The organism is Aquimarina macrocephali (assembly GCF_051627225.1).
GTDB classification, from domain to species: Bacteria; Bacteroidota; Bacteroidia; order Flavobacteriales; family Flavobacteriaceae; genus Aquimarina; species Aquimarina macrocephali.
This window is the reverse complement of sequence record NZ_CP151795.1, coordinates 1,557,569-1,615,239: the sequence shown is the minus strand read 5'-3', so window position 1 is coordinate 1,615,239 and position 57,671 is coordinate 1,557,569. Positions and strand designations below refer to the sequence as shown.

Here is a 57,671-nt window from a genome sequence, read left to right as displayed (position 1 = left end):
AAGTAAATTAATAGAATTCAAAAATAAATTATTTAGTATAAACAGGAAGCAAGATTCATTAAATGAGGTATTAGAAAAGAACTACCCTAAATATTACCATTTAAAGTATAATGACAAAGTAATTTCAATTGTCGATATTCAAAAAAAGTTAGATCAAGAAACTACTTTATTAGAATACTTTACTGCAGATAGTATCACCTATGCTTTTACGATTTCTAAACATGATATTAGTGTACAAGAACTATCGACTCCAAAACTTACCGAGCAAATCGAGGCATTTCGTAAAAGTATTATTGCCAAAAACACAGGAGCATATAAACAACAAGCATATGCTTTGTATAATACACTTATAGCACCGGTTAAAGATAAATTAGTCGGGGATCAATTGATCATAATCCCCGATGGACCGCTATGGCATCTTAACTTTGAGTTATTGCTCACTCAAAAAGACGATTCTAATAATCCAGCTCTCTTATCGTATTTACTTAAGAAATATGCGGTTACTTATGCCAATTCTGCAAATCTGTTGTTTACTACTTTTAAAAGTGATTTGACAACTAAACCATTACAAGAATGTCTGGCGTTTTCTTTTTCAGATAGTACTCAAACTACAGAAACCCGTACAATGAGTATGGCTACACTAAGAGATACTGGTGGTGATCTACCAGGAACCCGTAAAGAGATCAAAGCTATTTCTGATATCATCGATGGGCAATACTATTTTGGATCACAAGCTATAGAAGCTAATTTTAAGAGCAATGCAGGTCAATACAACATCTTACACCTAGCACTACATGGAGAGGTAGATAATGAACGCCCAGAGAACTCTAAACTCTATTTTACCAAGAGTAAAGACACCATAGAAGACAACCTGCTCTATAGCCATGAACTGTTCGCTCTGGATATCCCTGCAGAACTCACCGTACTTAGTGCCTGTAATACGGGTAGTGGTAAGATTGCCAAAGGAGAAGGGATTATGAGTTTGGGGACTGCTTTTCAGTATGCAGGAACCAAAAGTTTGTTACTCACCAGCTGGGAGGTATCAGATCAAACGACTCCAGAGTTAATGAAATATTTCTATACCAATCTCAAAGCAGGAATGCATAAAGGAAAAGCCTTACAGCAAGCTAAACTACAGTACCTGAGCACTGCTAATATAAACCGCACCGATCCTTTTTATTGGGGAGGATTTTACCTGGTAGGTGATACTACTGCAATGCAGTTTAATAACGATACCCAACTATATTGGGTTTTAGGATTAGGTGTTGTAGGAATCATGCTTTTGATGATATTTTTGCATAGAAGGAAAAATGGGAATGTAAAATTATAAATATACTTCAACAGGTCTGTTCTGAGCTTGTCGAAGGGCCTAGTACAGGCACTGTCAAAGGGTTATTAAGTTATAGATTTACTTCGATAAGATTGGTAATTGGTTAAGTATTATGGATAATTCAAGTTAAATACCTACTTTTGCACAAGTTCTTTGGTATAAAACCATACTCCATAGTTTATGAATTTATGTTTAATTTTTAAAACTATGTATGATGAATTGGAAAATTCAAAAACTATTGAATGGTGAGACTATTGTCTCCAAAGAACCTGGTAATTCTATGTTACCCATCTTAAAATCAAAACAACCTGTAATTCTTGAACCCGTAGATTGGGAAGATTGTGAAGCAGGAGATATTGTTTTTTGTAAAGTAAGAGGGAATTGTTTTACGCATTTGGTCAAAGGAAAAAATGCTAAACGAGGATTGCTGATCGGTAATAACCGAGGACGCCTGAATGGGTGGACCAAAAATGTATATGGTAAAGTAATTGAAATATTACCGATGCCATAGAGATAGCGCTGAGAGCGCTTTTTTTGTTTGTATACTGCATATTTTTAAACATAAAGGAGTTTTCTAAGCTCTAGATTTCTGATCAAGTCTGATGACAAATCTATCCAAATAACGACTAGATAATACCTTAAAAATGAGAGTTCCCTCATTCAAAACCACCATTCCCTCATTCTGTGTTTTGTAAAACGATAGTGTGCCTTACTTTTGAGTAAACCAATGAACATATGATTACTTTAATCTATAGATTAAACTTGGAATAGGGGTTCAAATAAAGTAAAAATAGAAAGGAAAAAATGTAGCATTTATGTATAGAGAGAAGCTTTTATAGGTTCATTCCTAAAATATATTTGATGGATGCTGGAGGAATAATTTTAGGTTGGTTTAGTGTGTGAAACGGATGCGGCAAGGGGTAGTCGTATCCGTTTTAATTAAAAAAAGAGCTTCTTATATAAGAAGCTCTTTTCTGGTTAAAATAAGGAAGTCAGTAACTTGGTATCACCCTTTTTTACTTGGATCAAACCATTCTCCCCTAGCGTTGGTATATACCGTTTTAGTGTCGTTACCTATGGTAAGGATTAATTTGTAATTTCCAATCTTATCAGTATAGGCTTCAGAAATACTAGCTTCTGGAAAATCTTTTTCTACAGCAGCTTTAATGATTTCAGAAAGCTTGTCTATTTTAACTTGCTTATAATCCTCCTGATTGGTAGAAGCTTCAGTTTTAGTAATTGGCAGAGCTTCTTCGACTTCTTGTGCAGATACGGTTTGGAATGAAAATAGGACAACACAGATAGCAGCTATGATACTTATCTTTTTCATATTCTTAGAATTAATTTTGTTATACTTTATTATGTAAAAAGAAATTATCATTCCAGAATATGAAACATTTTATTTTTTAATTTAAATAATTGATTATAAGTAATTTATGTAATAAATGTTTTTAACTCGTTATTTCAAAACTGTTGATTTGGTATGCTGATTGTGGATTTATTTCACATCTAGAAAGAAAAGATGCAGAGGTGTGGGTTGTGTTTTAATCAGATTTATTATGATAATTTTTACACTAACTAAGAGAAGAGTTTCTACTTTTGATCAAAAACTGATTTGAAGTTTTTTTATTCTCAACTTAAAAATTTATAACCAAAAGAATGAAGTACACTACATTACCAGGTACAGATATACGAGTAAGTAAAATATGTCTGGGAAGCATGACCTGGGGTGAACAAAATACAGAAGAAGAAGGACATCAACAGTTGGACTATGCGATTGATCAGGGGATTAATTTTATTGATACTGCAGAGTTGTATTCTGTTCCGGCAGATAAAAAAACCCAGGGAAGCACAGAAAGAATTATTGGAACGTGGTTAAAAAAAACAAACAAACGGGATGATGTAGTTATCGCTACAAAAATTGTTGGCCCGAGAGATTTTGTTAATCATATTCGTACAGGAGGTTTTACAAAAGCAGAGTTTACTGATGCAATACATAAAAGTCTGCAACGATTACAAACGGATTATATTGATTTATACCAACTGCATTGGCCAGAACGAGAGACCAATTTCTTTGGAGTTAGAGGGTATACTCATGACGAATCAGAGCAATGGAAAGATAATTTTGGAGAGGTGTTAAGCTATCTTCAGGATTTTGTTGCAGCAGGAAAAATAAGACAAATAGGTCTTTCTAATGAAACGCCTTATGGAGTAATGCGCTATGCTGAAGAAGCTCGAAAAGGAGCTCCGAAAATGATTACGGTTCAAAACCCATATAATTTATTAAACCGAAAAGATGAGGTTGGTCTTACCGAAGTTTTGCATCGCGAAAATATTGGGCATTTACCCTATTCTCCTCTTGGTTTTGGGCAATTAACAGGAAAATACCTTGATGAAACTCCAAAAAACGCCAGGGTAACCTTATTTCCTCAATTTGCAAGATATCACAACGAGAAATCGTTTGAAGCAACAAGAGCTTATAATGAGATAGCAAAAAAACATGGTATAAGTTTAACTCAAATGGCTTTGGCATTTATAAATGATCGTCCTTTTGTAACTAGTAATATTATTGGTGCTACATCATTGGATCAGTTAAAAGAAAATATTGGTAGTATCGATATTACCCTTTCTGATACGATTTTAGATGAGATAGAGGCGGTACATGAAAATAATCCTAATCCGGCTCCTTAGCCAAACAAAAACTCAACTACATCTTCAATTTTGGCAACCATCTGAATTTGAATTTGAGTATTTTGTAGGGATATTTTATTGTATTTAGAAACAAAGATAGTAGAGAAACCTAGTTTCTCTGCTTCTTGTATACGTTGTTCTACTTTGGTTACCGGGCGTATTTCTCCTGCCAGGCCAACCTCTGCAGCAAAGCAAAAGTCTTTGGGTATAGGTATGTCTTCACTTGAAGATAATATTGCTGCAACTACTGCCAGATCAATTGCAGGATCATCTACAGAGATGCCACCTGTGATATTAAGGAATACATCTTTGGCTCCTAATCTAAAACCAGCGCGTTTCTCTAAAACTGCAAGGATCATATTAAGACGTTTGAGATTGTATCCTGTTGCGCTACGTTGAGGTGTTCCGTATACAGCGGTGCTTACTAAGGCTTGTACTTCTATCATGAGTGGCCGCATACCCTCTACAGTAGAGGCTATAACTGTACCGCTCAATTCTTCTTCTTTTTTAGAGATCAGGATTTCACTGGGATTCGTAACTTCACGAAGACCGCTTCCTTGCATTTCGTAAATTCCTAACTCAGAAGTAGACCCAAATCTATTTTTTAAAGCACGTAAAATTCTGTATACATGGTTTCGATCTCCTTCAAATTGTAGTACAGTATCAACCATATGCTCCAGGATTTTTGGGCCGGCGATATTGCCATCTTTTGTGATATGACCAATCAATACCACAGGTGTTGCAGTTTCTTTGGCAAACTTGATTAATTCTGTAGTGCATTCTCTGATCTGAGAAATACTTCCTGGACTACTTTCAATATAATCACTGTGTAAGGTTTGGATAGAATCTATAATAACAATATCGGGTTGAGTCTCCTCAATTTGCCTAAAGATATTTTGAGTCTTGGTTTCGGTAAGAATTAAGCAATTATCCGTTTTAGAATAAATACGTTCTGCACGCATCTTGATTTGCTGTTGACTTTCTTCTCCAGAAACATATAATGTTTTATATGGTAATTTAAGACTGATTTGTAATAGTAATGTACTTTTTCCTATTCCTGGTTCGCCTCCTAGTAGTGTTAAAGAGCCAGGTACCAATCCTCCTCCAAGTACCCGATTTAATTCTGCATCATCTGTATTATATCGTGCTTCCTGGCTAGTGTCAATTTCTGAAATCCGTAAGGGCTTTGCTGTTTTATTTGTTTTAGAGCTAGATGTAGCACTTTTCCAGTCACTTGCTGAAGCTTTTTGAACGACTTCTTCGGCAATAGTATTCCACTCCTTACACGATGTACATTGTCCTTGCCATTTGGAATATTGTGCTCCACAATTCTGACAGAAAAAAACAGTTTTGATCTTAGCCATAGAAGATTGATAAGAGTGTAAAAATACTATTATTTTGATAATACCGTAAACAAAAATGAACTCTTAAAACAAGTATCAAATATTTTGTTCGAATTTAAAAAATCAATCTTCTTAATCGGAAATACAATATCTATATATAGTATTCACAGGCCTATCTATGAATATTTAACCAACAAAATCATACGTAGCTATCAAAAACAAAAAGATCCTGAAAAACAAGATCTTTTTTTATGTACGTGATTGATAAGTTTACCAGCCAAAATCTTCTTTAATTTTGTTGACTTTATCCAGCATATAATCTTTAGTTAAGAAAGCAACTTCAGAAAGCTGAAAACCACTTTCATAAGCTCTCATAGCTTTTTTAGGTTCTCCTGTTTGCTCATAGAACATACCTAAATAATAATATCCCAGCATTAAATCAGAATGCTCTTTTATAGCTAACTTACCTAAAGGTTCTAATTCTGACCAGTTTTCATTCTTTTCGAGAGCGGTAGATACTGCAATAAAATCGTTGATTCTTATTTTACGCTTTATACCATACAACTTTTCTGTAGTTTTATACATATCTACAAGATAGTCATAGGGCGAAGTTTCTAGTGTAAGGAGAACTTCTTTGTAAGTTTTCTTACTGATTGGGCGATACATTTCAAAAATACCTTCGAGGGCATTAGGGATAGCTTTTCCAACCAAAGTATAGTGAGAAGATTCTTCAAAATTATCAAAGAAATAACTCATTTCAGTATTTTCTATTGTAGACAGCTTTTCATCTAGAGCAATGAGGTTCTTTTTGATATTATCGGCATCATTAGTTGCAGTAGCCAGATAATACCAAATATCAGAAGAAATCTCTAATTTACTTGAAATTCGATCTCCCATTGGTGGTCCTAATTCTGGACTAATGCATATATATCCCTGAAAAATAGGATTGTCTTTAAATAAAAAGTAATTTATAAAATTAGCGGTATAGTCATGTCCAACAATAATTTTAAGTTGTGCAGTACGATAAGTTTCATTAAGATAAGGAACAAGCTCCTGCCCTATAAATTCAAAGAATTCTGCTCCTTTTAGAGTAGGTAAAAACTCTGCAGTATCATACCTGCAATCATCTTCTCTGGTTTTTCTTTGATTAACACCAACAACAATTGATTCAGGCATATCTTCCCAATAGGAAAAGTAATCCACGTTTCCGGCAACAGGTTCGAATAAATAATCCCCATCAAGAACAATAATCAAGGGGTATATTTTATCTTCATTTTTCTTGTAATTACGCGGAAGCTGAATTTTTAACTCTCTACTTTGGTCTAATTTGATAGATCTGAAAGACTCATATATTGTTTGACCATAACTGGAAACAACAAAAATACAAGCTATAATAAGAGTCACACTTTTTTTCATAAGTATTAGGATTAAGGTTAAGCAAGGGACAATATATAAATTATTTCCTTATTTTTCTCTGTTTAAAATAGGGAGAAACAAAAAGGATAACGCCCCAATGATTATATTTATTGCGGTTTGCGAGCCCCATAATATCCAGCCAAAAGCTTCTCCCGCTGGTTTTTCGATATCAAAAAGCAGTAAAATTGTAGCAATGGCGATAGGAAATGCACCAATACCTCCATTGGTGGTAGACATAGCAAATGATCCTGCTACAAAGGTTGCTAATATGGGGCCTATAGATAAAGAAGTGGTTTCGGGAACCGTAAATTTGATGATATAAAACATCCCTATATAAAGTGTCCAAATAAAAAAAGTATGAAACACAAAAGCTCTTTTTTGCCTTATCTTAGAAATGCTTTTTACTCCTTCTAAAAGACCATTTCCAAAATTTCGTAATTTAATAAGTAATGGATTGCTAGAGGTTTTTATGATTTTTAAGAATGCTATTCCGGCAATTAATAGCCCTAATAAAACAGTAAGAGTGATAAAAGGACTTGCAATTTTTTCTTCTAAGTACGATAATAGAAGTTCTGATTGAAAAAGCAGTGTGATGCCTATTATTAGTAAAAGCATTAGCAAATCAATAACTCGTTCTGAGATAATGGTTCCGAAAGCTTTTTTAAAAGGAACACCTTCATATGTTGATATTGTACCTCCACGTAGAATTTCTCCAGATCTTGGGATTCCTAGATTCGCAAGGTATCCCACCATAACGGCCATAAAACTATTTGATAGTTTGATCGGGTATCCTAAAGGTTCTAATAAAAATTTCCAACGGTATGCTCTTGAGAGATGAGAAATAATTCCCATAATAACAGAAAGGATAACCCACTTAGGGTCTGCTTGTGTGATATACTGAAGCGTTTTTTGTCTTTCTTCTGGAGTTGCCGAAGCGATAGAATACCAAATTAAAAAAACTCCCAATGCTAAAGGGAGTATAATTTTAAGAAACTTTATAAGTTTAGGGTTCACATTTATTTTAATAAATTATTTTCCTCGTTTGGGAAAAGAAGTCTTGGTTTGAAGTTTTTAGCTTCTTCAATATCCATCATGGCATAGGTGATTAGTATTAATACATCTCCTTTTGCTACTTTTCGAGCAGCAGCACCATTTAATGTAATTTCACCACTGTTTCTAGGTCCTGGGATAGCGTAAGTTTCTAAACGTTCTCCATTATTATTATTTACAATCTGTACCTTTTCTCCCTCAACAATATTAGCAGCATCCATTAGATCTTGATCTATAGTTATACTACCGATATAATTAAGATCGGCACCAGTCACTTTAACGCGATGAATTTTTGATTTTACTACGTGTACAAACATGTTACAAAGTTAGTTATTTTTAATTTAGGGCAATGTTATCAATGAGTCTTATTTCTCCTGCAAATACAGCTATAAAAGCTCTGTATTTAGTATCTTTTTGTTTTCGTTTAATGGATTTTAAGTCAGATACCTTTGCAATTTCAAAGTATTCTAATTTTAATTCATCATTATTTTTGAATTGTTCTGACACCCATTTGTTTAAGATATGAACACTTTTTGTGCCAAAGTCTTTTTTTACCTGTTTCAGGATTGAATAAATCAAGGGAGATTCATTAAGTTGTTTCTGGTCTAGCCTTTTGTTTCGAGAACTTAAAGCCAATCCGTTTTTTTCTCTATAAATAGGACAACCAATGATTTGAACTGACATTTTTTCAATTTCAACTAATTTTTTAACAATTTGAAGTTGTTGAAAATCTTTTTCGCCAAAGTATGCTTTATTTGGATTGACAATAGTAAAGAAATGTTTTAAGACCGTCCCAACTCCATCAAAATGACCAGGCCTGTATTTGCCTTCCATTTCGTTTTCTAACCCTTCAAAATCATAATTAGTTGATGACATTTGGTCTCCATAGACCTCTTTTGGCGTAGGAGCGAATACAATTATTTCTTTAGATAACTCTGATAAAAGTTCAATATCAGAATCCAAAGTTCGAGGATAATTAACCAAATCTTCGGTAGTATTAAATTGTGTGGGGTTCACAAAAATACTAACTATAACTTTTTGATTTTCCTTGAGAGCTCTTTCTATCAGTGCAAGATGACCCTTGTGCAATGCTCCCATAGTAGGAACAAATCCAATGGTTTTGTTCTGCTTATTAAAAGCTGCAACATCTTCTAGTATATCTCGTCTTTTTCCGTGTAACCGCATTTGGTGTATAACTTAAAGGCGTGCAAAAATAAGATATTACTGGCAGACTGCATAAATTTTCGTAATTTTGCAAAATTAATTCCAAAAGGAGGACGATAAAAGTATCGATTATATGAAAGATAAGAGGATATTGTATGTATCATCAGAAGTAATACCTTACCTGCCAGAGACTGAAATCTCATCTATGTCTTTTGAAGCGCCAAGAATGGTAAATAATAAAGGGGGTCAAATAAGAATTTTTATGCCTAGATATGGCAATATCAATGAAAGGAGGCATCAGTTGCACGAAGTAATTCGGCTTTCAGGTATGAATTTAGTAATTAATGACCTAGATATGCCTCTTATTATTAAAGTTGCTTCTATTCCAAAAGAACGAATGCAAGTTTATTTTATCGATAATGAGGATTATTTTAAAAGAAAAGCAACATTAACTGATGAAGAAGGGAAATTATTTCCTGATAATGATGAGAGAGCAATCTTTTTTGCTAAAGGAGTGATCGAAACAGTTAAGAAGTTAAACTGGTCACCAGATGTGATTCATGTACATGGATGGTTAGCTTCTCTTTTGCCATTATACTTAAAGAATTATTATGCTAATGAACCTCTTTTTGGTCATAGTAAAATTGTTACTTCTGTATATAATAATGGTTATGACGGGATATTGGATAAGAATATGATGGAAAAAGTAAAGTTTGATGGAATAGCTGAAGAAAAAATAAGTGATTTAGCTCAGCCAACATATAGTAACCTTATGAAGGTGGCTGTGGATAATTCTGATGCAATTATTGTGGGATCCGAAGAAATTCCATCAGAACTTGTTGAGCATTTAAAAACAATAGACCAACCAGTTTTAGAATATAAAAAACCAGATGAATTTGCTGATGCCTATGAAACCTTCTATCAGACAGAGGTATTGGTGTAAGCAAAACGACGAAATTATTTATGAAATTGAAGAATATTTTAATTAGGATAATGGCTATAGTAGCTGTTGTTTTTACCTTTTTGTCTTGTAACGATGATTTTGATTCTGTTGGTAGTGAAGTTATCGGAGATGTTAATTTTGAGGACAAGCAATACTCTGCAGTGCCAATAGCATACAGTAAAAAATTCGAAAGAGTACGTACAAGTGGTTTAGGGATTGATCAACAAGGGACTGCACATTCTAATTTGTTAGGAGTTTATAATGATCCTATATATGGGCAATCGGTGTATAGTATTTTGTCGCAGATTCAACCGTCAAAGTTAAACCCTGCTTTTGGAACCAATGCAGTGTTAGACAGTGTTATTTTTAGCTTGCCATATTTTAGTACTGCAACAGGTACAACATCGGTTCAAGTAGATAATGTTACAGAGACAGCAACTACCTATAGGTTAGATTCGATTTATGGAAACCAACCTATTAAACTTTCGTTGTATAAATCTAATTACTTTTTAAGAGATTTTGATCCTGAATCTAATGAAAGACAAGTATATTACTCTGATGATGTTGAAACTAATTTTGGAACAGAAGTAGAGCAAACATTGCTATATACTAATAACAATCTTGTTCCTTCTGCTGAAGAAATTATTGTAACAACCGAAACCGTTACCAACGGGGAGACTACGACCAAAAGAGAAAGACTAACTCCTAGATTACGAGTTGAGTTTCCAGATGATATAAAAACACTGTTTTCAACATTGTTTTTGGATAAAGCAGGTAGTGTAGAGCTGAGCAATTTAAACAATTTCAGAAATTATTTTAGAGGAATTTATATTAAAGCAGAACCTATAAATAATAATGGAAATTTAATATACCTTAATACTAGAGATGCGCAGATAACCCTTCATTACAGTTTTGATGAAACTTCAAATGATGTCACTACGCGTAAAGATGATAAATTGGATTTAAATTTTGCTAATACTTTTATAAATTCTATTACCACCGAATTGGATGGAACTCTAAATGATAATTCGCCTATCGCAGACGAATTGAAAGAGGAAAATCAGGATACAATAAATGGAGAAAGTAATTTATACCTAAAAGGAGGTGATGGTTCATATGCAGTAATCGATTTATTTGGAGGCAATGTCACCAATGAAAATGGCGAAGAAGAAAATGAACTTAGTTTCTTAAAGAGGCAAGATTGGTTGGTTAATGATGCAAGCCTAAAATTCTATATTAATCAAAATGAAGTAACAGGAGGGGATACAGAGCCCGAAAGAATCTTTATATTTAATATGGAGACAGGAACAGTGCTTCTTGATTATTTGTTGGATGGTAGTATTGATAGAGATATTCCTCTGGTTTCTGGTATTAACCACTTGGGAAGAATTAGTCGTGATTCTGATAAGAATGGAGAATTTTATAAAATAAGAATAACACAGTATATCCTAAACGTTTTAAAAGGTGAAATTGAAAATGCTAAACTAGGATTGTCAGTATCTCAAAATGTAAACATAATAACAAGCGCAATAGGCGATACCCCTACAACTAAAAATGAGATAATTCCCTCCTCATCAATAGTTTCCCACGAAGGAACAATTCTCTATGGAAATGGAGTAAATGTTCCTGAATCAAAACGTTTAAAACTTGATATTTTTTATACATCGTCAAAGGAAAACTAACAATATTTTAAAAACTTAAATCATGTGCGGAATTGTAGGGTACATAGGGCATAGAGAAGCCTATCCAATTGTTTTAAAAGGCTTAAAAAGATTAGAGTACAGAGGCTATGACTCTGCAGGGATTGCTCTTTACGATGGAAAAGACATTAAATTGTCTAAAACCAAAGGAAAAGTAGCAGATCTGGAAAAGAGATTACTAAAAGAAATTCCTACAAAAGGAACAATAGGAATAGGACATACCAGATGGGCAACACACGGAGTTCCTAATGATGTGAATTCACATCCACATTATTCTAACTCGGGTAATCTGGTAATCATTCATAACGGAATCATAGAAAATTATGATGCTCTCCGTAAAGAATTGATTAATCGAGGATATACATTTACCTCAGAAACTGATACAGAAGTATTAGTAAATCTTATAGAGGATGTAAAGACTAAAGAAAATGTAAAACTGGGTAAAGCAGTTCAGATTGCTCTAAATCAAACTGTAGGTGCGTATGCAATTGCTGTTTTTGATAAGCAAAAACCAGATGAGATCGTTGTAGCGAGATTGGGTAGTCCGCTAGCTATCGGCGTGGGTGAAGATGAGTTTTTTATAGCCTCTGATGCATCTCCTTTTATAGAATATACAAATAATGCAATTTACCTCGAAGATGGTGAAATGGCAGTTGTAAGAAGAAATAAGGGGGTCAAAGTAAGGAATATTAAAGATGATAAGCCAGTAGATCCATATTTGCAAGAGCTGCAAATTAACCTGGAGCAAATAGAAAAAGGAGGATATGATCATTTTATGCTCAAAGAAATTTATGAGCAGCCTAATGCGATTAGCGATACCTATAGAGGTAGAATGCGAGTTGCAGAAGGGATTATAAAAATGGCAGGTATTGATGATAATCTTGCTAAACTATTAAATGCAAAACGCATCATTGTTATTGCTTGTGGTACCTCATGGCACGCTGGTTTGGTGGCAGAATATATTTTTGAGGAATTAGTTCGTATACCTGTCGAAGTAGAATATGCATCAGAGTTCAGGTATCGAAACCCAGTAATTCATCAGGATGATGTTGTAATAGCAATATCACAAAGTGGTGAAACGGCAGATACAATGGCAGCAATTAAGCTAGCTAAAGAAAATGGAGCTTTTGTTTTTGGAGTTTGTAACGTGGTTGGGTCCTCGATCTCGAGAGAGACTCATGCAGGGGCTTATACTCATGCAGGACCAGAAATAGGGGTTGCTTCTACAAAAGCATTTACTACTCAAATAACAGTACTATCTTTAATAGCATTAAAACTGGCAGAGAGAAAAGGAACAATTTCTAATAGCGATTTTCATTATTATTTACAAGAATTAGAGAGAATTCCAGAAAAAGTTAAAAAGACTTTAGAATCTAATGACCATATTAAGTTTATTGCAGATACATATAAAGATGCAAAAAACTTCCTGTATTTAGGTAGAGGATATAATTTTCCTGTTGCTTTGGAAGGAGCATTAAAATTAAAAGAGATATCGTATATACATGCAGAAGGGTATCCGGCAGCAGAAATGAAACATGGGCCAATAGCATTAATTGATGAACAAATGCCAGTTGTTGTAATAGCAACCAAAAAAGGGCACTATGATAAAGTGGTAAGTAATATTCAGGAAATTAAATCCAGAAAAGGAAAGATTATCGGAATTGTTACAGAGGGAGACGTTACTGTGAAAGAACTTGCTGATCATGTTATAGAAATACCAGAAACAGAAGAATTTTTAACACCTCTTCTTACAACAATACCTTTGCAATTATTATCATATTATATTGCTGTAATGTTGGATAAAAATGTAGATCAACCAAGAAATCTTGCAAAGTCTGTAACTGTAGAATAACGAGTTCTCTTATATAGAGATTGATTAAAATATAGTAACCCTATCTGAAAAATTTCGGATAGGGTTTTTAGCTTTTATTAGAACTTTTAATAGTGATAGGATAACAAATAGAAATCACGAAATGATAATAATGTTGTAGAATGGTTTTTTTAATAATGAAATCACAAAGGTTTGGCAGTTTTATTGAAAGATTATTAAAAAAACGTATATTGTTGTCATAACTATTAAAACTTAGGGGCATGAAAAAAATTACATTAGTAATAATGATGATGGTATGCATTATTGCTACTGCACAAACAACAATTAGTGGAAAAGTTGTTGATGATGGTAACCAACCTATTCCTGGAGCCAATATTGCATTAAAAAACTCTTCTTCGGGAACAGTAACAGATTTTGACGGTATTTTTACTTTAACGGTTCAGGAATCGCTTCCTTTTACAATAATAGCGAGTTCTGTAGGGTTCGAATCCTCATCAATAGATATATCTTCACAAACGACAGATTTGACTATTATATTAAACGAAGGTACAGAACTAGATGAAGTAGTCATTTCGGCTTCCAGAACTCCAGAACGTATCTTCGAATCACCAGTGAGTGTTGAACGTTTCGGAATTAAAGAAATTAAAAACACACCTTCAGTAGATTTTTATGATGGATTAGAAAACCTTAAAGGAGTTGATGTCAATACTAACAGTTTAACGTTTAAATCGATTAACACAAGAGGATTTGCAACATTTGCAAATACTCGTTTTGTGCAATTGGTAGATGGGATGGATAATACTGCACCAGCTCTTAATTTTGTATTAGGAAATCTGTTGGGAATGACAGAATTAGATGTTAATAGTGTAGAACTATTGCCAGGAGCATCTTCTGCATTGTATGGTGCAAATGCTTTTAACGGAATTCTGTTTATGACGAGTAAAAATCCATTTGACCATCATGGAATTAGTGCATATTTTAAAGGCGGAATTACTTCACAAGAAGCCGCAGGAGATAATGAGTTTTATGATTACGGAATCAGGGTTGCGCATAAGTTTTCTGAGAAATTCGCGGCAAAAGCAAATTTTTCGTACCTGAGAGGTACAGATTGGTTTGCAACCAGCACTGTTAATGTTTTAGACCCGACTACAGATAGGTCAGACCCCAATTATGATGGTCTTAATATATATGGTGATGATTTTGGAATCAATATAAGAGGTGTGGGAGAAGCACTTGTAAATAGGGGGATTTTACCAGCAGGAGCCGAAAACCTACTGCCAGATGAGAGCGTTAGTAGAACAGGATATGATGAGCAAGATTTAAATGCTAATAAAGCAGAAAGTATAAAATTCGATGCAGCACTGCATTATAGACCATTTGCTAATGATTTTGAAGTTATTTATAACGGAAAAATAGGTAGAGGAACTACAATTTACCAAGGAGCAAATCGATATTCAATTCGTAATTTTTTCTTGCAGCAGCACAAATTAGAATTTAAGAATAATAACTTTTTTGTTAGAGGGTATTTAACAGATGAAAGTGCAGGAGATTCTTATGATATAAGATTTACCGGAATTAATATTAATAGAAAATGGAAAGACGATCAAACTTGGTTTGGTGAATATGCAGGTGCTTTTGTCCAGGCAACATTAGCTGGCCAATTACCAGAACAGGCTCATCTTATTGCAAGGCAAACAGCAGATACGGGTCGTCTCATACCAGGAACACCAGGGTTTGAACAAGCTTTTGAAACGGTAACCAATGACCCGAACCTATTAACCGGATCAAAATTTCAAGATGCTTCTCAATTAAAACACGTGGATGTTAATTATAATTTAAGTCATTTTACTGGCGATTTCGCAGATATTCAGATAGGAGGATCATTTAGAGAGTATAAACTGAATTCTTCAGGCACAATCTTTACAGATTTTGACGGACCTATTAGATATTCTGAATATGGAGCATATACACAAATTCAGAAAAAATTTGCAGATGAAAGAGTAAAAGTAACAGGATCTGTGCGATATGATAAATCTGAATTGTTTGATGGCAATTTATCGCCTAGGTTGTCTATTGGGTATACCTTAGGTAGTGAAAGAAATCATAATATTCGTGCCTCTGTACAAACAGGATTTAGAAATCCAACAACACAGGATTTGTATATTGGCCTTGATGTAGGACGTGCAATATTGGTTGGATCGGCTAAAGATAATTTAGACAGAGATATAAGATCATTTGATGACTTAAGTGGAGCAGGTGAAACTATTGTAGGATCTGATACGGTTACAATAACAGGTAGAGCAGCTTATGAAAATTCGTTTTCGGCAAGTTCAGTAACAAATGGAGCACCAGAAGCCTCTGGTTCAACACTTGTAGAGCCAGAAAAAATTTCTGCTTTCGAAGTTGGGTATCGGGGTAAAATAAAGAAATTTATTATTGATCTAAGCGGGTATTATAACCAGTATACAGATTTTATATCAACCGAAAATGTGATAGTGCCATTATACGGTCAGGTAGGAGATGGAACATTATCACTTCTAGCATTGCAGAATGATGATTTTAAAGTGTATCAGGCGTATACGAATTCAGATGTAGATATAAAATCTTTTGGAGCTACGATTGGTGTGAATACCAGAATTCCAGGAGATTTTGATTTAGGCGTAAACTATACCTATGCAGAACAAGATTTTGATAAAGATAAAGACCCTGATTTCATGACTAATTTTAATACTCCAAAACATAAGGTAAAAGCTACGTTTGGGCATACAAATTTGTTTGAAAATTTTGGATTTAACGTGAGTTATCGTTGGAGTGATGGTTACTTCTGGGAAGCATCATTTGGAAATGGAGATATACCATCTTTCTCGGTTATCGATGCCCAGATAAATTATAAAATCCCAAAATTGAAAACTACTCTTAAAGTTGGTGCGACTAACATTGGAGGAGATGAATACTTCACGGCATTTGGAACTGGATTTATTGGATCCCAGTATTACATAGGCTTGTCAATAAATAATTTGTAAGCAACGATTAAAAAACAATAAAAAAAGAACAGATGAATACTCAATATAAATGGTTAATACTCCTGTTGATTTTTGGATGTATTTCTTGCGAATCTGATGATGATGCTTCTACCACAGCTGAAGAAGTAGTAATTACCTCTGGGAATGCGGATTTTTCAAAATATGTTTCCTTAGGAAATTCTCTGGCTGCCGGGTTTACCGATGGCGCCTTGTTTATTGCTGGACAGGAGAACTCAATGCCTAATATTTTGGCGAAGCAATTTGCCATGGCAGGAGGAGGAGAATTTACTCAACCTTTAATGAATGATAATATCGGGGGGGCTTTAATAGGAGGAACTCCAACTTTAAACCCAAGGTTTTATTTTTATAGTGATCCTAATCCTGATCCACCTAATGAGTCAGGGCCACGATTATTAGGAACTACACCAGGTGATGATACTCCCGAGTTACCTACGACAGAAATAACAAATGTAATATCAGGACCTTTTAATAATATGGGGATTCCTGGAGCTAAGAGCTTTCATTTACCTGCAGCAGGATATGGTAATGCAGCGGGATTACCAAATTTGGCTAATCCTTATTTTGTAAGAATTGCTTCTGGTCCTACTGCATCAGTACTTGGAGATGCTATGGCTCAGAATCCAACATTTTTCTCGTTGTGGATCGGCAATAACGATGTGCTGGGGTATGCTTTATCCGGAGGAGATGGTACAGACCCAATCACAGATGAAACTACATTTACGCAGGCTTATAATGCGTTAGTCACCACGTTAACTTCTGGTGGAGCAAAAGGAGTAGCGTTTAATATTCCTGATGTAACATCGATACCACATTTTACAACTGTACCTTATAACCCTGTTCCTTTAGACGCTGCGACAGCAGGAGCAGTTAACCAGGGATATGCGGCCTATAATGCAGGATTGTTACAAATAGAAGGCCTTGGAGGAATTGATGAGGCAGAAAGAAAAGCCAGAACAATAGAATTTGCAGCAGGACAAAATGCAGTAGTAATCGAAGATGAAAGTTTAACAAATCTAACCGGATCTGGTTTGCCAAATTACAGACATGCTACTGCAGAAGATTTGTTGATATTGCCAAGTTCTTCTTTTATAGGTACTACAGTTGGAGGGAATCCATTATTAATAAATGGGGTTTCAGTTCCTTTGGAAGATAAATGGGTATTAATACCAACAGAACAACAAGAGATATCTGCTGCAACTACTACATTTAATACCATAATAAGTACATCAATACAGCAAGCAGGTTTAGCATTTGTAGATGCAAATACAATCCTTAAAGAAGCTTCAGAAAGCGGAGTAATGTTTGATGATTTTTTGTTGCAAGGAAATTTAGTTTTTGGTGGCGCTTTTTCTTTGGATGGAGTACACCCTACTGCTAGAGGCTATGCTTTTTTAGCAAATAAAGCAATGGAATCTATAAATACTACATATGGTTCTAATTTACCTATGGTGAAAGCGGTGGATTACCCAACTTTTTATTCGCCTTTGTTAAAATAGATCATAAATTCTAAAATAATAAAACCCACTGTAGATATCCTAAAGTGGGTTTTTTATGCTGTTTGCTGAATAGAATGAGAATTGTAATTTCTTTCTATTAATTGAAAATATAAGGATAGTAAAAAAGATATAATTATATACCCTAAAACAACAAATGTAGCTCCTTGAAAAATTGTATCAATATTAAACCAACTGCCATAGTAAAGTATAAAGTACAATCCCATTGCAAGTTTAATACACTCTGCAAACAAAGAAATTATATGTCGATCCATTAGAGAGGTATAAGCAAATATTGATACCGCCAGAAAGATAGAGTAATTTATAATTTGAATAAACTCCAGATCGCCAACGCTAATCAATAAATAATACATAAGTGTTACTGTGGTTATGAGCTGAATCCAGGACCACAATTTTAAGACCAATGAACTTTCAGTTTTGTATTTTTGTCTGGAATAAGGATTAGTAATGAGCTGTATGGGATATTTTTCTTTTACATCCTCTGGCCGCCATCCCGTAGGCATAAACCATATCCTGATTTTATCAAACCAATTTTGGGTTCTCCATGCATCTTTTATTATTCCCCACAGGTGCATAAAATTGATAAAGAAAGGATTCCAGGTGTTTACAGGCTTTTTTACGCCATAAATCGGTGGTTTGTCTGGTAATTCTTCTTGAAAAGTTCCAAAAAGTTTATCCCAAAAAATAAATATTTCAGAATAATTTTTATCCAGATATTCATCATTAATAGCATGATGAACCCTATGGTGAGAAGGAGTGACAATGATATGTTCTAAAATCCCCATTTTGTTGATCAATCGGGTATGATACCAGAATTGAGCAAAGAAATGGATAGGAGCAACAAATGCAACTATACTTGCTGGTATCCCAACTAATGCTAATGGAATGTAAAGAAAAAAATAAATAGCAACTATTGCAGATACATTTTGCCGTAAAGCACATGCTAGATTAAATTCTTCACTACTGTGATGTATAATATGCCGGTTCCAGAATAAATTTATTGTATGATTAAAGCGATGAGACCAATAGCCAACAAAATCTAAGCCGATAAAGGTTAAAATGTATATCAAAATTGTAGATTTAATTTCTATTAAAGCCAGATGTTCAACCATCCACTCATAGCTTAAAATAATAACAGTAAGGCCTATCAAGCTTTTGAGTGTGTTTGTGATACCCGAACTAATACTCGAAATTGTATCCATACCTTCATTAACCGGTATTTTTCTCCATCTACTTATTAAATATTCAATAAGTATGAGTACAATAAAGCCCGGTATTGCATAGCTTAATGCGGTTGCATAAGTTTCCATTTAACTAGTTTTATCTAAAAATAAGGAAAATATTTATTTCGAAAAATTAATTCAATCAAACAATTCGAAGCTGCCATATAACCATAAAAAAAGAGATGTCATGGGAGTTGAAAAAAGAAGTAAAGTGCTACTTGAAAAAAACTAAAGAAATTGAGTTATTTTTTTCATTTTAAAAGACTATATTTGCAGCCTGAAAAAAGCTAGTATTCAGTATGGTTGAGTACTTGATTTTTTTAACATAGTTAAATACTAAACATTAAATAGTTATATAATGTCTAAAGTTACGGGTAAAGTATCTCAAATTGTAGGTCCGGTTATCGATGTAGAATTCGCAGCTGGTACTGAATTACCAAAAATTTATGATTCGTTAGAAATTAACAAAACAGACGGTAGTATACTAGTGTTAGAGGTTCAGTCTCACATTGGTGAAGATACTGTGCGTACTATTGCAATGGATTCTAGTGATGGATTGAGTAGAGGGATTGAAGTAGTTGCAACAGGAGCTCCTATCCAAATGCCAATAGGTGGTGACGTATATGGACGTCTATTTAATGTAATTGGGGATGCGATTGATGGTCTTGGAGATCTTCCAAAAGCAGGAAAAGCAGGACTTTCGATTCACCGTCAAGCTCCTAAATTTGAAGATTTATCAACTTCTACAGAGGTTTTATTTACTGGGATTAAAGTAATCGATCTTATTGAGCCTTATGCAAAAGGAGGTAAGATTGGATTATTTGGTGGTGCCGGTGTAGGTAAAACAGTACTTATTCAGGAGTTGATTAATAATATTGCAAAAGGACATGGTGGTCTTTCTGTATTTGCAGGAGTTGGAGAAAGAACACGTGAGGGGAATGACCTTCTTCGTGAAATGTTAGAATCTGGAATTATCAAATACGGTGATGATTTTATGCACTCTATGGAAAATGGAGGATGGGATCTTTCTAAAGTAGATAAAGAGGTAATGAAAGAATCTAAAGCTACTTTCGTATTCGGACAAATGAATGAGCCTCCAGGAGCACGTGCACGTGTAGCACTATCTGGTCTTACTATAGCAGAATATTTCCGTGATGGAGCTGGAGATGGACAAGGGAAAGATGTACTTTTCTTCGTAGATAATATCTTCCGTTTTACACAAGCAGGTTCTGAAGTATCAGCACTTCTGGGACGTATGCCATCAGCGGTAGGTTACCAACCTACATTAGCAACAGAAATGGGTGTGATGCAGGAACGTATTACTTCTACAAAGAAAGGATCGATTACATCTGTACAGGCAGTTTATGTACCTGCAGATGACCTTACCGATCCTGCACCAGCAACAACATTTGCTCACTTAGATGCAACAACAGTATTATCACGTAAAATTGCAGAGCTTGGTATCTATCCAGCGGTAGATCCACTAGATTCTACTTCAAGAATCCTTTCGGCAGACATTCTTGGTGATGAGCATTATAATTGTGCACAACGAGTAAAAGAGCTATTACAACGCTATAAAGAATTACAGGATATTATTGCTATCCTTGGTATGGAAGAATTATCTGAAGAAGATAAGTTAGCTGTAGGACGTGCGCGTCGTGTACAACGTTTCTTATCTCAACCATTCCATGTAGCAGAACAATTTACTGGTATCCCAGGATGCTTAGTAGATATTAAAGATACCATTAAGGCATTTACAATGATTATGGATGGTGAATTAGATCACCTGCCAGAAGCAGCATTTAACCTTAAAGGAACAATCGAAGAAGCTATAGAAGCTGGTGAAAAAATGTTAGCAGAGGCATAAATTAGTAGTGAGAAGTTAGTAATTGAGTAGTGAGATTAGTTTCTTTCTCATTATAGTCTAAATACTAATTACTCAATACTCAATACTTAAAAATATGTATTTAGAAATAGTAACTCCAGAAGCAATATTATTTAGTGGTGAAGTAACTTCGGTTGCTGTACCAGGAATAGATGGAGAGTTTCAGATGTTAGATAATCACGCACCTATTGTTTCTTTGCTAGGAAAAGGAGATGTAAAAGTGTATGGTGAGATGAATCTAGAAGAAGAAGTTGCCGATAAATTCACAAAAGGTGGAAATGGAGCAACACTACTTTCTATTACCTCAGGAACTATCGAAATGAAAGATAATAAAGTTATTGTACTTGCAGATTAGTTAGATTAATACGATAATTAATTATTAATAGTATATATGAATCCCTGTTACATCTAGATGTAACAGGGATTTTTTATTTAAAACCTCAAGGAATTATAAAAAGAAGTGCTAATATTATGTTTAGAATTTGAATTATCTAATAAAATAAATAAGACTGCCTGTCTAAATAGCTGGTTTTTAGATAAAATTATGTTAAACAGCCTTTTTTAGTAAAAAGGTTTTATACTTTTCCAGAGCATATATAATCACTCTAATTATTAAAACCTTACATATGATTCAAAGACTGATCACCTTTGTAGTTATACTAAGCACCTCATTGATTTCTGCCCAGAAAAAAACATTGACTCATGCTGACTACGATTTATGGAAAAATATTACTGATGTTAAAATATCAGATAAAGGGAAATTAATTGTATCTACTATTGAAACCAATACCAAAAGAGGAGATGGCTATATAGAGATATATAATACTCAAAATAAAACTAAATTTAAGTACCCTAATGGGTACGATACTTCAATATCCTTAGATGAGAGCTATGTAGTTTTTAAGAAAAGACCTAAATATCAACTCACCAGAAAAGAAAAGAAGGAAGAAATAAAAAAGGAAAATAGAACTAAAGATGTATTGTTTGTCTACGATGTGAAAAATAATACTATTTATGATTCTATCTTAAGGGTGAAAAAATATAAAATGCCCAAAAAACAAGATGGTTGGTTGGTTGTTGAAAATTTTAAAAAAGTAAAAAAGAAGGAAAAAGGAAAGAAAAAGGCAAACTCTGAGCAAAAAACGGATAGTATAGATAAAAATGCTCCAATGGCGTTTAAACAGAATTATGCATTGGTTTATAATTTAAAAACAAAACAGAAAGATACAATTCATCAAATAAAAGATTTTATTCTACCCGAGAAAGGCAAGACATTTTATTATACTTTGAAAAATAAAAAGGATAAACAAAAAGATATCGGAGTCTACGAGTATCACTTAACATCTGGAGCAAAAGTTGCTATTGATACTACAAAATATATTTATGATAAGCTGGCAGTATATAAAGATGGAAATCAATTTGTTTATCTATCTGCCGTTGATTCTACAGCAATAGACTCCTTAAAGTTTGAATTGTATTATTATAAAAATAAGGAGCTACAAAAGCTTGTAAATACCCCAGATAAGAACCTTAGAGAAAACTGGGAATTGAGTAAAGATCAGACACCTTTTTTCTCTGATAATGGGGATAGGTTATATTTTTATTCAAAACCAAAAGTAGTGTACTCAAAAGATACTACATTATTAAAAGATGAAATACCACAGGTAGATGTTTGGAATTGGCAGGATAAATTGATTCAGCCAGAACAGAAATCAAAATCTGAACAGCTTAATAAAAAAGCATTTTTGTCTTATTATAATACCAAATCTAGCCAGTACATTCACATTCAGGATCAGACAATCGAAACTCTTAATTTTGATAAAAATAAGCAACAACAATATATAGTAGGGTCAACAACATCTCCATATGATGTAATGCGTTCATGGGATTATCCATGGACAAAAGATTATTATGTGATTAATACCAATACGGGAAATAAACATTTGATTCTTAAAAACAAAGGAAGGCAACCTATTCTTTCTCCAGATGGGCAATATGCATTGCATTATGATATGAAAGAAAAACATTGGTTTTCGATTGATTTATCGGCTATAAAAAAAACAAACCTTACCAAAGAGTTGGATGTAGCATTTTATGATGAAGATGATGATCACCCTTCATTACCTTCTCCTTATGGTTTTGGGGGATTTGATTCGAAAGGAAACGCATTGATTTATGATAAATTTGATATTTGGCGAGTTTCTCTTTCTGGAAAAGAAAAACCAAAGAATCTTACACAAAATGGAAGGAAAAACAATGTTGAATACAGAACAAAAATGTTGGATCCTGAACAAAAAAACAAAGCAACATATAGTGATAAAGAATTATTGATTACCAGTTTTGATAAGATAACAAAAACTTCTGGATTGTATACTTTACGAAAAGGAAAATTGATAGAAAAAATCAGGCCGTCAGAGTTTCGTATCAACTCCTATCGAAAGGCAAAGAATGCCGAGGTGTATAGCTATAGAAAACAAAACTTTACTACATTTTCTGATCTTTATGTATCAACAAATACATTTCAAAACTCACATAGAATAACAGCAGTAAATCCACATCAAAAAGATTTTAAGTGGGGAACTTCAGAATTGTTTTCCTGGAAAACATATGATGGTAAAAAACTAGAGGGAATTATTTATAAACCCGAAGATTTTGATCCTTCCAAACAATACCCTTTGATCACTTATTTTTATGAAAAACGATCTGATAGCTATCGTAATTATCATATACCTAGACCCAGTGCTTCTATTGTAAACCCTTCATATTTGGTAAGTAATGATTATATCATGTTTGTTCCCGATATTGTATATGATGAAGGTAAACCTGGAGCCAGTGCATACAATTGTATAGTCTCTGGAGTAGAAGCCTTAGAAGAATTAGGATATATAGATAGAGATAATATAGGAATACAAGGGCAAAGCTGGGGAGGATATCAGGTGGCATATTTGGTAACTGTTACTAACAAGTTTAAAGCAGCGATGGCGGGCGCACCAGTGAGTAATATGACTTCTGCTTATGGTGGAATCAGATGGAAATCGGGATTGAGCAGAGCATTTCAATACGAAAGAACACAAAGTAGATTAGGTAAAAACTTATGGGATGGATTTGATCTTTATATTGAAAATTCACCACTTTTTGGTATCCCTAAAATAGAAACTCCATTGCTAATGATGCATAATGACAATGATGGAGCAGTACCTTATTATCAAGGTATAGAAATGTTTATGGGAATGCGTAGATTACAAAAACCAGTATGGTTACTGGTGTATAATGAAGAAGCTCATAATTTGAAAAAAGTGAAAAACAGGCAGGACCTTTCTATCAGAATGATGCAATTTTTTGATTATTATTTAAAAGGAGAGCCTGCCCCTAAATGGATGACCAAAGGGGTTCCTAGAATACAAAAAGGAAAAGACTTGGGGTATGGTTTAGAGAATACAAGAGCATCAAGTATTACGCCCAGTTCCAATGAATAAGATGCCATTCTGTACCATCAGATTCATGAGTGATTAATGTTTTAAAACCGATGGCATAATGCGCTTGTAAAGAACGCAAATTATTTGATGCTACTTCGGTGATTAGGAGATTATATTTGTCTTGTAATTCGGTTTTCATGGTTTGATACAGACCTCTAAAAATCCCTTGTTTACGATAGGCTTTATCAATACATACCTGTCCCATTATTACATAGGATATAGAAGAATCTAAGTGATTTTCGATTATAGAAAACATGGGCTTTAGTAGTTCTATATCCTCTTTAAAATCTTTTAGCATACACAATGCATACCCAACTACTTTATCACCATCTTTAGCAATGATATGAGGTTGTTTGCTATTCATTTTTCTTAGAATATCAAGATCATGTTGTACAGAAACAAAACCCTCTGCTTCTTTTTCTGTTTGAGAAATTGAAACAGGTAGGTTATTACGCTGAAGCACTAAAATCTGCTGTAATTCTGTCTCAGAACTAATAACAGTATAAGTTATATTCATTGTATATTATTTAGATTTTAACCAGTTCTCGCGTTTATTTATGGCTTCCTTACCAGCGTTTTGTAGTAATTTGGTCTCAATATCTGGATGTGTAGTAAAAGTCATTTCTGTTTTTACTTCCTTACCTAATCTTTTATAGGTTATCGTTACCTTTTTACCAGGAATGTATTTTTTTAGCACCTCAGATAATTGCTTTTCATCTGTAATAGGATCTTCATTTATAGCTATAATAATATCATCTTTATCTAATCCTGTCGTATAAGCTGGAGATCCCTTTTTTGGGTAATCAGAGATAAAAGCATCGTTGTTTTCAAACTTTATGGGTACTCCTCCAAAGTATACTTTTTCTTGATTATTAATCATTGAAATTCCAAAATTAGCAAATAGAGTTTTATAATCTGGTACCTGGCTACTATTGATATATTTATCAAAGAAATCATTGGCAAACGACTCTCCTGCATATTCGCGCAGTGTGGTTAACAGATGCTCTTCTGTATACGGGATTTCGGTTTTTCCATATTTTTGCCAAACAAGCTTCATGTAGTCATCAAGATTAAGGCTATCCTTATAGTTTCTTAAGGATAAATCCAGAGCTAACCCTAGCATACTGCCATAAGAGTAATATGATATAAATGTATTTCCTCTGTTTACAGGATCTACAGATGTTGCTGCATCTACAAAAGGAGCCTGGTAGCTCATCTCTGTAGGATTAAAATACACTCTGGCAGGAGAGTTCCATACATAATTAAAAGACCTTGCTAACCCTTGTATATATTGTTCCTGACTTATAATACCTGCTCTGCATAAAATTAATCCCGTATAATAACTGGTAAATCCTTCTGCAAACCATAATTCTCCAGACATATTGGCTTTTTCAAAATCAAAAGGCTCTAATGTTTTTGGTCGTATACGTTCTACATTCCAGGCATGAAAAAACTCATGAGAAACAGTTCCTATGTTTCTGTCCATTCCCTCCTTGGCAAGACTACGAGTACTGGTTAGGATAGTAGAGTTTCTGTGTTCCATACCATCGCCAGATACATTCGGCATATAACAGGCTAAAAAAGTATAGGTTCCGTTGTCAAATTTTGGATATTCTCCAAACACTTCTTTCTCTTGCAGTACTACTTTTTTGACTTTTTCAAAATAAGTATTAGCTTCTTCTTCGGTCCCTAAGTGGTGTAATGCAAATTGTATGGTGTATTCTGAACCTTCAGATTGAACGGTAAATGCTTTTACCGAGTGATTGCTAATTTCTACAGGGCTATCCATAAAATACTGTAGATTAGGTGCGGTATATTTATTGTTTCCAACAGGAAAAAGTTGCGTGGCAATCTTCCAGTTTAGATCTTTTCTAGTATCAAAAGTTACTTCTATAGGGCTGTCTTTAAGAGCAGGAGCAAACATAAAAGTAGCAGGAATATTGAGGTGTGCATGAGTTTCATCAATTTGAGAATACGTTCCATCTCCTCGATCTGCAAATAGAATATAGGATACTTTAATGGTGCCATCATGACCGGAAATATCCCATTGATGAGGGTTAGGGCGGGTTACCTTAACTTTTTTACCTTGACTATCAGTAACCTTTACATCATAAACATTTTTTGCAAATTCATGCAAAGCATACCTTCCAGGGGATGTCCTACTCATTCGTAAAGAAATAATATCTGTTTTTATATCAGAAAATGTAGCTTGTATTTTAGCTTCATGATGAACAGCATTGTCAAAAGAAATATGATATTGATTTTTTGATTGAGAGAAGCCTAACTGAACACATAGTATCGCAATTAATATCTGTACTAATTTCATTATGATTTGTTTGTGAAATGATGATGAAAATCAAATATAGGTATTAATTGTAGTTCTTTTTAGATAACTTTTTAATAAGGATGACTTATACTAGAAAGTTTAACAATATTTTTTATTGTTAATGCTACCATCTTCAAATCATTTACTTTGAAAAAAGAAAAATCCCGAAAATATACCTGTGGTGTTTTTTCCTTTTTTATAACTCCGGTATTTATAATTTTTGGGATTCCATTTTCAAAGAATAATGCCTGCGGAGATGTTTCAATAGCATTAATGTTGTATATATATCCATCATAAAGCGGTTCAATAGTAGAAACATTAGTATGCCCGACAATTATATGAGATGCATTATAAACTTTAAGAATCTCTTCTACTTCTTTTTTTGAAGATTTTTTAATTTCATCGTTTTGTTTTACATAGCCTCTATATTGAGTTACTCCTGTTTTTCCTAATATAATTTCTTTAAGATTTTCATCAATGGGTTTGTCGTTCCAATAATCCCAAATAGCTTGATTTATTTGCTTTATAGAATATTTTTTTGTTGCGGTTTCGGGACTAATTCCTCCATGAGTAATTAGGATGGTTCCGATTTTTAGTAGTACAGGTCGTGTTCTTAACCATTGTCCTATATATGTTTTATTAGAAAAAGCATCTTTAAAAGACATCATCTGCTGAATAGCAAATAAATTGGCAGGATGTACACGACTGAAATTCCCTCTGAGAACATACTGTTCGTGATTTCCAAGTAGATAATGAATCATTCCTCCAGCTAATTCTGCCTGTTCTGAAAGCTGAACTATTTTCCATAGTACTGTACTCACTTTAGTTCCACGATCAACCATATCTCCTGCAATAACCAAATGGTTTTCTCCAAAACTCCAATTACCGAGAGAATCAATAACCTTAAGGTTTTTTAAAAGAGTATCCATATATTCATAATCTCCATGAATGTCACTAATAAAAGCAATCTTATCAGGAGTAGTTGTAATTTCTGTGACAGGTACTTTAATTTCTGGCAAGGATAAATTTAGGGTAGTATCAATGGTAAAGTTTTTAATAATAGAATCATACGTTTTGTGGTGTGCTTTATCATTTTGATACCAATCTACAGATATGGTATTGTCTTTTTGATATGTAACAATAGGGCCTTCAATAAAATCATCATCAAATGTCGGGGTATCTGCAGCCCCAGCCAAAGTAGCATTAAAATCAATAAATTTTGATCTTATAGGAACCTTAAGTGTTTTGTAAATACCATTCTCTGTCAATATAACAGTACTCTGATTTAGTTTGTAAACTATAATAATCAGAATTAGGGTAAGTATCCCTAATATTGGATAAAGTAGAAATAATTTCCATTTTTTGATCTTTTTCATTTTTGTTTCGATTTAGACAATAGTTTTCTTAGGCAATGACATGTGATCATTGCCTATAATAAATAGTTCAGAAAATTGAGATTACTTAATTCTGGATATAAATTTATTCTTCGATGTATTCTAAAATATCAGATGGCTGACAATCCAGAACCTTGCAAATAGCTTCTAGTGTTGAAAAACGTATTGCTTTAGCTTTTCCAGACTTGAGAATAGAGAGATTAGCAGTGGTAATGCCAATTTTTTCTGCCAATTCTTTACTCTTCATTTTTCGCTTGGCTAGCATCACATCAAGATTTACAATTATTGGCATAGTTATATTGTTAGTTCGTTTTCTTCCTGTAATTGAACTCCTTGCCTAAATATGGTTGCAATAAAAAGAGCAAAAACACCTAGTATGATATGTAAAAACACTGCATACAAATCATTAAAATTTCCTCCTTGAAAAATAAGCAACTGAATGCTACCATATAATACGGGAAAGAATAAATTTATAATTGTAAAATAAGTCAAATGCTTTATCGCATTTTTTGAAAATAAAGTTTCTGCTTTAAAAGTCTCAAAAACAAGCGATAAGACATAGAAAAATGACGCATAAAAAAAGAAGAATACAATAATTGATGCAAATGTATTGATTTCATACACTCCCTTTATTACCGAGTCGGTATAAGGAATCTTAATCTGAAAATTATTACCAGAGATATTTAAAAAAGAATTAGTAACCATAGCAAATGCAATAAATAATAGAAAAACCCCGTATCCGATAGCAGTAACTCTGGTCACATAAAACAATAATGTTGACAATGATTTTTTTCCGAACATTTTCATAGTTATATTGTTAATTCATTTTCAGATTGAATTTCAATACCTCGTTTAAAAATCAATGCAATAATAAAGATAATTCCGGCCATGAAAAGGAATTCTGAGCTTCCGAAATCTAGTTCAAAAACAACCCCTTTCTTTAATAACCATTTGCTGTACCTACTTGCAAAATAAGCTAATAAACCTATCCATAATGAGACATAGCTAATATTAGAAATTAGATTTGCTACAACAGGAGTAAATGGCTTATCAAAATCAATTTTTGAAAAAATCCTAATGATTAAATAAAACATATATGCCTTAAAAGCTAATATGGAAACAATTAGTGATAGAAGCATAATATAATACTGAATGGAAAAATTATAAAGATTTGATAAATCTAAACCTAGATATAGATCCTTGGTGGCCTCTTCGTTTACAAGAAGACTTATTGCACTCGAAATGAGTATTGCTCCCAACTTAATACATAAACCAATGAATATAATCCATGATACTATTTTCATTGCACTTAAAACTTGTTTTGTTTTCATTTTTATTATCGTTTAACGATAACAAATATACAAAAATTATTGATAAACGATAATTTTTGTCAAAAAAACCTATTTTTTAATTTTTGGTTTTAGCTTTCTAAAACCTCGTGGTATCTTTGAAACATGATTTCCAGAAAACTAAAGCAAAAACTAAATAATCGTATCGAAAATAACTCTCTTCGGTTATTAACTGATTCTAAAGGGTTGATTGATTTCTCGTCTAATGATTATTTGGGATTTACATCATCCAAGATAATTTTTGAAGGAGCACATCAATTATTGGTTAAAAAAACACTACAAAAAAACGGAGCAACAGGTTCTCGTTTGCTTTCTGGAAATCATAAATTATATGTAGAAGCTGAAAACATGCTTGCAGATTTTCATAATGCTGAAGAAGCTTTGATTTTTAATTCTGGGTATGATGCTAATGTTGGTTTTTTTTCTTCGGTACCACAACGAGGAGATGTTATTTTTTATGATGAACTAATCCATGCCTCTATTAGAGATGGGATGCAGATGAGTAATGCAAAATCGTATAAATTTAAACACAATGATATAGAAGACCTAAATTTTCAGATTGAGCGAAATCGAAATGAGAGAAGCGATCAAGAAATATATATCGTCACAGAGTCTGTTTTTTCAATGGATGGGGATTGTCCAGACTTAAAATCGTTAATAGCATTTTGCCAGAAATATAGTTACCACCTTATTGTAGATGAAGCACATGCGACTGGTGTATTTGGAGACTATGGTGTGGGGCTACTCCAGAAATTAGGGTTAGAAAATCAGGTTTTTGCAAGAATCAATACCTTTGGTAAGGCTTTAGGTTGCCATGGAGCAGTTGTTTTAGGATCAAAGGATCTAAAAGCATACTTAGTAAATTTTTGTAGAAGTTTTATATATACTACCGGATTACCACCACACTCTATTGCAACAATCCAAATGGCGTATGAAGAACTTAAATGTACATCTGAAATTGAAAAACTCATTGAAAATATTACTTTTTTCGACCAAGAACTTAAATCCAAACATCTAACATCAAGATTTATTAAAAGTAATTCTGCAATACATTGCTGTATTATTTCGGGCAATGAAAACGTGAAAAAAGTTGCAAACCAAATTCAGATAAAGGGATTTGATGTCAAGCCGATTTTGTCACCTACTGTGCCACAAGGTAAAGAACGATTGCGCTTTTGTTTACATTCTTATAATTCTAAAGAAGAAATCTCGGAAGTCTTAGAACTACTTGCTACTTTTGTATGCATATGAGCGAAACATTTAAAACTGTCGCTGTTTTTCAATATTCGGCAGAAGCATTGATCATCAAAGGAAGAATAGAATCAGAAGGAATCCAGGTTTTTACTATGGATATGCATACTATTGATACAGATCCTTTGGTAAGTAATGCTATCGGAGGCGTTAAATTGAGAGTAAAAGCAGAAGACGAACAGAAAGCACTGCAGATTATAGAAAGTATACAAGAATATGCTATAGATGATCAGGGAGAATCTATTTGTTGTCCAAACTGTAATGGAAAAAAAATAGTTCTGGATTCAACAATCGATAGCCTTAAAAGTTTAGTTCTTCTTCTATTGTTTATGTTACCAATTAATCAAAAAACGAAATATAGATGTGAGGACTGTAATCACAAATTTTACTTAAAATGAATAAAAAGATATTCGTTACAGGAATAGGTACAGAAGTTGGCAAAACTATAGCTTCGGCAATTGTGGTTGAGGCATTGCAGGCTGATTACTTTAAACCGATACAGGCAGGGGATTTAGAATATTCAGATACCGATAAAGTACAAGAACTAGTGTCTAATTCAAAATCTGAGTTTCACGACAATAGTTACGCTTTAAAAACGCCGATGAGTCCACACGCTGCGGCAGAAATTGATCAGGTTTTTATCGAAATTGATAAAATAACACTTCCCAAAACAAATAATCATTTAGTTATTGAAGGTGCCGGGGGATTATTGGTGCCATTAAATAATAACAATACGATCCTGGATTTAATACATTCTGATTACCATGTTATTGTAGTTTCCAGACATTATTTGGGAAGTATTAATCATACCTTAATGACCATCCAGATTTTAAAAGAAAAAGGATGTACTATATCTGTTATTTTTAATGGGGCAGCACATAAAACTACCGAAAGTATCATAAAAGAAATGACAGGAGTTACAGTTATAGGAAGAATTGATAATGAGCCTTATTTTGATAAAATGGTGATTGCAGAATATGCAGAATTATTTAGAGATAAATTAAAATCACTTTAGTATTTATAAAAATATTCGCTTTCGCGGAAATGACACACATATGACTTTAAAAGAAAGAGATAAAAAACATCTTTGGCATCCACTCACCCAGCATAAAATACATCCCGAAGCATTACCAATTATAAAAGCAAAAGGAGCCTTGCTTTATGATGAAGATGAGAATACATACATCGATGGAATTGCTTCCTGGTATACTGCCATGTATGGTCACTGCAATGATTATATTTTAGAGAAAGTGCAATCTCAAATGCAGCAATTAGATCAGATTGTATTTGCTGGTTTTACTCACGAACCTGCCATAAAATTATCTGAAGAATTGATAAAAATATTACCAGATAATCAAGAAAAGATATTCTTTTCAGATAATGGTTCTACCGCCAATGAAGTAGGAATTAAAATGGCACTACAATACCATTTTAATAGAGGAGAAAAAAGAAATACAATTATCGCTTTTGAAGATGGTTTTCATGGAGATACTTTTGGAGCTATGTCTGCCTCAGGATTATCAGTGTATAACGGTCCGTTTGAAGATTTTTTTATAAATGTTAAACGTATTCCTACTCCTAATTTTGAAAATATTGATATTGTTATAAAAGAATTACAAGAGTGTATCGCAACTAATGAAGTAGCTGCTTTTATATATGAGCCACTAGTACAGGGAGCCAATGCAATGCATATGTACGAAGCGAGATATTTGGATCAAATCCTTACTATTTGTAAAGACAATACCATAATTACCATTGCAGATGAGGTGATGACGGGTTTTGGAAAAACCGGAAAAACGTTTGCTTCTGATCATGTAGAAACCAAACCAGATATTATTTCGATGTCTAAAGCTTTAACAGCAGGATTCGTACCTATGGCGGTAACAAGCTGTACTCAGGAAATCTATGATGCCTTTCTTGATGATTCTATTGGCAAAGCCTTTTTTCATGCACATACGTACTCTGCTAATCCTATAGCTTGCTCGGTAGCCCTCGCGGCGATAGCACTTTTACAAAGTGAAGAAATCCAAAATAATATTGACAGAATAACAATGTCTCACAAGGATTTTGATGCTAAAATCAAAGACCACCCTAAAATTAAAAGAACTAGGCAAGCAGGAGTGATCTACGCTTTGGATCTGGATATTGAGATGGATCGTTATGGTAAAAAACGTTATGAGATATTTGACCATTTCATGAAAAATGGCGTAGCATTAAGACCACTGGGAAGCACGGTTTATATTTTGCCTCCTTATGTGATTACTCAAGAACAATTACAGAAGGTGTATGATACGATTGTTGAGTTGTTAGAGGGTGTTTAATTTTTTAACGCCTCTTTTATAGAAGATGTAAATCTCTCTTTGTCATCAATAAAAAATGCTATCGTTTTATAGGTCTTTTTCATTCCATAAAGTCCAGAAAATGTATTTTCTTGTTTCAAAGTAATTAGCATATTATGACTTTCTAACTCACCAAGTGGAGATAATTTTATAGTCTTAGTATCGAATTCGATTTCTTTGCTTGTGATTTCTATAGATTCAATAGTATTAATATCTATTGTGGTTTCACTAAGGATACCATAGCGTAGATGCAAGATGCCATCTTCTATGATAATGGGTCTTTTAATAATAGATTTTAGAAAACCAAAGATTTGAATACTGGAATATACACTCAATATACTTGCAATCCATGCAGCAATTGCACTCCATTTTAATAAAAGAATATGTAGTACATAGGTTTCAACACCAATGATTACGATAAGTGCAGCTAATAAAGAAATGGTTCCGCTGTTTTTATGATAAGTAAATTCATTTTCAGCTAGGATTCTCTTTTTCCAGGATATGAATCCATAATAGAATACCGCAAGCTCCATGGTAAGAAATATTGCAATTTTACCAGGTGCAATTTCACTACAAGTTTCCTTTAACGCAGAGAAAAAATCTAACTCCTGTTTTGAATTTGCTTTATATCTTTTTATGGTTTGGCGAACTTTATAAAACACAAAAACACCAACTCCCAGTTCTACAAAAGGAAAAACCCAGTTTTTTGCCCAATTTAGTATAGATTGATGCTCTTGCGGGATAATATAAGAAGCGATAACCATTCCCAGAATAAAAAAAGGGACGATTGTAGTTTTAGGAATATTTTTCTTTTTGATTAATATAAAATAAACAATAGGTATAGTAAAAAGTAGATCAAGAGTGATACCAATTGATAATGCACTAGTATTTGTTGCAAATATTTGTGATTTGGTGATCAAAATCACTGATAAAATAAGGAGTAATGGTACTCCAAACACTACTAAGTTACTATGGGTTTTCGTTGTCATACTCATTTTGTTGATATCCTAACAAGTCAATTTGTTCATCGGTCTCATCAATGATCACATACATTTCTTTATAGGTCCATTGATCATTCTGTTTGGTGCCTACAACAAATAATTGTGCCTCACCTTTTGGCCCTTTTATAGGAATTGATATATCTGCGGATCCTGTGTTATTCTTATATGAAAGACTACCGTTCATTATACCATTAGTTTCTATAGGTTCTCCCAGGATATTTACTGTATATTCATCGTCATTTACTTTAACAAGAGCATCCTTGTAAGGAGTAGACTCAGTAATTAACTCACTCACACCAAATATTAGAGAGCCCAAAAAAATAAAAAATATGACAATAAGAGTAAGACAACCCCCTACAGGAACTGCCCATCCCCAATTTCTGGCAAACCAGCTTTTTTGTTGTATATGCTCTTCCATAATTTTTATTATTATATCCTATAAAGATAAGTATCTAAAATGTGTTTTTTGTTACTAAAATCTTATGATAAATGATATTACTATTGAACAAGATAGAACAAACCAGTACATTTGCCAAAACTTGAAAATTGCAACAAAAAATATCAATAACAGGAATTTCTTCTATATCTCCATTGGGAGTTTCTTCTGGCGATATATGGAAAGCATATAAAGATCCATCACATCGTATCTCTTTTAAAGATTTTGAAGGAGAACAAGCCCCGATTGCATTACTTTCTCAAAACGCAAAACAAAAAATAAAAGAATTAAGAGCAGAGAGTTCTCATTATGAGGCATTGGATGACTCTGTTCTTTTTGGTGTTTTTGCCGCCAGACAAGCAGTTAAAAATGCTGGATGGAATGGAGATCGTAATTTTGGGATTAATATAGGTTCTTCTCGTGGGGCAACAGGGCTTTTTGAAAAATATCATCAGGAGTTTCTAAAAAGCGGTAAATCATCTACGTTAAGTTCACCTACGACTACGCTCGGAAATATTTCATCGTGGATTGCTCATGATTTACAAACCAGTGGGCCAGAAATAAGTCACTCGATTACATGTTCTACGGCACTACATGCTGTGCTTAATGGTGTTGCCTGGTTGCAATCGGGTTTGGCAGATCAATTTTTGGTTGGCGGAAGTGAAGCTCCATTAACACCATTTACTATTGCACAAATGAAAGCCCTTAAGATATATGCATCAAATGATAAGGCGGCTTATCCATGCCAGGCAATGAATTGGAATAAAAAAAGAAATTCTATGTTTCTTGGTGAAGGTGCTGCTATTGCATGTTTAGAAAAAGGAGTGAAAGAAAATGCTTTGGCTTTAATAGGAGGTATTGGTTATGCTACAGAACCATTAAAGCATAATATATCTATATCTACAGAGGCAGATTGTTTTCAAAAATCCATGAAATTGGCTTTAGGTGAAACCCCTGCAGATGAGGTAGATGCTATTGTATTGCACGCACCTGGCACAGCAAAAGGAGATTTGGCAGAATATAATGCTATTAAAGCTGTTTTTAAAGACTCATTACCCGCTTTGACAACTAATAAATGGAAAATAGGACATACCTTTGGTGCCAGCGGGATCTTGAGTTTGGAGCTTGCAGTATTAATGCTAAAACATCAGGAATTTATTCCGGTCCCCTTTGTAACATACGATAAACTTCCTAAGCAGTTAAACAAAATAATAGTAAACGCTGTTGGTTTTGGAGGCAATGCTGTTAGTATTTTGCTCGAGCGTCTTTAATTTTTTGCGATATTTGGAATATAAAATTTTTGGTATTAGAATGCTGTTATATGCGTTCTCAAGTAATTAAAAAGATTTATAATACATGAAAACACAAATCACTCTTTTTTTAGTAAGTCTTATCTTACTTTTTTCAGTCCATGCACAAGAAACTATTCATAGTGAGTTTGAATCTCAGCTAATCAATATAAATGGATACAAGATTAATGTAGAAACTAAAGGTAAAGGAAATCCAATAGTATTTATTGCAGGAGGACCCGGAAATTCTCATGATTATATGCAGGGTAATTTTGGGAAATATCATAAAAATCGGCAAGTAGTTTTTTTTGATGGTTTAGGGAGAGGACTGTCTGATGATGCTAAGGATATCAAGGAATATTCTATACGAGGTGATGTAGAAACGTTAGAAGGTATTAGAAAAGCGTTGCAGTTGACTAAATGGACAGTAGTAGGGCATTCTTATGGTACAGTAGTTGCTCAAGCCTATGCTTTAAAATATCCTCAATATACCGAGAAGATGATATTGATTAATGGGTTTCATAGTGGATTAATGTGGCAGGCAAATTGTGATAGTTATAATCATTACGCCAAAACACACTTTCCAGAAAAATGGAAAGTAGTTGATTCATTACGATCAGAAGGATTTGTATCTAGTGATTCAGAGTTTTCGAAAGTATATGGAGATTTTCCAACAAAATATATATACTATCATAATACAGAATTAAGACAACCTGTACCCAAAGAAGTAAAACGTTCATGGAACTCTGATGTGTATTATACCATTATTGGTAGAGATGCTGATTTTCATGTTACGGGTGATATGGGAGATATAGATTTTAGAAAAGAGTTAAAGAAAATACAATCACCAACTTTAATCATTGCTGGGCGTTATGATGGTGTGTCTACTCCAGAATTTGCAATACAGTATAAAACCTATATGCCTAAGGCAGAGTTTGTAATGTTTGAAAAAAGTGGTCATAACCCATATCTGGAAGAGCCAGAAAAGTTTTTTAAACTGTTTGAGCGTTTTTTAGAGATAAAGCATTAATTTTTGAGATATGAGTTTATCATATTAATTGATACAAATACACCAGATTTTCTTACATTTGACTTTTAGATTTAGATGATTTATGAGCGTTATTAGACACGATTGGACCAAGCAAGAGATTCTTGATATTTACAATACACCTATGATGGATTTACTGTATAAAGCAGCAACTATTCATCGCGAATATCATGATCCAAATGTTGTACAGGTATCTACCCTGTTATCTATTAAAACAGGAGGATGTCCTGAAGATTGTGGATATTGTCCACAAGCAGCCAGATATCATACTGATATCGAAGGAAATGACCTGATGAGCGTACAGCAAGTAAAAGCACAAGCACTTCGTGCAAAATCTTCTGGAAGTTCTAGAGTATGTATGGGAGCTGCCTGGCGTAACGTTAAAGACGGTCCAGAATTTGAAAATGTGCTGGAGATGGTTCGTACGATTAATAAACTTGATATGGAAGTATGCTGTACCTTGGGTATGATCACCGAAAATCAGGCACAGCGATTAGCAGAGGCAGGATTATATGCCTATAACCACAATTTAGACACTTCAGAAGAATACTATAAAGAAGTAATTTCTACCAGAGGATATGAGGATCGATTAAAAACGATTGATAATGTTCGTAAAACTAATGTAACTGTCTGTAGTGGTGGTATTATCGGTATGGGAGAAGAAGTAAGTGATAGAGCAGGAATGTTGACAGCATTGTCAAAATTAAGCCCTCAGCCCGAATCGGTACCCATAAATGCTTTAGTAGCAGTAGAAGGGACACCAATGGAAGATGAAAAGCCTGTAGAGATATGGGATATGATTAGAATGGTAGCTACTACCAGAATTGTTATGCCAAAAACACAAGTACGATTATCTGCAGGAAGAACCGAAATGAGTAGAGAAGGGCAAGCGATGTGTTTCTTTGCAGGAGCAAATTCTATTTTTGCAGGAGATAAACTACTAACGACTCCTAATCCAGATGTAAATAAGGACATGGAGATGTTTAAAACATTAGGACTTAATCCGCAAAAACCGTTTGTAAAAAAGGCTCAACCAGAAACAATTGAAGCAGAAGATTCTATTTTTGAACCTCTGGGAGAAAAGCCTAAATGGTCCAGACCAGACCATACTATCGAAAGAAATCAAACAGCAAAACAGAAAGCTAAAGGAATAATAGCGGATAAGTAAAGATATCAAGGCCTTTTAAAAAATTAAAGGTTTTATAATATTCTCTCTACGTCTTTTATTTTTTTAATCGTCGGATTATGTTGATGTAGATCAGTATAAAATTGCCATCACCTACTTTTGGCTGATATCGCGTTAATTCTTATGGCTTATTTTTTAGTAAGTGAAATTAAATTTAGAACAAATACCAAGGGTAAAAACAATTACCAAAGAAGAATTTCTTAAGAAATATGTAACATTACAAAAGCCGGTTGTAATCGAACAGTTGACTGTAGATTGGCCAGCGTATACGAAATGGAATCTTTCTTATATCAATGATGTAGCAGGTAATAAGACTGTTCCTTTGTATGATGACCGACCAGTTTCGTCTGAGCGTAGATTTAATGAGGCTCATACTAGTATGAGAATGAGAGAATATCTTAATCTACTTGAACAAGGGCCTACCAATTATCGTATTTTTTTATATAATTTACTAAAAGAAGCACCTTTGCTTCAAGAGGATTTTAGATACCCAGAAGAGATAGGGTTAAAATTTATGAAGAAACTACCATTTTTATTTTTCGGAGGTAGTGGCTCTAAAGTATTTATGCATTACGATATTGATTTAGCCAATATTCTTCATTTTCACTTTCATGGAGAAAAACAATGTATATTATTTCCACCTTCAGAAACAAAGTATTTATACAAATTACCACATTCACTACTATCTCATCAAGGAATAGATTACACAAATCCTGATTTTAAAAAATGGCCTGCGTTAAAGCATGCCAAAGGGTATATTGCAAATTTAAAACATGGCGAGACATTGTATATGCCCGAAGGGTACTGGCACCACATGACATATTTAACTCCAGGATTTTCTATGAGTATCCGTTCTGCAGCCCAAGGAGTTACTCAGTTTTCTAAAGCTTGTTATAACGTGTTTTTTATGCGATATCTGGATAATTTTATGCGAAAAACCAGAGGAGAGAAGTGGATCGATTATAAAAATAATAAAGCAGTTCTACGAACAAATAAAAGAAATGATTATTCTAAAAAACAAAACCTCGACTATGAGCAAGAAACTCAGTAATCAAGATTTTGTTTTCTAAGGATGTTTACTATCAGAAAAAATCTGATTAAAAATCTCTTAGCATGTTTACAAGGTTGGGGTGAATTTTTTTAAATTCTTAATCACTTCAACAGCAGTTTCTACAACTTCTACGATATCATCAATTAAGTCTCCAATAGGACCTCGTCCTTCTATTTGAGTAATTTCTTCAAAACTTAATTCACTTACTTTTAATTCGTTTAAATTTTTCATAGTTAAATAATTTGTAGATTTATAATTCTAATTAATGTTTTAGTTTTTTATCGTTTTCTGGTTCAAACTTAAGAAGCAAGAGTCTCATATTTTGAGATAGACTAAAATTTTGTGTCTACTTATCGTTTACAATGATTTAGGCAATTTGGATAATATTGATTTTTTTAAACCTATCCTAAATTTAAAATCGGATACACTTGATAAAGATTTACAGGTATGATGGATAAAAAGCCTGGTATAACGTGTTTTTTATGTGATGTCTGGATAATTTTATGCGAAGAACATGAGGAAAGAAGTGGATCGATTATAAAAATAATGAAGCTATAAAAAAACCAATAAAAGAAGTACTTAGTTTATTGATTTTTGCAACAAACCTAATCATATAAAGTTTTTTGAGTACATAATTCGTCTTGTATACGTCTGGATGAAAACAAAAAATCAAGAATTTTTTTAGATATAATTGTAAATATTGATCAATGAACACAGTAAGTTCTTTATTGATAATTAGTGCTTCTCAGGGGTTCATTTTTGGTTTGGTTATTTTAGTTTCTCCATTTTTCAGAAGTAAAACCAATAATTATTTAAGTTATACAATATTGATAGTTTCTTTATTGATGCTCAATGTGTATCTTGATGATATGGCTGTGTTTGTAAAATACCCGAAGTTTAAGGTATTATACGACATCGAATGGGTATTTTTATTCCCGGTTTTTTTCTTCCTTTATTTTTTAAAATCAATCAATCATGATTTAGAAAAAAGTAAGAAACGATATTGGTTGTACATACCTTTTATGTTTTCTGTGATTCTTAATGTGGTTTTTAATCTGGAACATGTCTATAAATGGTATACTTATACTTGGGAACATAAAGAGTATGCGTACGGGTGGATTTTTAGTTTTCAGGAATTGGGCTATTATTCATTCAATTTAATTATTGCTATTTGGTCTTATAAGATTCTTAAGGAAAAAAGGTATTCAACTCATCCTAATACTAGATGGCTAAAAAAATTATGTGCTAGGATATTTTCCTTAATAACATTCTGGGTTATAATAGGTGTTATCGATAAGGTTTTTAATATAGGTTATGAAATCTGTATATCTATTATATGTACAAGTACTTCTGTATTTGTGTTTTGGGTTGTGTATTATGGAATTTATACATTAAAACTTACCAATAATAAAAAAGATAATATCGGTGAGGTTAAAAATGTCACTTTATATGTAGATGCTACAGAAACCCTTGATAAGAGACAACAGAAAGAACTAACGAATCCAGATACTTCGTTTTCAGAAGATAACATATATTTTCAAAAGTTAGAAAATCTTCTTCAAAAAGATTGTATTTATCGCGATCCAAATTTGAGTCAAGAGATGATAGCTAAACTATTAAATATAAGTTCGGGTTATCTATCGCAGATTGTAAATGATATTACAAAAAAGAATTTTACAGTATATATTAATTCCTATAGAGTTAAAGAAGTTAAGCGTATGATTCTTAATACAGAATTTGATAAGTACAGTCTATTGACTATAGGGCTAGAAGCAGGATTTAAATCCAAAACTACATTTTACACTTCGTTCAAAAAAGAAACCAAATTAACTCCTAGTCAGTTTAGGTCTAAAAACAAAAAGGTTCCGAATTTTTAAATTTTAATAATATCGAACATTGATTTCATAAAGCCTATCTAGTTTTGGCTATAATTAATTGCGTATCGGTCTATTTATAAATTGATGTTTGCGAGTACTTCATTGCGATCATTTTTAATGAAACCGATAGGTTTTTATTTGTCAATGAAACGTAACTTTTAAAAATGTAGATTAATATGAATTCACACATCAGTATTAAAAATTTAAAAAGATATTTTTTATTCCTATCCGTGATTTTATTCATGGCCTGTCAGTCTGATGAGGATCAACCCCAACCAGAAAAAACTATAAACGGTTTTTGGTTAGCCAAAGATAAAGGGTATGTCATTGAGATTACAGACAAAAAAAAGGTGTTGTATGGCGTAAATTCGGTCGGATGCACAATCATAGAAGATAATTTTGTGCCAGAAGAATCTTTTGGTGTAGCGCTAGCTCTTATTGGTCCTAACGAATTGATAGCAGAGCCAAGGCTTAGTGCATCAAATATTGAGTTCAGGAGGTTATTAAATCAAAATGATTTTTGTCTTCCTGAACAAATTGCAAATACTAAAGATCCAAAGATTAATTTTGATCATTTTTGGAATATTTTTAATGATTATTATGCTTTTTTTGAAACAAGAAAGGTTAACTGGTCGCAATACAAGAGTTTAAGAGAACAAGTAACTTCAGAGAATTTTTATGATACCTTAGAGGGGTTAGTTCTCCTTATGGAGGATGGGCATGTAGGAATTGATGATGAAGCTAATAATATTGCAATCGATGCTGGTTCACCTAGTTTATTTTCTCGATTAAATTCAAGTCTAAGCGGAGATTTAATTATTGAATCCGGAGAAGATTATAATAAACTTTATAACCAGAAATTACAAACCATAGCATCAAAATATTTAAATAATAAAGTTGAGATTGATGAAAATGGAAAAATAGCATGGGGGTTAATTGGTGATGATATTGCATATGTTAATATTTTAAGTATGGAAGGTTATGGTTCTAATGCAAAAAATGAGTTGGAGACATTAAACTCAGTATTAGATAAGATAATGAGTGATCTTAAAAATTATGGAGTTTCTAGACTAATAATTGATGTTCGCTTTAATGGTGGAGGATATGATATGGTTTCGGTGAATATCGCTTCACGATTTTTAGACGAAGAGCGATTGGCATTTTCTAAAAAAGCAAGATTAGGAGACGGCTTTACAAAAGGCACATCAATAAATATGACTCCAAAGGGTGATTTTCAATTTACAGGAGATATTATGTTACTTACAAGTCCTTTGACGGCAAGTGCAGCAGAAGTTTTTACACTATGTATGAAAGATTTGCCATATGTAACTATGATTGGAGATAATACAAATGGAGTTTTTTCGGATATTCTAACACATACTTTGCCAAACGGAGCTTTAATAGGGTTGTCTAATGAGGTATATAGCGATGCTAATGGAGAAGTGTTTGAAGCTATTGGGGTTGGTCCAAGTGAAGAGAATAGGGCTCCATTATTCTCTAATAATGATTTTATTAATGAAAAAGATAGAGGAATTGACTTGGCAATAGAAATATTAAACAAATAGAATACTATATAACAAAATCCCAAAGGGTTCTAGAATGATTTCTTTGGGGTTTTTTTATTAAAAAAGCTCATTTGCTTTTTCATAAACAAGAGTGGTCTCCCATCCTCGATATAAAAGATAATCAACAAGTTTTTTGCGTTTCTTGTTCTTATCGTGCTCTGTTAAAGTACTGTATTTCTTTTCGGCAAGCTTATGAAAAGTTTCAAAATAGTCTTTTTCTGATATTTCTTTAAGTGCCGTTTTTACATTGTAAGGTGAGATGTTACGAAATTTAAGCTCCCGAACTATGCGTTGCTTACCCCATTTTTTGATATTAAATTTTCCTCGGGCAAAGGCTTTGGCAAAACGTTCTTCATTAAGAAAATTATGATCCAGAAGATGCAGGATGATTTTTTCTTTAGCCTCAGGAATAAGCCTCATCGTCCTTAATTTATCTTCGACATCTTTATGGCAGCGTTCCTGATAGGCACAATAATGTTCCATTTTTCGCAGTGCTTCGGCTACAGTTATAGATGTAATAGAATTCTTATACATTACCGCAAATGTACAGTGACTTTTATAATTACCCCAAAAGTTATGCTTCTAAAATTAATAATCTGTTAGTAATTACATCCTTTTTGCAAACATTATATTGCTTTAAAAAAGCTCTTACTTTTTCTTCTTCATTTTTTTCTTTTAAATCGTTCAATAGATTTTTTTTTGTTAATTTTTTAAGATCTAATGGAGCATATCTTGTTTTAAAATAATAAGTTTCAAAAACAGGCCAATCAGGTAATATTCTCTTATTTTCTTTATAAATATGAATCCAATTATTGCACCCTACAAACTCACAAAAATTACCATTTGGCAGGATAGTAAAATGAAAAGGATCAATTTCATGATCATGATCCATATCAGAAGCTATCAGTTGCTTAAGTTCCTTGGCATTAATTGGATTAGATGCATAAAACAAAAGAGTTTCTAGCTTATGTGTTAGGTCATAAGCCTCGATTTTCCCCATTCCATTAAAGTTTTCAAGGATTTTGTAGAGTAGCTCTTTTTCGTTTGTCATGGTTTATGTTTTTGAGATATATAGAATTGAATTGTCTTTTTATAAAGGAGTGCTTAGAAGCATAATTCTCCTATAATCAAATAGATCATAGGAGAAAATGAACTCACTAACTTAACTCATTAGTTTACAAGCTAGTATCTTGACCTCCGGGACCGCTTCCGGCCCATCCCCAATCTTTATTAAATTGGTCATCAAGGCCAGGTAATCCTGGTGTATCAGAGGTAGAAGTTGCAGGAAAAAAAGTACCTCCTTCTATTGTGATTAGTTCTGATGCATTTAATTCCTGAAAGGATGCAGTGTTATAACTTTTCATGTGATTTCGTTTTCAGATTGATGATTGATGATTGATGAAATTAAAGTGTTTTTAGAAACCTGGAGTTTCTTTTTTAGGAAAATAGTTATCCCACTCTCTAGGGTCGCCAAATGGTACGATAGGAAATATATCTAAATCTCCCAGGTTTGCTATTGCCAAACCACCATTGATGGTACTTAATTGGGCATTGTTTAATGCTTCGAATGATTTTAAATTTCTCATGATTTTTGTTTTAAGATTGATGATTATTAATGATACCAAAGTGCTTAGAGCACTGTAAGTAGATGCTTTAAATTGTCTAATACTTCTTGGATTAGCTCTAATTCTGGACATTCAATATCCTCTCCTCCGCAACCACCATTAATGGTCGTAATTTCTTTTGATGATAATAATGTGTACTGACTTATAGCTTGATTTTTCATGACACTTAATTTTTGCAATTTGTTATAATTGTTTGATTACTTTTTTTACATTATGTACAAAGATGATAGCCTCGGTTACTAAGCTTGTGTAAAATCCTGGGAAAATTATACCTCCCTGTGTTTCTCTGGTTTCAGTGGTGTTTAATGGTTGAACTCCAAGTTTTTCTAAATTTTTCATGTTTTTTGTTTTTATGATTACTATTTATTTTGTGGTAATAAGTATTAAAAGTCTTGTCACTTCCTTTTCATAGTACAATGATAAGTGGTGAATGTCTCATCTTATGAGACGCTATATTTTTTTCTGAAAAAAGTGTAGAAAAACCCTGTTAGAATGTGATAAGATCTTCTATTGCATAGTGATCTGATAGCTTTCTATTATTAAAAATAGTAAGTGGTGTTTGCAGAATATTATTCTGAGTGCACCATTTTTTATGTTGAGCATATGTTGCTCTTGATTTCTCAGATATTTCTATAGCGTATTTTTCTTTTAACGTATTTAAATTCTTGTGTTCGAACCATTTACTTAATACAGATAAGAATTCTGATTTTGTCATTTTGTAATAAAGCTCAATAAGAAATTGTGAGATTTCATTACTATCGGTATCAGAAAAAATCAATGAGAAATTGATGCCTTCAGAAGTTTTATTGATTTCAAGAATTTTTTGAAACTCCTTTGCACAAAGATGACAATATGGATTTATAACCAATGCTGCTCTTTTATCGATATCCTTAGCACCCTCGAATATAATATGGTTTTCATTAAATGCAGTATTAAGAAGATTCTCTTTCTCTTGTAGTAGACTAAAAACTTCGGGATTGTTTTTTAACCTTGCATATTTATACATGCTTTCTTTAAACAGGAAATACTTATATACAGGGCTTTTTAGATAGGACCATATAATGATGATTAGCGAAAAAGAAATACCAGGTATGAGAAATCCATTTATAGATGATTCGAAGTTGTTGTTAAAAAGAAAATATGAGGAAAGTATGGTTTCAATAAAAAATACCCCTTGGATTGCCAGGCATAGGACACACCATTTCTTGACTATTCTATATTGATAGTAAATAGAGAAAAATATATATGGAAATGCAAAAAAGGAAAGTATACTTATCAAAAAAGCAACACTCTTGAAATTAGAGGTCATAGAGGCAATGCAAACTGCTATAAAACTTCCTAAAAAATATAGCAACCCTAAATCCGACATAGAAAGCCAGGGAAAAATTTTGGAAGCCCCAGAATTTAAAACACCTTCGCAACTTATATGATCATTAGATTTACAAAATTTGGATTTATGTATGATACTAACTTCGGTATATACTATTAATAAACTAATAAGAGTCCCAGCTAATTTTGTAAGTAAGAACAGGTTAAAAACCCCATGATAACTTTTAATCGATATGGTGATAAGAATAGCTAATAAAGACAAAGCTCCAAAATGCTTCGTTCTTTTTAGTTTTTGGCGAGCTAGGTCCTCATTAGACATCTCAACAATAGCATCGGTATCAATCAAAAGTACAATACCATTCCATTTCTGTAAGAAACTCTCGAAGCTCTCTATAATAAGATCATTGCTATTACCACTATAATAGCATATTTCTGCATTTGAAATTTTAGTAACGATTACCAGGCCATCTTCTATAGAATATGCTAGAAAAATCGGAGATAATTTCAATAATTGATCTGATGAAATTCTACCAGCCTTGTTTTCGACGCCTATTTTTTTTAAAGTATCAGAAAAAGAAAAAATACTGGGATAATCCTGATGACTAAGCAAAAGTGATTCTAATTTCTCGTTGGAAATTTCTAGCGAGAGTTCTCTTTTAAGTTGTAAAAGAATTTTTAATACCGTTTGATCCAAAATAAAATGTTTTTTCAGTTATACATTAGAGTGAATGCAATGTATTTCAGACAGCCGAACGATCGAACGGCCAGAGAATTCACATGATCATCTGAAAATCACAAAGATTCTTTTATATAGGTTTCTATACTTATAGAAGATTAGGCAGTTAGTTCACCGAATAGTTGAGCAAATAATCATATCGATTAATATCGGTTGTTAAAACCTCTATATTTTTTATCACGGTTTTATTTTTTATTCTTTGTCCTTGTACATTAATATCAATATCGACAAAATCAGTAATTTCATTATTCTCCATATCGATATCTACCAGGGCCGATTTGCTTAGTAATTTGTATGCTGCAATATTTGCAGTGTGTTCAAGATCAGGAAATTTAGATATTTTTACTTCTCCCGATATGGTAACTACATTACCTTTACCATCAATACTTATGCTCCGACTATTTTCTTCGGCTTTATGTTGAACATCGATTTGGGAAAATAGCTTCTTAAATTGATCAGCTTGTTGTTGCCTTTGATCTAATGAAATAAGAGTTATATTTTTTGATGTTTCGTTTACAGCATATATTTTATCCTCATCTTTTCTATAGAAAACATCATTATTCTTTTGTTTTGTAAATACAAATAAATCGGTAATAAATTCTTCTACCTGTATTGTGTTTTCTACTGTTTCTATTTCTTTTATAATATGTATTAAGACTTTTGATTCCATGATATCCTGTTTTTTTGATACTGAAACAAGTTCAGCACGAGTTGATGATTTTTTTATAAAGTAAACAACCCTCTTGGCAATATGCCAGAGGGTTATTTAATGGTCTAGTGTTTAATATGGTATATAAATTTACCTATTGCAACTCCGGCATTATAGAAAAAGATTACTGCAACAATTGCAAGTACAACATATTCTAAATAAGGAGTAATATCAACACTACTACCTTTTTGAAATATACCCATGATAGTTATATTAGTTAAAAAGGTGGTAAAGCCCTTTTCCTATTGCTTCTCCAGCTTTATAAAGCCCACCGATAGCTGCAAGTACTACTGCTGCTCCAGCTGCTGTTACTGTAATAGGATCGATAACACCACCTTCTACGGTTCTTAATTCATTGCTTGATAATTCTGCTACGTTTAATTCTAAAGTATTCATGTTGTTTGTTTTTTAAATTAATTAATGTTTTGTTTTAAATTTATTTTACACCTTCGTGCTTGTCTTTTTCATCTTGGTATCCATTGTATGCACCAAGTCCTAGAGCACCAACTGCAACTACAACTATAATACCGATACACCATCCACCACAAACGATACCTCCGTTAATTTCTGTTGCTTCTTGTTTTGATAATTCTTGAAATTCTAAGTTGTTTAAATTTTTCATTTTTTTACGATTTAATGATTAATGATTTTTAATTTATGCTTACACTATCTATTCCGTCAAATTGATATGTAAACTGTTTTTTGTTGTTGCAACAATCGTGAAAAGCGTTGTTGTTTCCCTTTCACAGTACAATGATACGTTGGGGCTGTCTCATCTTCTGAGACTGATATTTTTTTTTCATTTTTTTCATGATTATTTTTAAAGAAGGCATGATATGTAGAATAATAGGAGTAGCATCATTACTGCTTAGAAGCCTGTTAAGAGTTTCGCTATTTGTATTTCTTAGAACCTGGTCCAGGATCTACTTCAGGGTATAATACTATAGTTGTTATGGCTTTTTCAGAAATACTTGTTGTCATTTCTTAATATCTCTCCAGAATAATGGACTGGTATTTGTCATAAAGCAAAAAAGAGCCTTGTTACTACAAGACTCTTTTTTAACAATGCAAAAACTGATTTGTGATCAAATTGAATGTTCTGATTTCAATAAAAGGATGGAGGCCGCCATCGGTTTGTGTTAATTGATGCTCATTAAGACTTTTAAATAATTATGACGGGATAAACGTTGTAGTAGGAATATTAAAAACACCAGTAATAACTTCACAAACAATTTTACGAGTAGTAGCAGATATTAGTATAGTACCTCCGTTATTGTTTAAAAGTTCATTTGATTGCAGTTCCTGAACGTTGTAGTTGTTTAAATTTTTCATTTTTTATGTTTTTATAATTAGTGATTATTTGAATTTTTATAGTTTTCCTTTTCTTCTTCTGGTACACCAAAAAGATAATCTGCTAAAGGTTGCAACCATTTAGGAATAGGAAATGCTGATCCTCCGTTGGTTTCTAATGCCTCTTTGTTACTTAGACTTTTCATTTTTTTACGATTTAATGATTAATGATTTTTGTTACAGCTGTAAATACAGCTACGCTATCTCTTTTACACTACAATGATAATGCGCGATGGTCTCATTTTATGAGATACTTATATAAAATATATTAAAATGACGTGAATAAATGTATAAGAGCAGATACGTCACTTCGAGTGAAATTCTGTAAGAATTTAGTATCGAGAAGTACTTCTTAGCTATAAATTTTCTTGTTTTCGATACATCAAATCAGAGATTTGGCACTCAAACTGACGAAAATTTCTTATCCATTTATTCACGTTAAAATGATAAAGTCGATAGGGTGGTATAAAAAAATCCCGGAAAATTGATTTTCCAGGATTTTTATTCAAAAGAATTTTTCATTTTACTTTCTAACTTTAGATTCATGTATCTATACGGTTGCGTTAAACATAAGTATGATGTACAATTAAAAGTGTAATTGATTTCATGATTTTTTTGTTTACCTATATTGAACAATTTAAAATTATAGGAAGTATTATAAATCCTTTTGTCTATAGTTGTACCTGCAATATTTCATTTTATAAAATTGCAGCTAAACATTGTAATCTTTCAAAAGAATTTCCACCACTTACTGATCTAATTTCTGTGGCATCAAGTTCTTTTGTGTAAAACCCAAATTTAAAACCTACACTTTCTTCGTATACAAAACTCTGTATTGTAAAATCATAAGTGATAGGAGCATTTAGTTCTTTCATAATATCAACAATCCGATAGGTTTGTGCTCTGGAGATCCCTAATCTTGATGCTAATTCTACTGGAGTTCCTGTGGCTTGTAGGCGTATGAGTTGGTCAATTCTCTCGATAAGTTCGATTTGCTTGATGATAATGTTCATAACTGTTCGTTTTTTGATTAATAAAGTATTTTAATGATTGATATGATTGAATTTTTTACGCGATTTGTAATCCTTATATCGTTTTTATAATATCCAATCGTTCATATCATCATGATCTATGTAGATTTCGTACTCTTCAGAGTAGGAGATAACATCAGATATCACATGTTTTAGCTCTGGATCATTGATTTCTTGTTGCAAAAAATCTTTTTCTAATTTGTGCTCTGTTAGGTTGCTTTCGTTTTTTTGTGGATCATAGTTTTTCATGAGTTTATTTTTTAAATGTTATTATACTATTCTTAGGCTTGGATATTTAAAATCTACTTGCATCATAATACTTTGAGCACTATAAGAAGATACCTCAAGTACTTCTTCTCCATAGAGTTTACGGGTATAAAAACCATAGGTAAAGTTTACGGATTCTTCATAGACATAGCTCTGTAGTGTGATATCAAATACAATAGGAGCATTAAGTTGTTTCATTACTCCAAGAATCTGAAACAAAGATCCTTTTGAGATTTCCAATTTTTCAGATAATTGATCAGGAGTTCCTGTTTTTCCTAATCGTATAAACCGATTTAATCGTTCTATGACTTCAATTTGACGCTCTATTTTTTTCATAACCAGATATTTAGATTAAAAAGTTTTTAGCATTTTAAAAACATAATTATCAATTAAATTTTGCTGAACCATCTTCTAGTTATGCAACAGCATTTATTTTAGGAATGTGATCTGCTATTGGCATTTGTTTTTGCCATAGTTCATAGTATTTTTCCTGTCGGGTATATAGTACATTGTGATTGCCTTCTTCTACCACTTTCCCTTTCTCGAGTACTACAATTTTATCGGCATTAATCACTGTACTTAATCGGTGAGCAATAATGATGATGGTTTTATCCTGATCGCGCAGACTTTGTACTGCTTTCTGGATATAATTTTCAGAAGTACTGTCCAGTGATGAGGTAGCTTCGTCTAATACTAATACTTCAGGGTTTTTATATAATGCTCTGGCAATGGCGATACGTTGTTTTTGCCCTCCAGACAGGGTAGCTCCATTTTCTCCTAAATATGTGGCAAAACTATTGGGTAGGTTTTCTATAAATTCAAGAATACCTATGGCTTTACATACTTCCATAATGCGTTCTACATCGGGAGCAAATTCTCCTACTGCAATATTGTCTATCACATTACCGGCAAACAGATCTATTTTTTGTGGTACCACACTTACCAGATCTCTAAGACTACCATTCTCGATATGTTTCAGATCCTGTTTTCCTATTGATATTTGCCCTTTCTGGATTGGATAGATATTTTGTAGTAAAGACATCAGGGTAGATTTTCCAGAACCACTTTCCCCGATAATTGCAGTGATTTTTCCTTTCGGAATCTCAAGACTGAAATCTTTAAAAACTTCAACTCTGGATCCATATCTAAACCCTACATTAGAGAAATTAATATCACCAATGCTATCTTTTGTGAGTTTTATTTTCTGCTCATCTTCTTCACGTTCCAGATCCATGATCTCAAACAAACGATCTGCTGCAATAAGTGCATTTTGAATCTGTTTATTAGCGCTGATTAAACCGGCAACAGGACTGGTAAAATATCCTATGATGGCATAAAAAGCCATAAGCTCTCCGGCAGTAATTTCTTTTTGAATCACAAAAAAGGAACCACTCCACAATAGGATAATGGTAAATAATTGTGCAATAGTACTGGTACTAGAGTTAGAAAACACACTGTTTAATGCAGACTTGTATCCTGTTTTTAATAGTCCGATAAAACGGGTTTCTGTTTTAATATTAGCAAAACCTTCAAGGCCAAATCTTTTGATGGTTCCTACAGCGTTTAGAGATTCTACCAATTGACTCTCCAGATCTGCAGATTTCTCCATAATCCCACGTTCTGTGCGTTTGTTCAGTTTATTGGTGATTACATATATGATTGCATATATTGGGATAATCGCCAGCATGATCAGCGCCAGTTTCCAATAATAGGTAAACATCAATCCAAAAGAGAACACCAGGATCAGGATATTAACGGTTAGGTTTAAAGCTACCCCATTGATAAAGTTTCTGATTTTTACTGCATCACTAATCCGCGAGATAATCTCTCCGACCCGCATGGTATCAAAAAATTGCTGAGGCAGTTTTAACAAGTGTTTATAGTATCCCAGAATAAGTCGCGAATCGATCTGTTGCCCGGTTTTAATCAGGAAAACATCCTTATATGCTCCTACTATTAGTTTTAGAAGTAATAATGTGACCATTACAATCCCTAACAGGTTAAGCAGTTTGGTACTGGTACCCATAAAAACATGGTCAGTAAGTTTTTGGATGTATATCGAGGTAGAAAATCCTAATAAGGTATAGATGATCGCCCCAACAAAAGCCTGTATCAATACTCCTTTATGCGGTTTTAACAAAAACCAGAATCGTTTATATACCGATACTTTTTCATTACCCGTTATAAAATCTTCTTTTGGTAATAGTAGTACCAATACTCCTGTCCATTCTTTATTAAATTCTTCATGTGTTTTTTTATGAAACCTGCCATCACCCGGATCCATTATTTTGATGTGCTCTTTAGTCACTTCGTAGACCACTACATAATGATGCAATTTCTCATTCACGATCACATGAGCGATGGCAGGTTTAGGGATTTTAAACAAACTGTCCAGATCCCCGCGTACTCCTTTGGCTTCAAACCCGAGTTTATCGGCAGCTTCAATTAATCCCAATACATTGGTTCCTTTTTTATCTGTACTTGCAAACTGTCGAATACGTGCGATAGGCAGTTGCAATTTATAATGTGCTGATACCGATGCCAGGCAAGCCGCACCGCAATCAGTGATATCGTGTTGTTTTATTTTTGTCTTAGCCATGATGCTTGTTTTATTTTGTCCTTCAATATTTGATATTCATCGTCACGAGGTTCTCTATACATTACTTCCTACGATCGAACCATTCTAACAGATGAGGATATCTGTTTTTACATTCATTTGTTATTTCTTCACTTCTGCAATAGTGGGACTCGATGGGTTAAACCAGTCATCGACTTTATCATAAAGTAATTCATACAAGGTGCGTTGTGTAAGTTGAAATCGTGCGCTTAGTGTCATCCCTTTGTTAAAACTACCTTTAAAACCATTTTTGAGTTCCAGATGTCCCTGGTCGATAGCACAACGTACTTTAAAAACTGGCCGATCATTAATGATATCTACATCTTTGCTGATCTCCAGAATTTTTCCGGTAGCCAACCCCCATTGATTATAGTTAAAAGCATCGATCTGAAAATTCACCGATTTATTCCGCCCCACTAAACCTATATCTGATGGCGAGAGGTAACATTCTGCAATCAATCCGGTATCAGGGGATATTTCGGCAATAGTTAACCCTCCTGCAATTAAACTACCTGGCTCGATACCCAAAACATTTTTAAGAATCCCATCTATTGGTGCTATGATCACCAATTCTTTTTGATTCTGTTTTAGTTGCGTTAATCCGCTTTTTAATTCTCTGGTGGTATTCTGGTACTCTGTTACTGTCGCCTGCCAGTTATTTTTTTGTTGTTTTCGGTATTGTTGTAGTGTACTGGATGCCAGTTGGTGTTCAAAAGCACTATTCTCATAATCTACCTTGGCGATTACTCCTTTTTCATATAGTTTTTGATTACGCAGGTAATCGATTTTTGTTTTTTCAAATCGGGTTTTTAACTCCTGTATTTTTTGAGTGAAGTACAGATACTCTTTTTGGTAACGTGCCGATTGTATGTTATTAAATCTCGGGGTAGCCGTATTGATCAGATATTCGCAATCTGCAATAAACTGCTGGGTTTCTTCAATCTGTGTCGAGGATCTGGTGATTTGTTCTTTCACGACCGAGGTATTGGTCATAAGCAAGGTATCACCCTTATTTACTTTTTGATTATCAACCATATTTACAAAAACAACCTTACCAGATTGAAGCGGAGTAATAGCAATTCGTTCTTTACTAGGTCTTAGCATCCCTCTTGCTGTGGTATAGATATCGACTTTGATAAATGGTAAAAGTGCTAATGCAATGACAAAAGCGACCAATATCGTTGTATAGATCATTTTACTTTTGCTGGTATGTTCAAACTGATGTACCTCTATGGTGTTTTCTATAATTTCTTTTGGAAATAATTGTTTCATGCTGGATATTCTTTAAACGTTAACAATAGATTGATACATGATGATAAAATGATCCATCAGAAAAGTCGTGAGTTGTGAAATGAAATTGATCAGTACGTGTATCATAAGTTTTGATTTTTTTGAGTGAAACTAAAGCGACTGCTACGTTTTTTGATTTGATCAAATATACTCCTGATAAAACCCTAAAAACAAGAGAAGGAAGTCGTGATTCCTGAAAACAAACACGGAATTCGCAGAATGCAGACTTTTAGTTTGAAAAAGTAATTAGCTGATTATCATATAGTTTTGTTATAATTATCTAAAAGAAATCTTAAAACAGAAAATAGTATATTTATATCCTATTAAATAAGTATAGCATAATACCAACACCTCTTGAAACTAAAAAACCCATATACCTTCTTTGATCAGTATTGTCTAAGAACTCCCCTTTTATCATTAGACTTTTATCATAACCTTACCAAAGAGAAGGACATACCCGTAGAAGTGTTTAAAGATGTCTGGAAAAATGATAGCATTAGAGAAGCTATTTTCCTGGCGTCACCAGAACTATTTTCTGAAATAGAGAAATGGTTGTCGGGACAACTCAAAGATGTTAAAAAGAAGAAACGATTAGAATCGTCGTTGTTAAAATATTTATCCAGGATGAGTTCGCGTTGTACTCCTTTTGGATTATTTGCCGGCTGTAGTATAGGAACATTTGGTAAGACCACAGCAATAGAATTGTCTAATTATGATACCCATCAAAGGCAAACTCGGTTTGATATGAACTTTTTGGTGGCTTTCTCACAAAAGATGGCCAAAGAAGAGGCAATCAAAAAGCAGTTATTGTGGTACACTAATAATAGTCTCTATAAAATCGGAGATCAATATCGATATATAGAATACAAGTATAACAAGTATAATCGGCGAGAACATTCTATCGAGGCAGTAGCCTATGCAGAGTATCTCGAAGATATAATCGAAAGTGCCAGGTCTGGTAAAAAAATAAAAGAATTAGCTTCTCTCTTGGTTGATGATGAAATTACTCATGAAGAAGCTTCAGAATTTATAGATGAATTGATAGACAATCAAATTCTGGTGAGTGAGATAGAACCCTCTGTAACCGGAGATGATTTTTTAGAACAGTTAGAAGCTTGTTTAGGTCAAATAGAAGGTACCGATGCTATACAAACAGAGATTCATCATTATAAAAAATTTCTGGAACAAATAGATCAGAAATTAGGTAATGGATCTGATGAATACCTAAAACTTAGTGAACGAGTAGCGCAGCTGGAAACGCCTTTTGAGTTAAAATATCTTTTTCAGACCGATATGTATACTCAGGCACAATCTAATCAATTAAATATACGGTGGGGGTATAAACTAACACGAGCACTAGAGCTATTAAATAGAATGAGTAGTGCATCATCAGAAACGCACTTGCAAAAGTTTAAAGATGCATTTACAAAACGATATGAAACCCAGGAAATTCCTCTGGCTACAGTTTTGGACACCGAGATAGGTATTGGATACCTGCAGTATCAGAGTGCTAATGACTCTACTTCTTTTTTAGACGATCTGTATATTCCTTCTAAACCTGCTTCACGACAAGAAATGCACTGGACTCCGGTACAGGAGATTCTAAATAAGAAATTACAACATATTCATAAAGAGAACCAGTATACACTAGCACTCGAAGATAAGGATTTTGAACACCTCGAATTAAACTGGAGCGACTTACCCGATACCATGTCTTCGATCGCTCAAATTGCAACGGTTGATGGTGAAGAAAAGATGATATTTTCTTCTATAGGAGGATCCTCTGCAGCAAATCTGTTAGGGCGGTTTTCTACCGGAAACAAGGATATTTTAAAACACGTACAGGATATTGCGGCCATAGAACAAGAAATGTATCAAAACCAGATCCTGGCCGAAGTTGTTCATTTACCAGAATCCAGAACGGGCAATGTGATTCGTAGAGCAACGATACGTGAGTATGAAATCCCGTATTTAGGAAAATCTAATGTACCTATAGAGCAGCAGGTAGCGATATCAGATCTAATGATATCGGTGCAATATGGTCGTATTATACTACGCTCTAAAACACTTAATAAAGAAATTATCCCTCGTTTGACCAATGCCCATAATTATAGTGCTAATGCATTGCCGGTATATCATTTCTTATGTGATGTACAAAAGCAAGGCGGTCGACCGGGTCTTGGGTTTTATTGGGGAGAAGCGTTAGAGAAGCATACTTTTTTACCTAGAGTGGTATATAAAGAGTTTATATTGGCAAAAGCCCGATGGAAGATCACAATGGCAGACTTACCTTTTCTAAAAGAGAATAATGAAAAAGAGAAGATGGCAATGGTAACTAGCTGGAGAGCAAAACACAATATACCCGAGATGGTGCAATTGATCGACGGGGATAATACTTTGCTGATCCACCTAGAGAATACGAATTCGATAAATATGTGGTTAGATACCATAAAAAATAAAAAAACCTGTGTATTAGAAGAGTTTTTATTTGCAGAAGAAGGGCAGTCTAGTGAGCAAAAAGGTACCGTACAGCAAGAAGGTATGAGTTATACCAACCAGTTTGTGATCTCGATGTATAACCAGGAAAAACTAGAGCAAGCAAGAAAGAAGATCGAAGCATCAAAAGCAGTTGAGGTATAAGTAAAATAACATTTTCGTCACATCGAGTGATCCTACGATAGGAGGATTGTATCGAGATGTACTTTGGATTTGTTAAAAACATAAAACAAGGGGATATTACATGAGTGCAAAAAGAACATATATACTAGGAGACGAATGGCTATACTACAAAATATATTGTGGTGCCCGTACGTCTGATGTACTCCTTACCGAAACCATAAAACCGCTCACAACACAGTTGCTGGAACAAGGGCTGATCGACTCCTGGTTTTTTATACGCTACGGGGATCCTGATTTTCATATCAGGATACGATTTCATCTGCCCGATATACATGCTGTAGGAAGGGTGATCCTGCATATCAATGCAGCAATGCAGCGATATGTAGAGCAACGAGTGGTATATAAACTACAAACCGATACGTACATACGAGAATTAGAGCGTTATGGTATAAACACTATAGCTATCTCTGAAACCCTGTTTTTTTATGATAGTACCATGCTGCTGGATGCTATTGAGTTGATCGAAGATGAAGAATTGTACTTCTTATTTATAGTAAAAGCGATCGATAGATTATTAAACAGTTTTGGCTACGAGCAACAAGAAAAGTTAGAGTTAGTAACCCGAAACTGCCAGGGATTTAAACGAGAATTTCATGCAGATAAAGGACTAAATAAGCAATTAGATAAAAAATACAGAGGGTTAAAAAGCAAGCTTTCTTCTTTTTTAGAGACAACTTCTATGCAGGAAGACTATAAAGTCCTGGATGATTTGTTGGATCATAAAGCAAAACAATCATTAGGAGCAATACAAAAGATCATGAAAACACAGCAGGATAACCAGTTAGAAATGCCATTAGACGATTTGCTAAGCAGTTATATACATATGCTGGTAAATCGTGCCTTTAGATCCAAACAACGATTTTATGAGTTGGTGTGTTATGATTTTTTAGTACGATACCAAAAAACAAAAGTAAGCTATACTGTATCATGAAAAAACTAGTACTCATCGTTAGTATCTTTTTTTTATACACTATCCTGGGAGTTGCTCAGGATACGAGTACGTTTACCATCCCGGATTCGCTAAAGAATAAAACGTTTGATGAGATCGAAAGGTTAGGGTTTAAGTATTATAATGATTCTATTAAGCATGAAATTTATGCAAATACGTTATTAGTCAAAGCAAAGCAAAAAAATGACCCATTGTCTCTTGCCAAAGCATATCGATCTGCGGTATTTATGTTTAAGAATAAATTTCCTGAAAGAATTGCATATCTGGATAGCTCAATCGCGGTAAGTAAAGATTTAAATCATAAGCTATATCCTGCGGTACCATATTCTATTAAAGGAGGAGAATACAAACAAATAAGGGATTATAA

Annotated in this window: 58 protein-coding genes (2 of these 58 running past the window's edge); 24 read left to right on the top strand and 34 right to left on the bottom strand. The window is 33.4% G+C overall.

Annotated elements, in window-relative coordinates; genetic code table 11:
* Positions 1-1,330, top strand: partial view of a CHAT domain-containing protein gene (locus AAFU52_RS07340; protein ID WP_438425977.1) — the 3' portion only. It extends 2,045 nt beyond the left edge of the window; 1,330 of the gene's 3,375 nt are visible here — the last part of the coding sequence; its start codon lies beyond the left edge, outside the window; its stop codon occupies positions 1,328-1,330.
* A 214-nt stretch (positions 1,331-1,544) separates the two neighbouring features.
* Positions 1,545-1,841 carry a phage repressor protein gene (locus AAFU52_RS07335; RefSeq protein WP_206538787.1) on the top strand — a complete coding sequence of 99 codons (297 nt, stop codon included), beginning with the start codon at positions 1,545-1,547 and terminating at the stop codon, positions 1,839-1,841.
* A gap of 495 nt (positions 1,842-2,336) precedes the next feature.
* On the opposite strand, the gene AAFU52_RS07330 is transcribed toward AAFU52_RS07335, so the two are convergent.
* Positions 2,337-2,660 (bottom strand): hypothetical protein, encoded by a 324-nt coding sequence (locus AAFU52_RS07330; RefSeq protein ID WP_438425976.1) that lies wholly within the window; start codon positions 2,658-2,660, stop codon positions 2,337-2,339.
* Between the two features lie 329 nt (positions 2,661-2,989).
* Between AAFU52_RS07330 and AAFU52_RS07325 the strand changes: the two genes are divergently transcribed.
* Positions 2,990-4,021 (top strand): aldo/keto reductase, encoded by a 1,032-nt coding sequence (locus AAFU52_RS07325; protein ID WP_438425975.1) that lies wholly within the window; start codon positions 2,990-2,992, stop codon positions 4,019-4,021.
* Here AAFU52_RS07325 and radA read toward each other — a convergent pair.
* From radA to panC, 5 genes are all read right to left on the bottom strand, one after another.
* Entirely contained in the window at positions 4,018-5,385 is a 1,368-nt protein-coding gene (radA, locus tag AAFU52_RS07320) for a DNA repair protein RadA (protein WP_438425974.1), read from the bottom strand. The two genes, AAFU52_RS07325 and radA, sit on opposite strands and share 4 nt — an antisense overlap.
* Positions 5,386-5,634: 249 nt before the next feature.
* Complete coding sequence (locus AAFU52_RS07315; RefSeq protein WP_024768332.1) at positions 5,635-6,780, bottom strand: alpha/beta hydrolase; 1,146 nt, start codon at positions 6,778-6,780, stop codon at positions 5,635-5,637.
* Positions 6,781-6,828: 48 nt separating this feature from the next.
* Complete coding sequence (locus AAFU52_RS07310; RefSeq protein ID WP_438425973.1) at positions 6,829-7,794, bottom strand: lysylphosphatidylglycerol synthase transmembrane domain-containing protein; 966 nt, start codon at positions 7,792-7,794, stop codon at positions 6,829-6,831.
* Positions 7,795-7,796: 2 nt separating this feature from the next.
* On the bottom strand, positions 7,797-8,147 hold the full coding sequence (gene panD / locus AAFU52_RS07305) for an aspartate 1-decarboxylase (RefSeq protein WP_024768330.1): 351 nt from the start codon (positions 8,145-8,147) through the stop codon (positions 7,797-7,799).
* A 19-nt stretch (positions 8,148-8,166) separates the two neighbouring features.
* Entirely contained in the window at positions 8,167-9,015 is an 849-nt protein-coding gene (panC, locus tag AAFU52_RS07300) for a pantoate--beta-alanine ligase (RefSeq protein WP_438425972.1), read from the bottom strand.
* A gap of 112 nt (positions 9,016-9,127) precedes the next feature.
* Here panC and AAFU52_RS07295 point away from each other — a divergent pair, with 112 nt between their 5' ends.
* The 5 genes from AAFU52_RS07295 (at position 9,128) to AAFU52_RS07275 (ending at position 18,008) form a co-directional block, all read left to right on the top strand.
* Positions 9,128-9,937, top strand: coding sequence for a glycogen/starch synthase (locus AAFU52_RS07295; protein WP_024768328.1), 810 nt, complete (start codon positions 9,128-9,130; stop codon positions 9,935-9,937).
* A gap of 20 nt (positions 9,938-9,957) precedes the next feature.
* Positions 9,958-11,619, top strand: a complete 1,662-nt coding sequence (locus tag AAFU52_RS07290) for a DUF4270 domain-containing protein (RefSeq protein WP_084050026.1) — start codon at positions 9,958-9,960, stop codon at positions 11,617-11,619.
* A gap of 22 nt (positions 11,620-11,641) precedes the next feature.
* On the top strand, positions 11,642-13,489 hold the full coding sequence (glmS, locus tag AAFU52_RS07285; RefSeq protein ID WP_024768326.1) for a glutamine--fructose-6-phosphate transaminase (isomerizing): 1,848 nt from the start codon (positions 11,642-11,644) through the stop codon (positions 13,487-13,489).
* 239 nt (positions 13,490-13,728) lie between these two features.
* Entirely contained in the window at positions 13,729-16,491 is a 2,763-nt protein-coding gene (locus AAFU52_RS07280) for a TonB-dependent receptor (protein ID WP_438425971.1), read from the top strand.
* A 32-nt stretch (positions 16,492-16,523) separates the two neighbouring features.
* Positions 16,524-18,008 carry a G-D-S-L family lipolytic protein gene (locus tag AAFU52_RS07275; RefSeq protein ID WP_438425970.1) on the top strand — a complete coding sequence of 495 codons (1,485 nt, stop codon included), beginning with the start codon at positions 16,524-16,526 and terminating at the stop codon, positions 18,006-18,008.
* A 53-nt stretch (positions 18,009-18,061) separates the two neighbouring features.
* Here the strand turns inward: AAFU52_RS07275 and AAFU52_RS07270 are convergent, their stop codons facing one another.
* Positions 18,062-19,336: a sterol desaturase family protein gene (locus AAFU52_RS07270; protein WP_024768323.1), complete on the bottom strand. Its 1,275-nt coding sequence runs from the start codon at positions 19,334-19,336 to the stop codon at positions 18,062-18,064.
* A gap of 271 nt (positions 19,337-19,607) precedes the next feature.
* Here AAFU52_RS07270 and atpD point away from each other — a divergent pair, with 271 nt between their 5' ends.
* From atpD to AAFU52_RS07255, 3 genes are all read left to right on the top strand, one after another.
* A complete protein-coding gene (gene atpD / locus AAFU52_RS07265) occupies positions 19,608-21,116 on the top strand; it encodes a F0F1 ATP synthase subunit beta (RefSeq protein WP_024768322.1) in 1,509 nt (502 codons plus the stop codon).
* 94 nt (positions 21,117-21,210) lie between these two features.
* On the top strand, positions 21,211-21,489 hold the full coding sequence (locus AAFU52_RS07260; RefSeq protein ID WP_106790997.1) for a F0F1 ATP synthase subunit epsilon: 279 nt from the start codon (positions 21,211-21,213) through the stop codon (positions 21,487-21,489).
* 271 nt (positions 21,490-21,760) lie between these two features.
* Entirely contained in the window at positions 21,761-24,610 is a 2,850-nt protein-coding gene (locus tag AAFU52_RS07255) for an alpha/beta hydrolase family protein (RefSeq protein ID WP_438425968.1), read from the top strand.
* Here AAFU52_RS07255 and AAFU52_RS07250 read toward each other — a convergent pair.
* From AAFU52_RS07250 to AAFU52_RS07225, 6 genes are all read right to left on the bottom strand, one after another.
* Positions 24,588-25,127 carry a GNAT family N-acetyltransferase gene (locus AAFU52_RS07250; RefSeq protein WP_438425967.1) on the bottom strand — a complete coding sequence of 180 codons (540 nt, stop codon included), beginning with the start codon at positions 25,125-25,127 and terminating at the stop codon, positions 24,588-24,590. The two genes, AAFU52_RS07255 and AAFU52_RS07250, sit on opposite strands and share 23 nt — an antisense overlap.
* Positions 25,128-25,133: 6 nt before the next feature.
* The gene (locus AAFU52_RS07245; RefSeq protein ID WP_438425966.1) at positions 25,134-26,936 is read right to left on the bottom strand and encodes a M61 family metallopeptidase; all 1,803 of its coding nucleotides are present in this window, start codon (positions 26,934-26,936) and stop codon (positions 25,134-25,136) included.
* Positions 26,937-27,007: 71 nt separating this feature from the next.
* Entirely contained in the window at positions 27,008-28,312 is a 1,305-nt protein-coding gene (locus tag AAFU52_RS07240) for a metallophosphoesterase (protein WP_438425965.1), read from the bottom strand.
* Between the two features lie 103 nt (positions 28,313-28,415).
* Positions 28,416-28,622: a helix-turn-helix domain-containing protein gene (locus tag AAFU52_RS07235; protein ID WP_024768316.1), complete on the bottom strand. Its 207-nt coding sequence runs from the start codon at positions 28,620-28,622 to the stop codon at positions 28,416-28,418.
* A gap of 2 nt (positions 28,623-28,624) precedes the next feature.
* Positions 28,625-29,137, bottom strand: a complete 513-nt coding sequence (locus tag AAFU52_RS07230; protein ID WP_024768315.1) for a DUF2975 domain-containing protein — start codon at positions 29,135-29,137, stop codon at positions 28,625-28,627.
* 2 nt (positions 29,138-29,139) lie between these two features.
* Positions 29,140-29,661, bottom strand: a complete 522-nt coding sequence (locus tag AAFU52_RS07225; protein WP_438425964.1) for a DUF2975 domain-containing protein — start codon at positions 29,659-29,661, stop codon at positions 29,140-29,142.
* 123 nt (positions 29,662-29,784) lie between these two features.
* Here AAFU52_RS07225 and AAFU52_RS07220 point away from each other — a divergent pair, with 123 nt between their 5' ends.
* From AAFU52_RS07220 to bioA, 4 genes are read left to right on the top strand one after another with little or no spacing between them, the layout of a single operon-like run.
* The gene (locus AAFU52_RS07220; protein ID WP_438425963.1) at positions 29,785-30,930 is read left to right on the top strand and encodes an aminotransferase class I/II-fold pyridoxal phosphate-dependent enzyme; all 1,146 of its coding nucleotides are present in this window, start codon (positions 29,785-29,787) and stop codon (positions 30,928-30,930) included.
* Positions 30,927-31,328: a putative signal transducing protein gene (locus AAFU52_RS07215; RefSeq protein WP_438425962.1), complete on the top strand. Its 402-nt coding sequence runs from the start codon at positions 30,927-30,929 to the stop codon at positions 31,326-31,328. Before AAFU52_RS07220 ends, AAFU52_RS07215 begins: the two co-directional genes overlap by 4 nt.
* The gene (gene bioD, locus AAFU52_RS07210) at positions 31,325-31,945 is read left to right on the top strand and encodes a dethiobiotin synthase (protein WP_438425961.1); all 621 of its coding nucleotides are present in this window, start codon (positions 31,325-31,327) and stop codon (positions 31,943-31,945) included. Before AAFU52_RS07215 ends, bioD begins: the two co-directional genes overlap by 4 nt.
* A gap of 40 nt (positions 31,946-31,985) precedes the next feature.
* On the top strand, positions 31,986-33,251 hold the full coding sequence (bioA, locus tag AAFU52_RS07205) for an adenosylmethionine--8-amino-7-oxononanoate transaminase (RefSeq protein ID WP_438425960.1): 1,266 nt from the start codon (positions 31,986-31,988) through the stop codon (positions 33,249-33,251).
* On the opposite strand, the gene AAFU52_RS07200 is transcribed toward bioA, so the two are convergent.
* Both AAFU52_RS07200 and AAFU52_RS07195 read right to left on the bottom strand, forming a co-directional pair.
* The gene (locus AAFU52_RS07200) at positions 33,248-34,258 is read right to left on the bottom strand and encodes a hypothetical protein (protein WP_438425959.1); all 1,011 of its coding nucleotides are present in this window, start codon (positions 34,256-34,258) and stop codon (positions 33,248-33,250) included. The genes bioA and AAFU52_RS07200 overlap by 4 nt on opposite strands.
* The gene (locus AAFU52_RS07195) at positions 34,239-34,688 is read right to left on the bottom strand and encodes a cytochrome c oxidase assembly factor Coa1 family protein (RefSeq protein ID WP_024768308.1); all 450 of its coding nucleotides are present in this window, start codon (positions 34,686-34,688) and stop codon (positions 34,239-34,241) included. Before AAFU52_RS07195 ends, AAFU52_RS07200 begins: the two co-directional genes overlap by 20 nt.
* A 128-nt stretch (positions 34,689-34,816) precedes the next feature.
* On the opposite strand from AAFU52_RS07195, the gene AAFU52_RS07190 reads away from it, so the two are divergent.
* From AAFU52_RS07190 to AAFU52_RS07175, 4 genes are all read left to right on the top strand, one after another.
* Positions 34,817-35,977, top strand: coding sequence for a beta-ketoacyl synthase N-terminal-like domain-containing protein (locus AAFU52_RS07190; RefSeq protein ID WP_438425958.1), 1,161 nt, complete (start codon positions 34,817-34,819; stop codon positions 35,975-35,977).
* Positions 35,978-36,062: 85 nt separating this feature from the next.
* A complete protein-coding gene (locus tag AAFU52_RS07185; protein WP_438425957.1) occupies positions 36,063-37,025 on the top strand; it encodes an alpha/beta fold hydrolase in 963 nt (320 codons plus the stop codon).
* 82 nt (positions 37,026-37,107) lie between these two features.
* Complete coding sequence (bioB, locus tag AAFU52_RS07180; protein WP_438425956.1) at positions 37,108-38,211, top strand: biotin synthase BioB; 1,104 nt, start codon at positions 37,108-37,110, stop codon at positions 38,209-38,211.
* A gap of 160 nt (positions 38,212-38,371) precedes the next feature.
* Positions 38,372-39,280 (top strand): cupin-like domain-containing protein, encoded by a 909-nt coding sequence (locus AAFU52_RS07175; RefSeq protein ID WP_024768304.1) that lies wholly within the window; start codon positions 38,372-38,374, stop codon positions 39,278-39,280.
* A gap of 66 nt (positions 39,281-39,346) precedes the next feature.
* Here AAFU52_RS07175 and AAFU52_RS07170 read toward each other — a convergent pair whose 3' ends face one another.
* Complete coding sequence (locus AAFU52_RS07170; RefSeq protein ID WP_438425955.1) at positions 39,347-39,511, bottom strand: hypothetical protein; 165 nt, start codon at positions 39,509-39,511, stop codon at positions 39,347-39,349.
* A gap of 476 nt (positions 39,512-39,987) precedes the next feature.
* Here AAFU52_RS07170 and AAFU52_RS07165 point away from each other — a divergent pair, with 476 nt between their 5' ends.
* Both AAFU52_RS07165 and AAFU52_RS07160 read left to right on the top strand, forming a co-directional pair.
* Positions 39,988-41,157 (top strand): helix-turn-helix domain-containing protein, encoded by a 1,170-nt coding sequence (locus tag AAFU52_RS07165; RefSeq protein WP_024768303.1) that lies wholly within the window; start codon positions 39,988-39,990, stop codon positions 41,155-41,157.
* A 176-nt stretch (positions 41,158-41,333) separates the two neighbouring features.
* Positions 41,334-42,722: a S41 family peptidase gene (locus AAFU52_RS07160; protein ID WP_438425954.1), complete on the top strand. Its 1,389-nt coding sequence runs from the start codon at positions 41,334-41,336 to the stop codon at positions 42,720-42,722.
* A 57-nt stretch (positions 42,723-42,779) separates the two neighbouring features.
* Here the strand turns inward: AAFU52_RS07160 and AAFU52_RS07155 are convergent, their stop codons facing one another.
* The 18 genes from AAFU52_RS07155 to AAFU52_RS07070 form a co-directional block, all read right to left on the bottom strand.
* Positions 42,780-43,256, bottom strand: coding sequence for a regulatory protein RecX (locus AAFU52_RS07155; RefSeq protein ID WP_438425952.1), 477 nt, complete (start codon positions 43,254-43,256; stop codon positions 42,780-42,782).
* A 40-nt stretch (positions 43,257-43,296) separates the two neighbouring features.
* A complete protein-coding gene (locus AAFU52_RS07150; protein ID WP_438425951.1) occupies positions 43,297-43,773 on the bottom strand; it encodes a hypothetical protein in 477 nt (158 codons plus the stop codon).
* Between the two features lie 124 nt (positions 43,774-43,897).
* Complete coding sequence (locus AAFU52_RS07145) at positions 43,898-44,086, bottom strand: hypothetical protein (RefSeq protein ID WP_024768299.1); 189 nt, start codon at positions 44,084-44,086, stop codon at positions 43,898-43,900.
* A gap of 51 nt (positions 44,087-44,137) precedes the next feature.
* Positions 44,138-44,308: a hypothetical protein gene (locus AAFU52_RS07140; RefSeq protein ID WP_438425950.1), complete on the bottom strand. Its 171-nt coding sequence runs from the start codon at positions 44,306-44,308 to the stop codon at positions 44,138-44,140.
* Positions 44,309-44,352: 44 nt separating this feature from the next.
* Positions 44,353-44,508 (bottom strand): hypothetical protein, encoded by a 156-nt coding sequence (locus AAFU52_RS07135; protein WP_438425949.1) that lies wholly within the window; start codon positions 44,506-44,508, stop codon positions 44,353-44,355.
* A gap of 22 nt (positions 44,509-44,530) precedes the next feature.
* Positions 44,531-44,686, bottom strand: coding sequence for a hypothetical protein (locus tag AAFU52_RS07130; protein ID WP_161635224.1), 156 nt, complete (start codon positions 44,684-44,686; stop codon positions 44,531-44,533).
* 148 nt (positions 44,687-44,834) lie between these two features.
* Positions 44,835-46,370, bottom strand: coding sequence for a vitamin K epoxide reductase family protein (locus tag AAFU52_RS07125; protein WP_438425947.1), 1,536 nt, complete (start codon positions 46,368-46,370; stop codon positions 44,835-44,837).
* A gap of 148 nt (positions 46,371-46,518) precedes the next feature.
* The gene (locus AAFU52_RS07120) at positions 46,519-47,082 is read right to left on the bottom strand and encodes a hypothetical protein (RefSeq protein ID WP_438425946.1); all 564 of its coding nucleotides are present in this window, start codon (positions 47,080-47,082) and stop codon (positions 46,519-46,521) included.
* Positions 47,083-47,186: 104 nt separating this feature from the next.
* Positions 47,187-47,324 carry a hypothetical protein gene (locus tag AAFU52_RS07115; protein WP_161635223.1) on the bottom strand — a complete coding sequence of 46 codons (138 nt, stop codon included), beginning with the start codon at positions 47,322-47,324 and terminating at the stop codon, positions 47,187-47,189.
* Positions 47,325-47,334: 10 nt separating this feature from the next.
* On the bottom strand, positions 47,335-47,517 hold the full coding sequence (locus AAFU52_RS07110; protein WP_024768295.1) for a hypothetical protein: 183 nt from the start codon (positions 47,515-47,517) through the stop codon (positions 47,335-47,337).
* A 40-nt stretch (positions 47,518-47,557) separates the two neighbouring features.
* On the bottom strand, positions 47,558-47,743 hold the full coding sequence (locus AAFU52_RS07105) for a class IIb bacteriocin, lactobin A/cerein 7B family (protein WP_024768294.1): 186 nt from the start codon (positions 47,741-47,743) through the stop codon (positions 47,558-47,560).
* Positions 47,744-48,291: 548 nt separating this feature from the next.
* Positions 48,292-48,453, bottom strand: a complete 162-nt coding sequence (locus tag AAFU52_RS07100) for a hypothetical protein (RefSeq protein WP_438425945.1) — start codon at positions 48,451-48,453, stop codon at positions 48,292-48,294.
* A 17-nt stretch (positions 48,454-48,470) separates the two neighbouring features.
* Positions 48,471-48,617, bottom strand: coding sequence for a hypothetical protein (locus AAFU52_RS07095; RefSeq protein ID WP_438425944.1), 147 nt, complete (start codon positions 48,615-48,617; stop codon positions 48,471-48,473).
* Between the two features lie 552 nt (positions 48,618-49,169).
* Entirely contained in the window at positions 49,170-49,484 is a 315-nt protein-coding gene (locus AAFU52_RS07090; RefSeq protein ID WP_199852622.1) for a hypothetical protein, read from the bottom strand.
* Positions 49,485-49,568: 84 nt separating this feature from the next.
* On the bottom strand, positions 49,569-49,751 hold the full coding sequence (locus AAFU52_RS07085; RefSeq protein WP_438425943.1) for a hypothetical protein: 183 nt from the start codon (positions 49,749-49,751) through the stop codon (positions 49,569-49,571).
* 21 nt (positions 49,752-49,772) lie between these two features.
* Positions 49,773-50,105: a hypothetical protein gene (locus tag AAFU52_RS07080; protein ID WP_438425942.1), complete on the bottom strand. Its 333-nt coding sequence runs from the start codon at positions 50,103-50,105 to the stop codon at positions 49,773-49,775.
* 79 nt (positions 50,106-50,184) lie between these two features.
* On the bottom strand, positions 50,185-52,368 hold the full coding sequence (locus AAFU52_RS07075) for a peptidase domain-containing ABC transporter (RefSeq protein ID WP_438425941.1): 2,184 nt from the start codon (positions 52,366-52,368) through the stop codon (positions 50,185-50,187).
* A 120-nt stretch (positions 52,369-52,488) separates the two neighbouring features.
* Positions 52,489-53,658: an HlyD family secretion protein gene (locus AAFU52_RS07070; protein ID WP_438425940.1), complete on the bottom strand. Its 1,170-nt coding sequence runs from the start codon at positions 53,656-53,658 to the stop codon at positions 52,489-52,491.
* A 372-nt stretch (positions 53,659-54,030) separates the two neighbouring features.
* Between AAFU52_RS07070 and AAFU52_RS07065 the strand changes: the two genes are divergently transcribed.
* The 3 genes from AAFU52_RS07065 to AAFU52_RS07055 form a co-directional block, all read left to right on the top strand.
* Positions 54,031-56,316 (top strand): lantibiotic dehydratase family protein, encoded by a 2,286-nt coding sequence (locus AAFU52_RS07065; protein WP_438425939.1) that lies wholly within the window; start codon positions 54,031-54,033, stop codon positions 56,314-56,316.
* Positions 56,317-56,416: 100 nt separating this feature from the next.
* On the top strand, positions 56,417-57,286 hold the full coding sequence (locus AAFU52_RS07060; protein ID WP_438425938.1) for a thiopeptide-type bacteriocin biosynthesis protein: 870 nt from the start codon (positions 56,417-56,419) through the stop codon (positions 57,284-57,286).
* Positions 57,283-57,671, top strand: the start of a protein-coding gene (locus AAFU52_RS07055) for a helix-turn-helix domain-containing protein (protein WP_438425937.1). Its footprint extends 1,330 nt past the window's final position; 389 of the gene's 1,719 nt are visible here — the first part of the coding sequence; its start codon is at positions 57,283-57,285; its stop codon lies off the right edge, out of view. The genes AAFU52_RS07060 and AAFU52_RS07055 overlap by 4 nt, the downstream gene beginning before the upstream one ends.

Coding starts and splice junctions, on each gene's coding strand:
- AAFU52_RS07335 (WP_206538787.1), top strand. CDS start 1,545: ATGAATTGGAAAATTCAAAAACTATTGAATGGTGAGACTATTGTCTCC.
- AAFU52_RS07330 (WP_438425976.1), bottom strand. CDS start 2,660: ATGAAAAAGATAAGTATCATAGCTGCTATCTGTGTTGTCCTATTTTCA.
- AAFU52_RS07325 (WP_438425975.1), top strand. CDS start 2,990: ATGAAGTACACTACATTACCAGGTACAGATATACGAGTAAGTAAAATA.
- radA (WP_438425974.1), bottom strand. CDS start 5,385: ATGGCTAAGATCAAAACTGTTTTTTTCTGTCAGAATTGTGGAGCACAA.
- AAFU52_RS07315 (WP_024768332.1), bottom strand. CDS start 6,780: ATGAAAAAAAGTGTGACTCTTATTATAGCTTGTATTTTTGTTGTTTCC.
- panD (WP_024768330.1), bottom strand. CDS start 8,147: ATGTTTGTACACGTAGTAAAATCAAAAATTCATCGCGTTAAAGTGACT.
- panC (WP_438425972.1), bottom strand. CDS start 9,015: ATGCGGTTACACGGAAAAAGACGAGATATACTAGAAGATGTTGCAGCT.
- AAFU52_RS07295 (WP_024768328.1), top strand. CDS start 9,128: ATGAAAGATAAGAGGATATTGTATGTATCATCAGAAGTAATACCTTAC.
- AAFU52_RS07290 (WP_084050026.1), top strand. CDS start 9,958: ATGAAATTGAAGAATATTTTAATTAGGATAATGGCTATAGTAGCTGTT.
- glmS (WP_024768326.1), top strand. CDS start 11,642: ATGTGCGGAATTGTAGGGTACATAGGGCATAGAGAAGCCTATCCAATT.
- AAFU52_RS07280 (WP_438425971.1), top strand. CDS start 13,729: ATGAAAAAAATTACATTAGTAATAATGATGATGGTATGCATTATTGCT.
- AAFU52_RS07275 (WP_438425970.1), top strand. CDS start 16,524: ATGAATACTCAATATAAATGGTTAATACTCCTGTTGATTTTTGGATGT.
- AAFU52_RS07270 (WP_024768323.1), bottom strand. CDS start 19,336: ATGGAAACTTATGCAACCGCATTAAGCTATGCAATACCGGGCTTTATT.
- atpD (WP_024768322.1), top strand. CDS start 19,608: ATGTCTAAAGTTACGGGTAAAGTATCTCAAATTGTAGGTCCGGTTATC.
- AAFU52_RS07260 (WP_106790997.1), top strand. CDS start 21,211: ATGTATTTAGAAATAGTAACTCCAGAAGCAATATTATTTAGTGGTGAA.
- AAFU52_RS07255 (WP_438425968.1), top strand. CDS start 21,761: ATGATTCAAAGACTGATCACCTTTGTAGTTATACTAAGCACCTCATTG.
- AAFU52_RS07250 (WP_438425967.1), bottom strand. CDS start 25,127: ATGAATATAACTTATACTGTTATTAGTTCTGAGACAGAATTACAGCAG.
- AAFU52_RS07245 (WP_438425966.1), bottom strand. CDS start 26,936: ATGAAATTAGTACAGATATTAATTGCGATACTATGTGTTCAGTTAGGC.
- AAFU52_RS07240 (WP_438425965.1), bottom strand. CDS start 28,312: ATGAAAAAGATCAAAAAATGGAAATTATTTCTACTTTATCCAATATTA.
- AAFU52_RS07235 (WP_024768316.1), bottom strand. CDS start 28,622: ATGCCAATAATTGTAAATCTTGATGTGATGCTAGCCAAGCGAAAAATG.
- AAFU52_RS07230 (WP_024768315.1), bottom strand. CDS start 29,137: ATGAAAATGTTCGGAAAAAAATCATTGTCAACATTATTGTTTTATGTG.
- AAFU52_RS07225 (WP_438425964.1), bottom strand. CDS start 29,661: ATGAAAACAAAACAAGTTTTAAGTGCAATGAAAATAGTATCATGGATT.
- AAFU52_RS07220 (WP_438425963.1), top strand. CDS start 29,785: ATGATTTCCAGAAAACTAAAGCAAAAACTAAATAATCGTATCGAAAAT.
- AAFU52_RS07215 (WP_438425962.1), top strand. CDS start 30,927: ATGAGCGAAACATTTAAAACTGTCGCTGTTTTTCAATATTCGGCAGAA.
- bioD (WP_438425961.1), top strand. CDS start 31,325: ATGAATAAAAAGATATTCGTTACAGGAATAGGTACAGAAGTTGGCAAA.
- bioA (WP_438425960.1), top strand. CDS start 31,986: ATGACTTTAAAAGAAAGAGATAAAAAACATCTTTGGCATCCACTCACC.
- AAFU52_RS07200 (WP_438425959.1), bottom strand. CDS start 34,258: ATGACAACGAAAACCCATAGTAACTTAGTAGTGTTTGGAGTACCATTA.
- AAFU52_RS07195 (WP_024768308.1), bottom strand. CDS start 34,688: ATGGAAGAGCATATACAACAAAAAAGCTGGTTTGCCAGAAATTGGGGA.
- AAFU52_RS07185 (WP_438425957.1), top strand. CDS start 36,063: ATGAAAACACAAATCACTCTTTTTTTAGTAAGTCTTATCTTACTTTTT.
- bioB (WP_438425956.1), top strand. CDS start 37,108: ATGAGCGTTATTAGACACGATTGGACCAAGCAAGAGATTCTTGATATT.
- AAFU52_RS07170 (WP_438425955.1), bottom strand. CDS start 39,511: ATGAAAAATTTAAACGAATTAAAAGTAAGTGAATTAAGTTTTGAAGAA.
- AAFU52_RS07165 (WP_024768303.1), top strand. CDS start 39,988: ATGAACACAGTAAGTTCTTTATTGATAATTAGTGCTTCTCAGGGGTTC.
- AAFU52_RS07160 (WP_438425954.1), top strand. CDS start 41,334: ATGAATTCACACATCAGTATTAAAAATTTAAAAAGATATTTTTTATTC.
- AAFU52_RS07155 (WP_438425952.1), bottom strand. CDS start 43,256: ATGTATAAGAATTCTATTACATCTATAACTGTAGCCGAAGCACTGCGA.
- AAFU52_RS07150 (WP_438425951.1), bottom strand. CDS start 43,773: ATGACAAACGAAAAAGAGCTACTCTACAAAATCCTTGAAAACTTTAAT.
- AAFU52_RS07145 (WP_024768299.1), bottom strand. CDS start 44,086: ATGAAAAGTTATAACACTGCATCCTTTCAGGAATTAAATGCATCAGAA.
- AAFU52_RS07140 (WP_438425950.1), bottom strand. CDS start 44,308: ATGAGAAATTTAAAATCATTCGAAGCATTAAACAATGCCCAATTAAGT.
- AAFU52_RS07135 (WP_438425949.1), bottom strand. CDS start 44,508: ATGAAAAATCAAGCTATAAGTCAGTACACATTATTATCATCAAAAGAA.
- AAFU52_RS07130 (WP_161635224.1), bottom strand. CDS start 44,686: ATGAAAAATTTAGAAAAACTTGGAGTTCAACCATTAAACACCACTGAA.
- AAFU52_RS07120 (WP_438425946.1), bottom strand. CDS start 47,082: ATGGAATCAAAAGTCTTAATACATATTATAAAAGAAATAGAAACAGTA.
- AAFU52_RS07115 (WP_161635223.1), bottom strand. CDS start 47,324: ATGGGTATATTTCAAAAAGGTAGTAGTGTTGATATTACTCCTTATTTA.
- AAFU52_RS07110 (WP_024768295.1), bottom strand. CDS start 47,517: ATGAATACTTTAGAATTAAACGTAGCAGAATTATCAAGCAATGAATTA.
- AAFU52_RS07105 (WP_024768294.1), bottom strand. CDS start 47,743: ATGAAAAATTTAAACAACTTAGAATTTCAAGAATTATCAAAACAAGAA.
- AAFU52_RS07100 (WP_438425945.1), bottom strand. CDS start 48,453: ATGAAAAATTTAAACAACTACAACGTTCAGGAACTGCAATCAAATGAA.
- AAFU52_RS07095 (WP_438425944.1), bottom strand. CDS start 48,617: ATGAAAAGTCTAAGTAACAAAGAGGCATTAGAAACCAACGGAGGATCA.
- AAFU52_RS07090 (WP_199852622.1), bottom strand. CDS start 49,484: ATGAACATTATCATCAAGCAAATCGAACTTATCGAGAGAATTGACCAA.
- AAFU52_RS07085 (WP_438425943.1), bottom strand. CDS start 49,751: ATGAAAAACTATGATCCACAAAAAAACGAAAGCAACCTAACAGAGCAC.
- AAFU52_RS07080 (WP_438425942.1), bottom strand. CDS start 50,105: ATGAAAAAAATAGAGCGTCAAATTGAAGTCATAGAACGATTAAATCGG.
- AAFU52_RS07075 (WP_438425941.1), bottom strand. CDS start 52,368: ATGGCTAAGACAAAAATAAAACAACACGATATCACTGATTGCGGTGCG.
- AAFU52_RS07070 (WP_438425940.1), bottom strand. CDS start 53,658: ATGAAACAATTATTTCCAAAAGAAATTATAGAAAACACCATAGAGGTA.
- AAFU52_RS07060 (WP_438425938.1), top strand. CDS start 56,417: ATGAGTGCAAAAAGAACATATATACTAGGAGACGAATGGCTATACTAC.